The following is a 57,671-nucleotide window of genomic DNA, read 5'->3' on the forward strand; positions in this document are numbered from 1 at the left end:
GTCATTTAAACCGCCGCGGCCAAAAATGCCTTCAGCCACTATCATTAAAAACCCGCCTACTATTAATGCTATTGCAACAGTAAATGATGAAAATAGATATTTTTCTACAATATCATTAATTAATAAGCCTATAATCGCCGCCGGTAAGAAAGCGACGAAAATTTTAAGCCATAATTTAAAACCTCTATCGCCTGGTCTAAGATGCCTTAATGAATCAATTATTTTATATCTGTAATAAAAAATTACTGCCAGGATAGCTCCTAACTGAATAACAATTTCAAACATTGTATAAAAGCTATCGCCTTTAAAGTTTATGAAGTCTCCCACAATAATCATATGGCCTGTAGAAGATATTGGAAGAAACTCTGTAAGACCCTCAACTACACCCATCAGTGCAGCTTTAAGAAGTAAACTCATGATGCCCCTCCTTGTAGTGTTACCTTATCTTTTTTATTATACCATATCTTTTGCCGGCTTCAAGATTGATTAAATCTTCTTCAGGCCTTTGTGTTAATTTTAAATTATATCTGGTATGATATATTAAGTAATGTTACCTTAGAAGGAGGCTGCCGCTTTGCTTATTGAAACGGTTCAAGATTTGATTAAAGATGTCGATGGGGTATGTAGCGTAGTAATTGATAGTACCTGGTCTGATGAAAAAATTTTTATAAACGAAGACAAGATAATGTCTTCTGCAAGCATTATAAAACTTTGGATTTTATGGAAACTGTATGCCGAATCTGAAAGACAAGACATTGACCTTAAGAAAGAAATCATTCCTCTGAAAGATGAAAATAAGGCCCCAGGGGCAGGGGTGCTTCAGTATATGAACTCCGGCCTTAACCTTTCCCTTCATGATTATGCAACTTTAATGATAACTTTAAGCGATAATACCGCTACCAATATTCTTATTGATTATCTTGGTATGGAATCTATAAATCAGGAAATTAAAAAACTCAGAATGCCTAATACTTGCCTTCAAAGAAAAATGATGGATATGAAGGCCCGTTCTTGCGGTAAAGATAATCTTACTTCAGCTAAAGACGTATACGACTTTTTTGTAAAACTGCTAAAAGGCCATGATATTTCTGCTCAATCGCGAAATGAAATGATCAATATGCTTCTTTGCCAGCAGTTCAACGACAGACTAAGCCTATACTTGCCGGAGGATATTCAATTTGCTCATAAAACAGGCGGACTTTTTGGGATCGAACATGATGCAGGCATATTTTTTATAAATGATACTAAAGTAATAATTGTTGTTATGATGAGTAATCTCAAGAATAATGCTGACGGATTAAAAGTCCATAACGCATTAGGGGCTGCAGTTTATAATTATTTTCTCAATCAGTAGTCGTTTTTTACCATTTGATTCATTTTCATGTAGAGAAAAAGTGCAATTAGCTCTACTGCACAAGTAAAAATTTTTATAGCTCCGAGTTGATTCAGATTATAAAGGTAGCCTGTAAAGGCGGAACCGCCTAAAAGAGCTAGACCATAGCAGGCATTAAATATGCCATAGCTTGTGCCGCGTTTGTTAAAGGGTGTTATGTCAGCTATAGCCGAGCGCATAATCGTTTCATGAACTCCTATTATAATTCCAAAAATTATCATGCCTAAAATAATCATCGTAGTAGATGTGCCAAGTGCCAAAAACGGAATTAAAAGGGTGATAGCCGGAATAGCGCCAAGCACTGCTAATCCGCCGGTTTTTGTTCCTATTCTCCTTTTCATTTGATCATAAGCTCTTCCTATAATAATAGCAGTTATGGCATCTACAATCATAGCAACTGAATATAGTAACGTAATATTCCCATCTGATAGTAATCTATTTGCCTTTAAATGGTAGCCAATAATACTGAAATTAAGAAATCCTAAAGTGCAAAAGAAGGTAAAAGCAGTATAAATCCAAAATGTAGGCCTGAGACTTTCACTTTGAAATTGTCTTTGTTTTATAACCGGAATTAGTTTTTCTCTTTCGGTTTGAAGGTATGCAAAAGTTACAAAAAGCATTAGGGCAACAAAAGGAATCATCAAAACTTTGTAACCTAACTGATATTCGGCAATCTCACTGTTTTTTGAAAGGTAAAATACTAAGGTAAAAATTAAGGGGCCGGCAAATGCTCCCAGTTGATCCAAGGCTTCCTGAAGACCAAAGGCAAATCCTGTCCCTACCTGATTTTCCGCAACTGCAGATAATATTGTATCTTTCGCCGGGTTGCGCAAAGATTTTCCTATTCGTTCTACTAAAATAAGCACAACGAGAAAGTTCCAGTTTGTAGTAAGGCCCATTAAAGGCACTGCGATGAGCATTCCATACCCTATAAAAATAAAAAGCCAGTGTTTTCCGGTTTTGTCTGACAAAATACCTGCTATTAAGCGTAGAAAATATCCTAAAAATTCACCTATGCCAAAAACCAGGCCTACTTGAGCTGCATTAATACCAATTAGCTCAAAATATTGACTATTTGCACTTCTAGCACTTTCATATACCATATCTCCTAACAGACTTATAATACCGAATATTATTATGACTCGAATTGCCGTTTTTGAAGAATGATTTACAATTTTTCTATTCACAATTGCGCCTCATTTCTATAAGGATTTGTAGAAATAAGCGGGATAAATATCGATTATAATTATATCATATGAGAAAAATTCAATAAATGGCTTATTTTTTTCTATTGACAGTGCAATCCTCTAGGTTTATATTTATTATTAGTAATAGTTATTATTTTAGATGATATTTTACAAATTTAGGGGGAAGATTACCATGAAATGTGAAAAAATTAACAACTGCCCATTCTATCAGCAAAAAATGCCTATTGATAGTGGTCTAGGGGCTATCTATCGCAGAAATTATTGCGAAAATGACAAAACTAAATGTGCAAGATTTATGGTAGCAAGCACTTTAGGCCCTTCATATGTTCCAATAGATTTATATCCTAACATGGTCGATCGTGCAAAGCAAATCATAAGTGAGAATAGTAAGAATTGATAAAATGACTTGTTTTTATTACAAAAAGTGACAGTATTATAATGATATGATACTGTCACTTTTTTCTTGTTAATATATCTTTCTAGCAGGAATTAGAATTTAGCGTAAAATTCTTTCATATTTACTATAACATTATTTAACCTTGATTCCTCGGCCGCAAAAGCCATCATATGACTTTGAACAGACTTCTCAGCCGACGTGAGAGCTTTACCATTTTTCGAGAGCAGCAAGGAAACAAAATCGTCCATAAGCCCTGTGTCGCCTCCTCCGATTACTTGTGGTTTGATTATAACTCCTTTACTGTTTCCAATTGCTTTTTCTGTATAAGCTGAATAACATCTTTTTCTGTATGTGCAGAAATTATCATCTTTACTAAATTTTTATCCTGTAATAGATTTACCAGCTCAGATAATAATCTTAAGTGCGACTCATTATCTACTGCTCCTAAAACAAAGACTAATTTTACAGGATCTTTATCTCCTGAATTAAAATCAACTCCATTCTTAACTATAACCAAGCTTAGGCACATTGATTTTACACCGTCTTCGGGTCTTGCGTGAAATAAAGCAATTCCCGGTGCTATAACAATATATGGACCGTATTCTTCTACAGATTTTATCATAGCATCTATAAAACTTTCTTTTACTTTTCCAGTATCTACTAATAACTTGCCCGCGATCTTTCCGGCTTCTTTCCAATCTTTGACACTATCATATATTTTAATAGTATTTTCATTAAGCAATTCTGATATCACAGCATTTCTTACCTCTTCTCTTTTCTACGTTTAATAGCATAATTCTGCATAAAACTGACTTTATTCTTATTGTAAGCAAACAAGAGTCAAATTACAGAAATTTTTTTGTTTTTACTTTTCCTACTGTTATGACTGTGTGGAATTTTGTTTGTTTTTACTATGGCGCATTTCTAAATAACTAAATGTAATATAAGCAACGACTATAACGCCTATACCAATATAAGGATTTTTTAGAAGCATTGTTAATATCATCACATCTATGCAATCATGTCCTACTCCTTTAGCTCCAACAGCAGCAAAATCAAACATTGTATATAGAAGACCAGATAGGAATATCAGTAGAAAACCATAAATAAATCCAGCAATTGCAGAGCCGCGTCGTCCACCTGTTGCATTACCCATTATTCCTGCTACTCCGCCGGTAAAAAATGCTCCAATGATTGATACTAATGGAGTGACCTTAAACACTACTGAACTAGTAATCATCCCTATTAACATTCCTGCTACTGCCATGATAAATCCAATCATCAAAGAATTCGGAGCATACGCAAATAAAACAGGAACATCTAAAGCCGGTATAGCTCCAGGAACTAACTTGTCAGCAATTCCTTTAAACGAAGGCACTAACTCACCAAGGAACATGCGAACTCCTTGTAAAAGTATAAGCACTCCAGATGCAAAACCCAGAGCTTTTAATAGTCCAAAAACGATATAGTTTAAGTCGCCCGCATATTCAGCAACCATTTCAGGTCCAGCTACGATAACAACTAAAATGTAAAAAATTAACATCACAATTGAAACCGACACTGATGTATCTTTAAAAAATTCTAAGGACTCAGGAACTGTAATATCTTCGGCAGATTTCGACTTATCTCCAAACAATCCACCAATATATGCAGAAGTAGTTGTCCCTAAAGTTGTTAAATGTGCTATTCCAAAATTGTCATTTCCAGTCACTTTTCTAACCATTGGTTGACAAATAGCAGGTAGTAAAGTTAATATCATTCCTTGTAGTATTGTGCCTAATAATATAATATTAGTTTCTGTAAATCCAGCAGCATACAGGCTATAAGCAAGAGAAACTGAGAGAATCCACATCATATGGCCTGTTAAAAAGATGTATTTAAGCGGTGTGAATCTAGCTAAAATAACATTTACCAGAAATCCTGTTGCCATAATAAGTGCACTGGATGAAGCTATTATAGGTATAGTGCTTTGTATTGCTCCCACAATAGCTTCTGATGACGTCGCAAAACCCGATAAATGAAATACTTTTGCAAATAAATCTACAAACGGCAAAATTTCATTAACAATTACACCAGCACCTGCTGATAAAACAAGCATTCCTAGAGCTGTCTTTAAGAAACCAGATAAAACTCTTCCAAAAGATTCCCCTTGAAGTATTAGTCCTATCATTGCAACAAGCCCAATTATCATAGCAGGTGTACCTAAAATATCAAGTAATATATCGAGCATGTTTGTCCCTCCTAACTTTTAATTTTATTTGTTTCACTATTTTTTAGGAACTTGTAACGCTCTATTAAGAGATATTCTTGTCCTTAATAGGTTTTAATAAAAATTCTGTAAGTTTAAAACAAATATATAAAAATTTGTTCATAGTAAATATTAAGATTAGTTAGTTTTATTACTGTTTAAATAAGATACAATTTTATTTTCTACTTCTTTCTCATCAATAATGTTGTCAATGAAAATGACATTTTTTTGACCTTCAAAATTTTTTTTAAATTCCTTAGTAGTAATAATCAAATCAGCATTTTTACTTTTTATGGTTCCCATATCCCAATGTTCAATATTGCATTTTATTCCTAATTTTTTCATTACTTTATCAACTGTCATTTTAAGTATGAGACTTGAGCCAACTCCTAATCCACATACTGTTACTATATTAAGCATAGTGTACCACTCCATTTCTGTGAAATTTACAAGCACTCTATTATATTTCTATATTTTTTAATATATTCTTCATTGATCGCATCTCCTTCATCTAAATTTGAACTTACATAAACAGGAGGTATATATCCCAACTTAACGCAATTTTCGATAGTTTGCGCCATGATCGCTTCTATTACTGCCATACCTAAGACCGTGGACGTTCCACAGAATTTATGTTTCATGCCATCTATTGAAAGACAGGCATCGCCAGCTACACATTTAATATCAATAACAACATCTGATATGTCTTTTAGAAGCTTGCCCGAGCTGTGACGAGAGCTAACACTGTTAGTAAAATCAAGAGAGGTTAAAGCTATTACATTCATTTTCTTTTTCTTTGCTGCCAATGCCATATCAATTACACCAGCATTCCTTCCTGATATTGATACTATAATCATTGTGTCTTTTTCGTCCGTATTTATTAATTCTAAATAAGCAGGTGTAAAATTCTCTACTCTTTCTTGAATAGTGCTTAACTTAGCTTTCGGAAATAGAGCCATATGTGGGATAAGCAAAGGATTTGTTTGAACTAAGCCTCCAGCTCTATAAAAAATCTCCATAGCAAACATTTGCGAATGACCGCATCCAAAAACGTGTATTAATCTTTCGCTCATAATTGAATTTGCGCAATACTCCGCTGCTTTTTCGATACTTTCCTTTTCTTCTTCAAACTGCATTTTTAATTGGTTTTTAATAATTGAATAATACTCTAAGTATTTCATTGTCACCTTTCTCCTTCATTGTAATTTAGTTTTAACACAACTGATTTATCCAATTTGTTCTTTGTTTTGTCAAATTAAAATTTACTTAATAAACCAAAACGCCTACTATTCTATTTTCGTACATAATAACAAGTTTACACTTAAGATGTTACTTTTTATATAATATATCATCAATTATTAATTAATTTTTATAGGGATATATATTTACTCCCTTTACTACTCTGTTTACTATGCCGCCGGGATTAGGGTTATCCGGTTCTATTCCCGATTTTACAGAGGCTAGAAGCGCAAACACCTGGGCATAAAGGATGTAAAGCATTGAAATTAATATGGGATTATCTATTTCAGCTGCTTCTTCCGGTAGATAAAGTAAGTCATCACATATTTCCTTTAAGTCATTTTCAAAATTTGCTGATATAGCTATTACGGTATGATCACCAGGGTCATTGTAGATTTCTTTTAAAAGATCTATGTCATATTTTCTTGAATATGCATCTTGGGATAAAAATATAAAAACTAAAGTTTCATCATTTACTATAGATTTTGGGCCGTGTCTGAATCCTAAGACGCTTTCACTGTAACCTATGATTTTACCTCGTGTTAATTCTAAGAGTTTTAATGCGCTTTCTTTTGAAAGTCCATAGAAGCTTCCTGACCCAAGATATATTACTCTTTTTGGGGTAGAATTTAAGAGCTCGCTTAATTTCTGGTGATTATTATCTAAAATATTTTTTCCGATATTTGCAATTTCTGCTAATTGTTTAGAATAGTTTTCTAAATTTTGTATATCAAATATCAGTAAAGCCGCCAGCATCATGCATGTCAAGCTGCTGGTCATCGCAAAACCTTTATCATTTGATTTTTCAGGCATTAGAAGCAATAGGATATTTTTCTTATCCTTTGCTGTTTTGGCCATTTCGCCATCAGGGTTGCAAGTTATAAATATATGATGCACATCGTTTATTAATTGTTCTGCTAAGTTAAAGGTCGCCATACTCTCGGGACTGTTTCCGGACCTACCGAAAGAAATTATTATCGTGGTCGTATCTTTTTCTAGATAATTTTCCGGATTAGTCACAATATGCGTAGTCGGAATAGCTTCAAACCTGTAATTATATTTTCGCTGCAAATATGGAACTAAAGTCTCTCCTATATAAGCGGATGTACCTGCACCTGCAAATATAATTCTTGTGTTTTTGTTTTCTTGAAATCCAGCAAAAAATCCTTTGATCTTTTCTATATTGTTTTGAATAATTTGCAGAGTTTCAAGCCATAGTTCAGGCTGCTGATATATTTCAGTAGCTGTATTAAATCCATTGATATTTTTCCATGTTTCTTCTCTTATTCCGAACATTTTTCTCCCACCTTATAATGTTGTCATGTCATCATTACCAGTTTTGATAAAAAATTATCTTTTTAAAGCAACTCTATATTTAAATCTATCACCCCTTGCCACACTTTTAGTATATTCTATTACAGTGTCTTTTTCGTAAGTAAATCGTTCAATCATCATACTTGGCAGTCCTTCGTAATAATTCAGCAACTTAGCTTCATTTTCTCTGGTTATAACAGGTTGAAAAATTTCTTCGGCAAATGTAAAAGTTGTGTTGTATTCTTCTGAAAAAATGTCATACATCGGACGTCTCTCTAGTTTTTCCTTTGTTAAACCAGGAAATCTGCTGCATGGCACATGGCTTGTCTCTAACATCATCGGTTCGCCGTCCGCAAGCCTTAAGCGGGTAAATACGTATATTTCATCATGTACATTCAGTCTCATCTTCTGTGCCAGCTTTTCGTTGCATTTTGCTATTTTAAAATCTAGAACTTTAGATGTTGGCACTTTTCCAAGCTTCTTCATTTCTTCAGTGAAACTGTAAAACTTTAAAAGATCTTGTTTGAATTTTTCAGGTGAGACAAAAGTGCCTTTTCCATGTATTCTATAGATATATCCTTCTCGCTCAAGTTCCTGAATAGCTTGTCTGACGGTAGATCTGCTGATATCGTACTTTTCACATAACTCTCTTTCCGAAGGCAATTTATCATCTGCCTTTAGATTTCCCGCCTCAATCATTTCTATAATAATGTCCATTAATTGGTAATATAATGGTATTCTACTTTCCTTTTCAATCTTCTTCATCGCATCACCTTAATATTGTCATGTGGTCCGTACCAGTTATCTTTATAATACACGTTATTTTTTTGCTTGTCAATGTATTATGGCTAAAATTTTACCGTGTTTTTATTTTGTCTTTTATCTGCTCAAATTTTTTATCGCCTATGCCTGAAACATTTTTTATATCTTCTACACTGCTAAATTTACCGTTGTTTTCTCTGTAGTCTATAATTTTTTGAGCAGTTACAGGACCTATGCCGGGTAATTGGATAAGCTCTGCTTCGCTTGCGGTATTGATATTGATTTTTCCGTCATCTTTCGAGCTTATTCCTGCAATTGATTGACCTGTTGAAGAATCTGATGTATCTGTAATTTCTCCTGTTTTGGGAACATATAATTTATCTTCATCGTGAACCTTCATGGCAAGGTTTAAGGATTCAAGGTCTGCCTCAGGTATAACTCCGCCTGCAACATCTAGGGCATCTTTTACCCTATCTCCTTCTTCAAGGGTATAAACACCGGGGCTTTTGACCGCGCCCGCTACATGAACAATTATTTTTTCTTTCTCTTCTACAAAGGTTTCATCGTCTTCAAGGGGAGCTTTATCTTGCTCCTCTTGAAGATCGAGTACTATTTCGCTTGATGGTTTAAAAAATGCATAATATGTGATACATACCGTAAAAATCGCCATTATTAGCAAAATTCCTAGAAGTATCTTTTCTCTTTTATCAAAATCAGGCACTTCCTCAGCTCCTAATTTTACTTTTACATACCCATAATTTCATATATCTTTTTTATATCTACACTATTTCTTAGGACATCAGCCCAACGGTCAAACTCTTTTTCTCTAAACTCTTTAAAATTTAATGATTCAAAGTCTCCAAAATCAAAGGTTCTTCCATACTTACATATTTGCAAAAAGCTCACAAATTTTTTCGTAAACTCCGGATTATCAAACAGGCCATGAACAAAAGTACCTATGACTCTGCCTGTAGAAGATATAAAACCGTCTAATCCATCAACCGTACTATAAGCTTCATCAAGCTTTATAAAGCTTTTTTTGACAGCTTCTCCCCTTATATTTCCTGAATAAATCATATAGCCATTAATTTTTTCGCCATTTAAAACATCTGCAGGACTTGTAAGATTGTCTAATACATGTCCCGAGACTCTGATATTTTGCTGAGGGTTCATTGCAATATCGGCATCAATAAGGTTTAGCCCTTCTATACTTTCATTTATTTCAAAGTCAAAAGGCAGTTCAAATTTTCTTCCTAAAAGCGGCAAACTGCTTCCTTGGGCAAAAATCACAGCTCCTTTTCGGGCAAGTTCTGATATTTCCTCATCCCATTCTCTTTTTCGGATAAATTCTATACTTTCTTTGGGATTTTCAGAGGCCGGAATCAGTACCATGTCAGCATCCCCTATAGGCCCTTGAGACACATATGAAAGGTTGATTCCCGGATATTCAGCAAGTGGTGCAAAATCATTGAAATTCGTGATACGAGGCAATGTTAAAATTTTTACGATTATGGGGTGTCTTGAGGCGTCACTGTCGGTCTTAATATACTTTTGTAAGAGCCGTTCCTTTTCAGCCTGTGGTGAATCCTCTTCATCTATATAAATATCGGCATATGGGACGACGCCGAGCACTGGCCTTTTTATTATATCTTCTAGCATTTTTAGGCCAGGCTCCAAAAGTCTCAAATCTCCCCTAAACTTGTTGATAATAACGCCTTTTACCCTTGCTTTTTCTTCATCGGTAAGCAAAAGCATTGTCCCAGCAAGAGATGCAAATACTCCGCCTTTGTCAATGTCTCCTGCAATAACCACCGGCGCATCCACCAATTCGGCTACACCCATATTTGCAATATCATCTTCCCGAAGATTAATTTCCGCAGGGCTGCCCGCGCCTTCTATTACAACTATGTCATGGGAGTTTGCCAATTCATCATAGCTTTCTTTAACTATTTTTTTAAGCTTTGATTTATAGTCTTGGTAGTCCATTGCTGATAGGCTGCCTATTGGTTTGCCTTTAACTACAACTTGACTGTTTTTATCCGAACGAGGTTTTAACAGCACAGGATTCATAATAGCCTGAGGTTCAATTTTGCAGGCTTCGGCCTGGACAGCTTGGGCTCTTCCCATTTCTAATCCATCTTTAGTTATATAAGAATTCAGTGCCATATTCTGAGCTTTAAAAGGCGCAACTTTAAAACCATCTTGCGCAAAAACCCTGCAGAATCCTGTAACTAGTCGGCTTTTGCCAACAGAGGAACCGGTTCCTTGAATCATTATGCATTTTGCTGTCATTCTAAGAACCCCCTCAGTATTATATCTTCAGCCTCTTCCTCGGAAAGGCCCAGGGTCATTAATTTCAAAAGTTGCTCTTCGGCAATTTTACCTATAGCAGCTTCATGGGTCAATTGAGCATCAGGATGTTCCGCTGTAATTGCAGGGGTTGAGCTTATTTTACCATGATCCATTATTATTGAATCACACTCTACATGGCCTTTGCTGTCAGCCCTTGCAATAACTATTGGGTGAAAAATCTGGCTTGAGTTGTCTCTTGCAACAGAACGCGATACCACTTTAGTATTGGAGTTCTTGCCATTTAGTTCTATTGTCATATTGGATACTGCTTGTTGATCCTGGTGAGTAAGCAATCTCTCTGTAATTATCAGGCTTGCTCCTTCGGCAAGCTGCGCCTTTGTATCTCTTATAGTACTGCTAACACCTTTAATCTGGACGAGTTCCATTTCAGCTATAGAATTTTCCTCCATTGTAACTATGGTTTGGGGATTCAGGATTCTCTCTCCCGATCCTTCTCCATAGTGTTTTTCTATATACCGCATTTTAGCGCCTTTTTTAATGATGATTTCGTGAATGCCGTCATGCTGGGATTTCTTAGATCCGGGATTATGAATTCCACAGCCGGCTATTACTGTTACATCTGCTCCTTCACCTACGATAATAGTATTATATACTACATCCACTAGGCCGGACAAAGTTATAAGAACCGGGATGTGCACAGCTTCATTTTTGGTGCCGGGTGCTATTATAACATCAATTCCGGGTTTATCTGTTTTTGGCCTTACTTCAATATTTGCAGACGAATGGCGTATTATCCCTTCTCCATTCTTTCTTATGTTCACAGCTCCTGATGGTATGTTATGCAAATCTGCAATATTTTTTAAAAGTTCATTTTCAATAGCATTCAACTTCATCATTATTACCTCCGCAATTTGCCTTCCAGCAGCATCTTGCATCTTCCTGGATTAAAGGCAGTATTTTGTCTCTAGATCCTCTATCAGCTATTTTGCCATCAACTAGCAGGATTATTTCATCGGCCAGTGATAAGACTCTTTCGTGATGAGTTATAACAACGCTTGTTACATTTCCCCTTTTGTGATAATTTCTAATTAGCTGAAGCAGATTCTCAAAGCTCCAAAGGTCAACCCCTGCTTCCGGTTCATCGTAAATTACAAGTCTAGATGGTCTTGCAAGTACGCTGGCAAGCTCAATTCGCTTCATTTCTCCGCCGGAAAGACCGGAATCGCATTCTCTGTCAAGATAGTCTTGTGGACATAATCCAACAGACCTTAACATTGCTCTTAATGAATTTTCATCAGCAGAAATCTTTAAAAGGTCTTTAATTTTTAATCCCTTAAACCTAGGTGGATTTTGAAACGCATAGCTTATTCCGGCTTTTGCCCGTTCAGTTATACTAAAATCTGTTATGTCCTTGCCATCTAGGTATATTCTCCCCTCATCATTTTTATAAATGCCCATAATAACCTTGGCAAGCGACGTCTTTCCGCCGCCGTTTGGTCCTGTTAGAGCATAAAATTTATTATCTTCTAAATCTAAGTTTATATTTTCTAATATCGGAACTTCCTCACTGCCATTTTTCAGGCGAAGGTAAACTGATTCAAGTCTCAACATAATATTACCTCTTTTCTTTCATATTTATTGAATAAAGGGCTACTGTTTTCGTCCTTTGCCTTTTATATTTTACCTCACTTTCTCTCTTCATACAATAGCAACTCTTGGTTATAAAAATATATAAAATCCTTATAAATCAAGCCCTGATTGATATCCATAATTACAATCAATAATAATAATTAATATTTGTTACTTATATTTAAAAACCAGCACATAAAAGCGCTGGTTTTGTTTGTTCAAAAATTGTAGAGATTTTATATCTATTTAACTACTATGTTTACTAGTTTGCCGGGCACCGAGATAACCTTTATAATCTTTTTATCTTTAATGTATGGGGCAATTCGCTCTTGCTTTAGTGCAGCTTCTTTGACCTCTTCTTCCGGCGTATTGACAGGAATTACAATTTTATCTCTTACTTTTCCATTTACTTGAACAACTATTTCAATTTCATCCTCTAAAATCGCTGCAGCATCATAAGATGGCCACTTTTCAAGATATACGCTTCGCATATGGCCCAACTTATGCCATAACTCTTCTGCAAGATGGGGGGCAAATGGAGCAAGAAGCAAAAGCAAGGTATCCAGTGATTCGCTTAAAACTTTTTTAGAAATGTCTCTGTCCTTGTAATCACTGAGCTCATTTACCATTTCCATGATTGCACTTATTGCGGTATTAAAATTAAATCTTTCACCAATATCTTCTGTAACTTTTTTTATAGTCTTATGGGTGATGCGGCGGATATATGCGTCGCATTCTCCTTCGGTCTTAGCACTGCTAAATTTTCTAGATAATTCATCTACTAATCTAAAGACCCTTTGAAGAAATCTTGAACATCCTTCAACACCTTGATCGCTCCACTCTAAGTCTCTCTCGGGAGGTGCTGCAAAAAGTATAAACAGTCTTGCTGTGTCAGCTCCGTACTTTTTAACTATTTCCTCAGGGCTTACGATGTTGCCAAGGGATTTTGACATCTTAGCGCCGTCTTTTAGTACCATTCCTTGTGTAAGTAAATTTGAAAATGGCTCAGATGCAGATACAAGGCCTGCATCCCTTATGACTTTTAGGAAAAATCTGGAATACATAAGATGTAGGATGGCATGCTCCACACCGCCAATGTATTGATCGACCGGCATCCAATAGTCGACTTTACTTCGCTCAAAGGGCATTGCTTCATTTCTTGCATCAGTATATCGAAGAAAATACCAAGAAGAGCATACAAAAGTATCCATTGTATCTGTTTCGCGTTTTGCAGGTCCATGACATTTTGGGCATGTGGTATTTATGAATTCCTCTGATTCTTTTAAAGGAGACGTGCCTTTAAAATTAAACTTTACATTTTCCGGCAGCAAAACGGGCAGGTCTTCTTCAGGCACAGGTACAATGCCGCATTTGTCACAATAAACCATGGGGATAGGCGCACCCCAATATCTTTGTCTTGAAATAAGCCAATCTCTCAACTTATAGTTTACTTTAAATTTACCTATACCTTTTTCTTCCATGTATTTTCCAATGGCTTTAATAGCTTCACTGCTTATCATGCCATTAAATCCATTAGAGTTTACCAAAATCCCCTCATCCACAAAAGCCTCTGACATTTCTTCAGGAACTAGAGTTGCATCTTTCGGAGAAATAACCACTTTTATCGGCAGATTATATTTTCTTGCAAACTCGAAATCCCGCTGGTCATGGGCTGGAACTCCCATAACCGCTCCTGTGCCATAACTCAGCAGCACATAGTTTGCCGTCCAAATCGGAATCTTTTCGCCGTTCATGGGATTTATGGCATATGCGCCTATAAACATTCCTTCTTTTTCGGTTTCGGCGGAAGTTCTTGCTATTTCGTTGTATTTCTCCATTTTTTTTCGAAATTCTCTAACTTGAGCTTCATATTCTGTTCCTTTAGAAAGAGATTCTACTAGCGGATGTTCAGGTGCAAGAACTATATATGATACTCCATATACTGTATCAGGGCGTGTCGTAAATACAGGAATTTTTTCACCATTTTTTTCTGCGACAAATGAAAATTCAACACCTTCGCTGCGGCCAATCCAGTTTTTTTGCATAGTCTTTACCTTTTCCGGCCAACCGGGAAGTTTCTCTAAATCATCTAAAAGTTCATCTGCATAGTCGGTTATCTTGAAAAACCACTGTTCAAGCTCTTTCTTTTCAACTTCGGTTTTGCAGCGTTCACATGCCCCGTCTACTACCTGCTCGTTTGCAAGAACTGTGCCGCATGAAGGGCACCAGTTTACAGAAGCTTTTTTGCGGTAGGCAAGGCCTCTTTTATAGAGAAGCAAAAAGAACCATTGTGTCCATTTATAGTATTTCGGATGGCATGTAGCAATCTCTCTATCCCAATCATAGCTCAATCCCAATTGCTTTAATTGACTTCTCATATTTGCAATATTGTTCCACGTCCACTCTGCCGGATGAATTCCATGTTTTATAGCAGCGTTTTCGGCAGGAAGGCCAAAGGCATCCCAGCCCATCGGATGCAACACATTAAAACCGTTCATCTTTTTAAATCTTGCAACCACGTCTCCGATGCAATAATTGCGCACATGGCCCATATGTAAATTGCCCGAAGGATAAGGAAACATTTCAAGACAGTAATATTCAGGTTTGCTTTCGTCTTTCACAGCTTTGTAGAGTTTATTTTTTTCCCACTCCTGTTGCCATTTATTCTCAATAGACTTAAAATCGTATTTCAATCAAACGTCACCCTCCATATGCACAGTTATAGGTTTTAAATATATATCTTATGAATTAAAAAAAGTTTCTTATCCCCTTTAGGGACGAGAAACTTCTCGCGGTACCACCCTAATTGGTCAAACGACCCGTCTCAAACATTTTAACGCCTGTCGGCTAAGTCTTCTAAAGGTGAGTTCAAAGACTATGCTTTTCGGCTCGCACCTTGCGCCGAATCTCTGTAAAAGCACCAGTCTCATACTATTCCTTTGTATTAATATAAATGCTTATATTAAATTTTCTATATTATATTTCAACTCTTTTGGAGTGTCAATCTCATCCGGCGGCAAATCGATAATTTTTGCATCGGCCCATAGGCGTTCTAGCGTATAATATTCTCGTTCTTGACGAGTGAAAATATGCACAATTACGTCATAATAGTCCATCAGCACCCAAGCGCCTTCTTGATAGCCCTCTTTTCCTCTTACTGTGTAGCCCGCTTCCCCAAGCTTTTTCTCCACTTCATCCGCTAAAGCTCTGACATGCACCGGAGATGTGCCTGTAGCTACTACAAAATAATCCGAAAATACTGCAACAGAACTTATGTCCATTATCAGAATATCTTCGCCTTTTTTATCCCTTAAAATACTAGCCGCTTTAAGAGCGCAAGTTTTAGGGTTTTTTGTCATTCAGTTCCCTCCATAACAGAATTATATTTATATTAAAAATTTATTCATCTATCATATCTTTTCCTACAATTACCGTAGGAAGAGAAATATTTGAATCGCTTTTTTCTTCGAGTAAGGCCTTCGGAAGAACTTTTGCAACTTTTTCGGCCTCATCTTTTTTATCTTGAGGATATACTATGGTAGTAGTGTCATAATCGAAGCTGTCTGCATTACCTATACTGACAACTTTAAAACCTTGAGATTCGAGTCTGCTGGCAATTTTCGATGCAACGCCGCTTGTACCGCTGCCGTTTAGGACTGTTACTTTGACGCTGCCATCATCATAAAAAACTTCATCTATTACTTTGTCAAGTTCATTTTGAAAAGGTATGAAATAACTGATACCTGAAATATTTTTTCCTTCACCCGGCACAGTATACATTTTAATGTTTTCACGCTTCATCTGCCTTGCAAAATTAGCAAGACTCATCATTTCCATAGGCTGAATATCTGTTTCTACATTTTCTTGGACAATATCAATTATTTTAGGTAATTTTAAAAGCGTTGAAGGTTTTAAAATTTTATCTATAAGTGCTTCCATGAATTGCTGCTGTGCCTTAATTCGTCCAAGGTCAGCATCTGCATATCCTCTGTATCTTATGAACTGTTCAGCTTTGTCGCCGTCAAGAGTCTGTAGTCCCGGATATAAGTCAATATACAGTCCCCCTGCAGGATCGCTGTATTTCATACGTTCTTTAACATCAACTTCTACACCGCCTAAGGCATCCACAATATTTTTAAAACTGGAGAGCTTTACAACAACATAATTGTGAATCGGAACACCTAGAAAATCTTTTACAGTTTTAACTGCTAAATCCGCTCCTCCTAAAGCTGTTGCGGCGTTTATCTTCTGAATGCCGTATTTCCCAAGCTTTACTCTTGTATCTCTTGGAATGGAAAGTACTTTGACGGTTTTATTTTGGGTATCCAAGCTTACGACAATAATCGTATCTGAGCGATGTCGGTTATTTTCTTCTTTTGCCCCTATAGTTCCTGCATCCATGCCCAACAACAAGATATTTCGGCGTCCACCCTTAACAAATTCATCGGTATTTGATATGACAGAATCTTCATTCTGCTCAGCCGCCATATTCATCGTTCTTACCGTGTAGTAAAATCCGCTGCCAAGGGAAAAAACTATAAATAGTAATATAGCTACGGCTATTTTTAAAGGCCTTTTCATTGTTTAAATTCGCTCTCCCTTTTGATAAGAATAAAATTCCTACCGGAAATTGTTTTTGGATGCAGCAATCTCCTTTTAGTTAAAACGTACCTGATTGTAGAGTCGAAGGCTTTTACCATGGTATCGTCAAGATCTTGAAAAGCCACTCGTCTTAATTTTTCAACATCAGGAAAACATCGACTCGGTTCAATGAAATCCGCAATAAATATTACTTTATCCAGAAGGTCCATATTTTCGTCGCCGGTAGTATGGATCCTTATGGCATGTAAAATTTGCTCATCATATATACCATAATCTCTTTTTGCTAGCTCAGCGCCTAAGGGTCCGTGTATCAAAACTTTTTCTCTAATTTCGATATCATCTAAAAGTATACCAAAATCCTGAGCTAGTTTCAACTGAAGCTCTTCGCTCATGCCTCGTGCACAATCGTGAAGAAGGCCGGCAACCTTTGATTTGTTAACATCCGCTCCATAATGAAGCGCCAATTCTTCTGCAGTTTGCATCACACCTATTGAATGCAAAAATCTTTTTTTGTCAAGATTCGCCCTTAATTTTTCTGTCATTTCATCAAAGCTTAAAGTCATTGATAAAGACCACTTTTCTTTATATATGTTTCTACGCTGTCAGGCAGTAAATATTTAATGGATAAGCCTTCCTTCATCCTTCGCCTGATTTCAGTAGAGGAGATATCAAGGCTTGTAACTTTCATCGGAACTACCTCATAACCGTACATTTCTTTTATTTGAATAAGCTTTTGGTGCAATTGGTCTATAGGATATCCCGGCCGGGTTGCAGCTATGAAAGTACAATAACTTAAAACTTTATCAACATCTTTCCATGTGAGTATATCGAAAACCGCATCTGCTCCGCTTATAAAAAAAAGTTTTACGTCAGAGCCGAGTTCATTATAGAACTGCTCTAACGTATCCACGGTGTAAGTCGGACCGGGTCTGTCAATCTCTATCCTTGAAATTTCAAAAAATGGATTATTATTTACAGCAAGCATTGTCATGAGATACCTATCTTCAGGAGGCGTAACTGCATAATCTTTTTTATGCGGCGGCCGACCGGCAGGTGTAAATATAACTTTATCTAATTTGAAATTGGTTCTTGCAGTTTCAGCGGTTACAAGATGGCCATAGTGAATGGGATCAAAAGTTCCTCCCATTATGCCAATCTTTTGGTTCTTTGGCAAAGCAAATCCTCCTTTTTGAGTTTCTAAAATTCAAAGGTATATCTGATTATATGGCTGTCGCCTTTATTCTACATAATAAAACTCTGAATTGCCTATCTTTACTGTGTCTCCTGACTGAATTCCTTCTGCTTTTAGTGCATCATCAATTCCCATTTTTTTAAAGGCTCTCTGCAAGCGCTTAACGGCAGATTCGTTTTCAAGATCAGTCATTGCTACAAGTCTTTCAACGGCTTTTCCGCGAATATAAAATACATGGCCGCCCTTTTCAATAGAAAAAGGCTTTTCATCTTCTAGTGTATATTTTATAGATTCTACTTCTTTAACTGCTTCCGGTTTCTCTATGCTTGAAAGGGTCTTAGCGATAACCTGAACAAGTTCTCTTATTCCTTGTCCTGTTGCCCCTGATACAGGTATTACATTATATCCTTCTTTTTCTAATAAAGGCTTCACTTTTTCGTAATTAATCCTGGATTCTTCTAAATCCATTTTATTCGCAGCAACAATTTGGGGTTTTTTAGCAAGTTCTTCGCTATAGCTTGCAAGCTCTTGGTTAATTGCATAAAATCCTTCCAACGGATCTCTTTCAAATCCGGACATATCGATAACATGAACAAGTAGTCGAGTTCTTTCAACATGCTTTAAAAACTCATAACCTAAGCCTTGCCCTTCATGAGCTCCTTCTATAAGACCCGGTATATCGGCTATCACAAAACTGCCCTCTGAACTTTGGCCAAAGCTTGCTACTCCAAGATTTGGAGCAAGGGTCGTAAAGGGATAATTAGCAATTTTAGGCCTTGCAGCGGTCATTCGCGAAAGCAATGTAGATTTTCCTGCATTAGGAAATCCTATTAAGCCCACGTCTGCTATGAGTTTTAATTCCAGTATAATCCAACGTTCCTCTCCCGGTTCGCCTTTTTCTGCAAAATCAGGAGCTCTATGAACGGAAGATGCAAACTTTGCATTCCCTCGTCCACCACGGCCTCCTTTAGCTACAACAAAGCTTTCTCCATTTTCCACCAAATCTGCAATTACTTCACCTGTTTCGGCATCTTTTACGATGGTGCCCGGCGGCACATATATAACAAGATCCTCAGCATCGCGGCCGAATTTGTTAGAACCTTGACCATGTTCTCCTCTTTCGGCTTTGTAATGAATCTTGTATTTAAAATCCATTAATGTGGACATATTTGCATCGACTTTTAAAATCACGTCACCGCCGCGCCCGCCATCGCCACCGCTAGGTCCGCCGCGAGGAACATATTTTTCTCTCCTAAAAGCTACAACGCCGTTGCCGCCGTCGCCTGCCTTTACGTAAATTTTTGCGGTATCTATGAACATTTAAATCAACACCTATATCATAAGTTTTAGTTATAATTGAATATTAAAAATTTGTAATAAAAAACAAAGGTAACTTTTTCCATTAGTTACCTTAGAAACAGCTGCTATTATCAAAAAACTTAGTTCGCTGAGTATACGCTAACAAGCTTCTTATCTTTCCCTTTATTTTCAAACTTAACAACACCGCTGGCTTTTGCAAAAAGCGTATGGTCGGTTCCGATACCTACATTTTGTCCGGGATAAATCCTAGTGCCTCTCTGGCGAACTAATATGCTTCCGGCATTTACAAATTGTCCGTCGAATCTTTTAACACCCAAACGTTTTGACTGGCTGTCACGTCCGTTTTTGGAACTGCTACCGCCTTTTTTGTGAGCAAAAAGCTGTAAATTCATGAATTACACCTCCTCTATAACATCTACCTGTATATTTGAAGGATATGACTTTGAAATATCTTCTATGCCTAAAATAAATGTTTCCATAATAATGTTCGCCTTATCAGCTTTTTCAGCCGACAAGCCTTTAGGTATCTTCAGCAAAAAATAACCATCTTTCTTTTTGATTTTTGCCTTGATACCAACCACTTTTTCCAAGCCTAAGGCCATAGTCTGCGCAAGTGCCGAGACCGCTGCGCACACTATATCTTTGCCATATTCATCGTATCCCGCATGGCCGGATATTTCTATTAATCTATAGCCGCCAAAAGGATCGACATGCACTTTTACCTTTATCATTTCTGCGTTATTTTTCTATTTTTTCGATTAAAATTTCAGTAAACGGCTGGCGGTGACCTTGTCTTTTTCGGTAGTTCTTTTTAGCTTTGTACTTTAGCACTATAATTTTTTCGCCCTTTCCATGGCGCAAAACCTTAGCTGTAACCTTTGCGTTTTCAATCCAGGGTTTGCCGACTTTCAGGCCTTCATCGTCTGAAACAGCTAATACTTTGTCTATTTCAACAATCCCGCCTTCTTCTACCGGAAGTTTTTCTACTCTAATTTCATCGCCTTCCGAAACTTGATACTGTTTACCGCCTGTTTCAATAATTGCGTACATAAATTCATCTCCTCCTTATTCTCGCCGGAATCTAGGTAAATTTTTTAAAAACCCGTCCCGTGCGGTGGAAGAATATCAACCACCTAGGCTATTTTAGCATACGAAAACCTTATCTGTCAACGAAATTTAATTGTATTCTACCTTTACCATGACATTTAGGGCAAGTTTCTTCCATAACTTCGTACAAACTCCTGCATACTTTTTTTCTGGTCATCTCAACTAACCCAAGATTTGTAATTCCGAAAACTTGTGTTTTTGTTCTATCCTTTTTTAGTTCATTTTTTAAGGTATCTATAACAGCTGCCTTATGATCGGTGCCTTGCATGTCAATAAAATCTATAATTATTATTCCGCCTATATCTCTCAATCTTAATTGCTTCACGATTTCCTTAGCTGCTTCTAAATTAGTTTGAAATATAGTGTCCTCTAAACTCGTATGGCCTACGAATTTTCCGGTATTTACATCAATGGCAGCTAATGCTTCAGTATAATCTATAATAATATATCCGCCAGACTTTAACCAGATTCTTCTTTCTAGAGCTTTTTCAATCTCTTTGGTTGCATTGAAGTATTCAAAAATGTCTCTAGAATCTTTGTAAAAGATTATGCGCTCCTTTAGCTCTGAAGATATCGCAGATGACAGCTTGCAAACTTTTTCATATCCCTTTTGTGTATTAATATAAAACTTGTCTATTTCAAAGGTAAACATATCCCTGACAACTCGGCTAAGCAAATCCATATCTTTATAGATAAGTGCGGGAGCTTCTATATTTCTTTGCTTTTTTTCTATTTCGCTCCATATTACTTCCAGATATTTTACATCTGCTCTTATTTCTTCTTCGTTTTTATTTTCTGCCGCGGTTCTTGCAATTATTCCCATTTCATGTGGCTTTACCTCTTCTACTGCAGCTCTTAGACGCCGACGCTCATTTTCATCCTCTATTTTTCTAGATACGCCTACGCAGTTTATTCCAGGCAACAAAACCGTATATCTGCCAGGTAAGCTAATATTAGTAGAAACTCGCGCTCCTTTTGTCCCTACAGCTTCTTTTGTAACTTGTACAAGGATTTCTTGCCCTTTTTTAAGCATTGCCTCTATCGGGCTTTTTTTAAAACTATCAAATTCATCTTCGTGAAAATTGACATCCGAAACATATAAAAATGCATTTTTATCAAAACCAATATCAACAAAGGCTGCTTGCATACCCGGAAGTACATTTGCAACTCTTCCCTTATAGATATTCCCACGGCTTTTCTCTATGTCACCGGTTTCTATATAATACTCTACAAGATGTCCATCCTCTAAAAGTCCAACTCGGGTTCGATTGCAGGCAACATCCGCCAAGATCTCCTTAGACATAAATTTTCATCTCCTTGACCTTATCTTAGGCAAGCTTTTCAAATAGGAAAGATTTTTTTATTTCCATCAAAATAATAAATTTCTCTGCGAAAGATATAATTTATTTCAAACTCGAAGCCTACAATCCTTTCTAGCACAGATATTATTACTGAAGGGGAAATGCTGCCCTCTTGGCCAATCGAGAGCTTCATAAGAATTTTTATTCCTTCACTGTTGCTTTCAAGAACTTCAATGCTATATATCAAGGGAATGATGTTCACTTGCTTTGCACCAGATTTTGACTGTTTTTCAATAAATATTTCTTTACTGTTTTCAACTTCTTTAATTGCGTTTCTTAATTTAGCTTCATTATTACTTCCGTCCTCGATGCTTACTACATAAGATGCAGCATTTAGAGAAGAAAGCGGCAGCTTGTTATCGGCAACTTCAGCCTCGAGGATTTTTATTCCGATGGGTAAAACATTATTTAGGCGAATCATAACATCTCTTGGCAAAATCTCCTCGTCAAATTCGCAGTCCATATATTCGCTGCAGCTGGTAGTGCCCACTGGCAGAGCTGGAGTAAAGGTCATTTTGGGCCTTGGATTAAAGCCTTTGGTGTATGATATGGGAAGATTAGCACGCCTAAAGGCCCTCTCAAAAACCCTTATTACATCCAAATGAGAAATAAACATTACCGAACGGCCCTTTTCAAATTTCAATCTTATTTTCACAGTAATCACCTGCCTCAAGCCTGTTTACACCGCAGCCACTACAACGAATTCTACAATCAGGAGTCGTTTCGCCTTTTTCTGATTTCTCAAGTTCTTTTTGCAAAAATCTTTTATTAATGCCTATATCTATTATATCCCACGGAAATATCTCATCTTTCTCTCTATAACGATATGCATAAAAGTTAGGATCTATGCCTGATTCATCAAATGCTGAAACCCATTTTTCAAAAGAAAATATGTCATTCCAACCGTCAAACTTGCACCCATTGTCGTGAGCGGCTTTTAGAACCTTGCCTAGTTTTCGATCACCTCTTGAAAAAACAGCTTCCAAAAAACTTAGTTTCCCTTCATGCCAATTGTAGGATATATTTTTGTTCTTTCTAAACAAACTCTTTAATAATCTTTGCCGCTCGTCAATTTCTTCAAGCGTTATTTGAGGATACCACTGAAAGGGCGTAAAAGGTTTTGGTACAAAAGTTGATGTGCTTACATTTACTCTGAGTCCTTTTGTATTTCCGTGTACTTTTCTATAGACATCAACAACTTTGTTGGCAAGCTCCGCTATTCCTTTTGTATCTTCTAAAGTCTCCCCTGGAAGTCCTATCATAAAGTATAGTTTAACTGTATTCCACCCTGATAAAAAAGCGTCATGAGCCGATTTTAGAAGATCATCTTCCGTAACGCCCTTATTTATAATGTCTCGAAGTCTTTGAGTGCCGGCTTCAGGCGCAAAAGTAAGGCCTGATTTCCTAATTTCCTGCACTTTTTTAGCAAGTTCTAAAGAGAATGCATCAATTCTAAGAGATGGCAGTGACAATCCCACTTTACTTTCACGAAATTTTTCGGTTAAAGATTCAGTCAGCTGTTTAAGCTGCGAATAATCACTGGTGCTAAGGGATGTAAGGGAAAGTTCTCCATAGCCGGTGGAGGCTATAATATCTTTGGCCATTTTTTCTAAAATATCGGCAGATTTTTCTCTTACAGGTCTATAAATCATGCCAGCCTGGCAAAAGCGGCATCCATGGGAACACCCGCGAAAAATTTCAAGAGGAGCTCTATCATGGACAATATTAATATATGGAACTATAAAATCCGTCGGATAGTAGGCTTCATTGAGGTTTGCGATAAGCCGCTTTTCTATTTTGGCCGGAAACTCATTAGATTTTGGCAAAATGCTTCGAAGCGTCCCGTTTTCATTGTATGTCACGTTATACAACGAAGGAACGTATACACCTTTGATTTTAGCTATTTCTGTTAAAAAGTCTCTTCTTGGCCTGCCGTTTGCTTTAAATATCTTGTACAAATCCATAATTTCCACTATAGCTTCTTCAGCTTCGCCTATTACAAAAAAGTCTATAATATCGCCTAGAGGCTCCGGATTATATGCACAGGGCCCGCCTGCAATTACTAGAGGATCTTTATCACATCGCTCGCTTGAGAATATAGGGATTCTTGCAAGTTCTAACATGTTTATTATGTTTGTATAACTCATTTCGTATTGAAGAGTAAAGCCAAGAAAATCAAAATCTTTAATAGGAGTTTTAGTTTCAAGGCTAAAGAGCGGTATATCATATTCTCGCATCAAATTTTCAAAATCAACCCATGGCGCAAAAACTCTTTCTGCATAAATAGTCGAGTCTTCGTTTAACAAGTGATATAAAATCTTAATGCCTAAATGAGACATACCAACTTCATATATATCAGGAAATGCCAGCGCAACGTGGACATCTATATCCTCTTTACGTTTTAATATGCTATTGTATTCATTTCCGGTATATCTTGCAGGTTTTGAAACTTTAGGCAAAATCTTTTCCAATAGTCTATCTAAAGTCAAATTTTTTCCTCCCAAGTTTAATAAAGATAGTTTTACGCAAACTATCTTTAAAATTTAAAATAAAATTTTCTGCCGTCGCATTCCTACATTAATAACTACTCCTGCTGCCATCATATTCATTAAAAATGAGCTTCCGCCATAGCTCATAAAGGGCAGAGGTATGCCGGTTACTGGCATTATACCCATGTTCATGCCCATATTTACCAAAATTTGAAATAGCCACATTGAAACTATTCCTACAACCATATATGTTCCCAAAAGGTCTCTTGCCTTAAATGCTACCCTTAGAGAATAGTAGATAAGGACAAAATAAAGTAGAAGCAAGGTCACTCCACCTATAAAACCAAGCTCTTCTCCTAAAACCGCAAAGATAAAATCTGTATGCTTTACAGGAAGAAAGTTAAGCTGATTTTGAGTGCCTTTGTAAAGACCCTTGCCAAATATCTTACCTGACCCTATTGCGATTTTTGACTGAATAACATGATAGCCACGCCCCAACGGATCTAGATAAGGGTTAAAAAAAATAAGGATACGATCTTTCTGATATTCTTTTAAGAAATGCCAAAATATCGGCAGGCCCAATAATCCACAACAAATAACCTCGCCTAGAAGTTTGTAGCTCAAGCCTGCAGCAAAGGTCATGCCAAAACTTATAGCTGCAAGAACCAAGGATGTGCCCAAATCTGGCTGTTTCGCTATAAGCAGCATGATAGGCGCAATATGCAAAATCACGGAAACTAAGTCCTTTGGTGTGTTTAATGATTTCTTTTTTTCTAAGTGACTGGCCAGAGTAATAATCACGGCTAGTTTTGCAAACTCAGAAGGCTGCAGCGTAAAAGGACCTATATCAAGCCAGCGCTGCGCGCCTCCCCCTTTTTCTCCTGCTAAAAGAACCAAAAGTAATAAAAAAATGTTTGCTGAATAAATTATTTTATACCAACCTGAAAAGGAATGATAATCTATTGAAATGACGGCCAGCATCAAAATAGCACCGACGCAAAACCAGATTATCTGCATTCTGGTAGTATAGAAATTTCCGCTGGTTGTAGCATTTGTTGCGCTGCTTATCATTGTTACGCTTAATATTGTAAGTAATATTATAGCAATCAAAATAGGATATTCTACATTTTTTAATAATTTCTTATCCATGAATTTACTATCCTCCAAACCCCTCCGCTATTGAGTTAATTAGTAAACTTCTCAGCAAGATTTGCTATGGTTCCCAGTAAATTTCAATCTCATCTTGATCTTGTATCGGGTCTGCAAATCCTGCATCAATACCGTTGATTTTAATAATTAGCCGTCCTGAAATGCCTTCAGGTTTAAAGGATATAAGGTTAAAAATGTCGCTTAAAATTAGTTTTCTTTTTTCAACCGTTATCGACGCTTCATCAGGGATATCATCTTCCGGTTTCATTATAGTGTCACCGTTTTTTATGATCGGATCTATCGTAAAATCTCTTCCATTTATTTTCAATCTCAGTTTATCTTCTTCTGAAATATATTCTCTAATTTTTGCGTTTGTACTAATCCCATCTTTTGCCGGCATGAAATTTATTACGGCGCCATCATAGACAGGCTCGTTTAAGTTTACTGATTTCCCGTTTATAGTAACAGATGCCGGTTCTGCCATTTTCCCCTTTATTATTTTTAATTTGCCATTTAGTTTAAAAGTTTTTGCCATGCCCGGCCGCCCAAAAATTTCCGCCGATGATTTTCCTGCATACAATAGCGCATTTAGAACTGTAGGGTTATTTTGTGCAAGAATATTTACAGGTTGGTCATCCACATAAACTTTATAAGAAGCTAAGTGCGCTCCCTTAATTGAGTTTACTGCAATACCTATGGGCGTTATTGAAAAAGGTCCTGTTAAATCCTCTCCTCCTGAAATATTTGTCAGGCTTTCACGACCCTTAATACCGACTCTTTCTTTTGGAATTTCTAAATTTGCTGCAATTGCTTCGCACAATCCGGGCATAAGGCTTCCGCCTCCTACAAGTAGGACTGCGGCAGGAGCTTTACCGTTAAGTTCAAAAATTTTGCGTGCAATATTTGATGAAATTTCGTTTATTGTAGGCCTAACAGCCTCAATTATTTTATCACAATCGATCTCTCTTTTGCTACCTAAGATATCTTGAAATTTTACTTTTCCATGCTTTGATAATTCGCGCTTTACTCTTTCCCCTTCTTCGAAACTGAGCAAAAACTCCTCACAAATTCTTTCGGTAATTTCGTCTCCCGCCATTGGAACCATTCCATAGGCAAATATACTTCCATCTCTTGATATAGCAATATCCGAAGTTCCCGCTCCAATATCAACAAGAGCCACATTCAATTTTCTCATTCCCGGCAGTATAACCACGTCGCCTGCCGCAATAGGCTCTAAAGTCAAACTTTCCAACCCTAACTTACATTTGCTCAAAACAGTAAGAATACTTTCAACAACAGCACGAGGAAGAAAAGTAGCTACAATTTTAACTGACATACTTTTTCCCTTTTGTCCTAATAAACTGTCCAGCGGTTCATCTTCCAAATACCATTTTATCGGACTAAATCCAACGCAATAGCAATTATCTAAGCTTCCCAAATTGCCTGCTTTTTCTCCTATAAGCTTAATGGCTTTGGACAAAGCCTCAGTCTCTAAGCTGCGAATATCTCTATCTGTTATCTCTATAAAAGGCGAAATTTTTCTTTCAGCAGCTGCTTCTACTGTATAGAGCGCTCTTCCGGCTGCTGCCACCGCGGCTTTTTCTAATTTTCGGTTTAGAGTTTTTTCCAGCTGGCTCTTTACTATATTTACGCTTCTTGATACAGCTTCCACATCATGGATTCTGCCGTCATACATCGCACGGCTCTCATGTTCAATAACCTTATTTGCAAGAATACTATATGTTTTACCTTGGCATTCCATAACTAATCCAACTATGGTTCTTGTGCCGATGTCTAAGGCAAAAACTTCCTGTCTTTCCTCGTTCAAAAAAACTTCCTCCTTTAGAACTTGGATGAGTGTTTCACTTTTTTTATGGGAATATTTGCAACCAGAGCCGGAACTTCCACATTATCTTCACTTTCCATGCTTGTAAGTTTAATTTCTATGCCTTCTTTGTCAATTTCCATATAGTTTGAGATCATATCTACGAGTTGCCCTTTTATCATTTCAAGAAATTCCGGGGAGGCATTGGCGCGATCATGGACTAATATCAATTGCAATCGCTCTTTCGCAATATCTTTACTTGAACTACTGGTTTTCTTGAAAAATTTGAAAAAATCCATCAAAAACTCACCCTCTCTTATTTTGTGTGAGCCTTTAAGCCAAAAAATTGCCTTAGTTTTTCTAAAAATCCTGCTTCGGTTTTTTCTTCAGTAATTAGCGGCACATCTTCGCCTTCAAGGCGTCGAACTATATTTCTATAGGCCTGCCCTGCCTTAGATGTCTCATCGGCCACTGCAGGTTCGCCTTTATTAGTGGAAATTACTATCTTTTCATCTTCAGGCACAACTCCAAGTAAATCGATGGCTAGAACATCTATCATGTCGTCCACGTCCATCATATCGCCGCGTTTTATCATATCAGGTCTTAAGCGATTTATTATAAGTTTTGGCTCTTCAAAGCCTGCTGCTTCCAGCAATCCTACTATTCTGTCGGCATCTCTTACGGCAGAAACCTCAGGAGTTGTAACAATTATTGCTCTGTCTGCACCTGCAATTGCATTTTTAAAACCTTGTTCAATTCCGGCAGGACAATCAATTAATACATAATCAAAATCTTCTTTCAGCTCTTCACATATTTTCTTCATTTGATCAGGGCTTACTGCTGTTTTGTCTTTTGTCTGCGCTGCGGGAAGAAGATAAAGGTTTTCAAAGCGTTTATCTTTTATTAATGCTTGTTTTGTGCGGCATATTCCATTTGCTGCATCAACAAGATCGTATACTATGCGATTTTCTAAACCCATGACTACATCAAGATTTCTCAAGCCTATATCGGCATCCAACATCACAACTCGTTTTTGTTTGTACAGTGCAAAGCCGGTTCCTAAATTTGCGGTTGTTGTGGTTTTCCCTACACCGCCTTTTCCAGATGTAATAACTATTACTTCTCCCATTAATGCCCCTCCCATTTATTTAAAATCACAGCGGTTCTATCACTATAACATTATTCTTCAAGCGTGCTATTTCAGGAAACAAAGGTCCGTCTTCCCGTTCTTCCGGAGGTCTTGCGATAACACCTGCTATTCTCAGTTGAGTCGGTTTTAGTCGAAAAGCCGTTACAACAGCGCTGCTATCTCCATCAGCGCCGGCATGAGCCATACCGCGAAGAGTGCCCATAACTAGAATATCGCCTGCTGCAATAATTTCGCTGCCGGGGTTTGCATCCCCTAAAATAACCACACTCCCGTTATAAGCAATTTTTTGCCCTGAGCGTATGGTCTTTTTCAGCAGAAGAACCCTGCTTTTATTCGGTTTTGGAAATATCATGGTCTTAGGAGAGCTGGCTTCTTGTAAATTCATTCCAAAATCTGTAAACAATTTTTGCAATTTTTCATACTCCTCATTTGATAAATTCCGATTTTTTGCTTGTATTCGCACATTTCCTCCAGAAAAAAAATTGCGGCTGTTTTTGAGTTTTTCGTAAAGCGCTTTTTGTAAATCATCAAATTCTAAACTGTCATCAAGTATTATACTGATGCCTTCTTTTGTTCCCTTAATAACAACAGGATCGTTTTTCACGCAAATCCCTCCAAATAGCAGCGCTTTAATTACTTTATTCTTCAAAAATGTAACAAATCCTTTTTTTGATTGCAAATAAACAGAATCTTGGGATTCCGGTTACGGTTGAACAAGATAGTCTTCCGCTGTATCAGTCTTATCGTTAAGATGAAAGTATTCCTCAAATATTGCTTTTGCCACAGGTCCACCGGTAGTTCCTCCTGAGCCTGCTTGTTCAATAAATACAGCCACGGCGATTTCAGGGTCTTCATAAGGAGCAAACGCTACAAACCAACCATGAGGGTCTTTTCTTACATCCCATTCAGCAGTACCGGTCTTTGCAGCCACTGAAATAGGAAATTTTGCAAAAACGCTTGAAGCTGTTCCTCCAGGCAGTGCAGCTGCGCGCATGCCTTTTTTGATTATTTCAAAAGTCTTCTTCGAAACATCATCAACTTTACCGCCGATCTCTGGGTTCTTCTCTAGAACTGTGTCGCCGTTTGAATCAACTATGGATTTAATTAAATGAGGTTTCATCCAAAAGCCTTCATTTGCAACAGCCGAAATATAGGTTGCAATTTGAATAGGTGTAAAGCTTTGATATCCCTGGCCGATAGCGGCATCTAGCGTCTCGGCAGGGTACCATATTTGATCTTGAGGATTGCTAAAGGTTTTTTTCTTGTATTCACGGCTTGCGACAGTTCCTGCTTTTTCATTTGGAAGTTCTATTCCTGTAAGACTGCCTAGGCCATACATTTTTGCATATTTTTCAAGGTTATCTATTCCCACTCTGCGGCCCATTTCATAAAAGTATACATTACAGGATTGGGCAATAGCTTTTTCCATATTTACGAGACCATGGCCCCCTGCCTTCCAGCACTTCTTCGGCAAAATAGTCCAGTAAACACCTGTATCTCTAATATATTCTTTTTCGGTAGTTACCTTTTCTTCCAAGGCAGCCGTAGCAGTAACCATTTTAAAAACGGAACCTGGTGGGAATGTGCCGCTAATGGCAAGGTTCAGCATTGGGTTAAGTGGATTCTTTGATATTTCTTCCCATTCCTTTTGGCTTATTCCTGTTGCAAACATATTTGGATCAAAATCCGGAACACTGGCCATAGCTAAGACTTCACCTGTTTTTACATTAAGTGCTACTACCGCCCCTCTTTTGGCATTTGGATATGGTTTATATTTGTCTGTCTGAAGCTTTATCAACTGCTCTTTTAGGGCAGTTTCAGCAACCTGCTGCAATTTAATATCAAGAGTTAAATTTACGGAGTCACCGGGTGCAGGAGCCTTTTCACCAAGAACTTTTATCGGTTTTCCGGATGCATTGACTTCTACTTGTTGGCCGCCATCTGTGCCTTTTAAATAGGGTTCAAGCACTTTTTCCAAGCCCATTTTACCTACTACATCCCCAGGGCGGTAAGTACCGTCTTTGTCTGCCTCTAACTCTTCTTGGCTTATCTCTCCTACATAGCCAAAAACATGAGATGCTGTATTTCCATAAACATAGTTCCTTAAAGGCTCTACTTCTATAACTACTCCAGGAAGGCGGCGTTCTTCTATTTCAGCGATAGTCTGAAAATCTACGTCTGTCTTGAGTCTTGCAGGCTTATAGCCTTGACCCCTAACCTTGTTCTTTAATGTGTCATATTTGTATGACACAAGAAGCCGGGTTCCGGCAGGTTTATCGATTACGAGCTTTCCTGTGTTTAAATCTGCTTTATTTATTGGAATTTTTTCTCCATTTTCTCCATCTATCACTGTAATATCCGAGGTATCAATTTTTCCATTGCCGTCAGCGTCTCCCACCGGCAATTTACTCAGAAATATTTCGCCATCTTTACTAACAGTATATTCTTGATTTGATATATCAGTATAAAGAGGAATATCCAGAATTTCTCTTAAAGTCTTAAAAACTTCTTCTTGTTCAGACTCCTCAGCTTTTATGCTCATATATGAAACCGTAAAACTCGGCCGGTTATTTACTAATTCTCTGCCATACCGGTCTCTGAAAATTCCCCGCGGTGCCGTTATTGGAATAATTCTAATTCTATTTTCTTCCGCAAGTTTCTCATATTCATCGCCTTTTATTATTTGAAGATTAGAGAGGCTTATTAAAAGCACTAAAAAAATTACTAGAGCGGCGCCAAGTATAATATTTAGACGTTTTTGGAGTTTTTTTACGTCCATAAAAATCCCTCAAGATTAGTATTTTAGATTAAAGTAGAAGTCAAAAAAGTCTTCTATTCTATAAGTCAATAAGTAAATTAAAGGAGATATGATCATATTCGCGAAAGGCGGCAAAATAACTGCCGACATTATATATTGGGGAGAACTTGTCAACTGGCCGGTAAAAAGAGCAATAACTACAAAAATAAACTTAAAAATGACAGAGCCTATAAAGACTAACATCATAGTTATAACCGCTCTACCTTTATAGAGGTTTTTAGAACTAAGACCTACAATGTAAGCCGACACTGAAGTTGCTATTGTATTCATGCCTATAAAAGTTCCAAAAAGCGCATCTTGTAAAAATCCACTTATAAAGCCTGCTGTAAAACCTGATCTTTCATTTTTTACCATCGAAAGACAAAAAGCAAAAATTAGCGGCAGATTAAGGCCGCTTGTATAAGCTCCGAATAAGTTTGAAAAGGTTGCCTGAATAACAGTAAGAACAATAATTAGCAAACCATACACTAAAGTTCTCATTGGGCAGCCCCCTTTTCGCTTTTAACAACAAAAACCCATTCAAGTTTTAGCAAATCTGCGGCAGGTTTTATTATGGCGTACTGAGTAAGCTGATGTGATTCCTTTTGAGCTTCGACAATCTCACCTACAACAATACCTTTTGGAATTATCCCCCCAAAACCGGAAGAAATTACTATATCGCCTTTTGCTATATTAGCATCCTTAGATAAAAAATCCATTTCCAAATAGCCTTTTTGTACTTCGTTTATGCTTCCTCTTACTATTCCATTATCCCGCGTTCTCTGAAGCATAGCGCTTACAGCACTTCGCTCATCAGTGATAAGCATAACTTTAGAGGTGTTTGCAGTAGCGCTTATAATGCAGCCAACTAGTCCGTCATTTGTAATAACCGCCATGTCTTTATCTATACCCTGGTTTTTCCCTTTGTCGATTAGTATGATATTAAACCAATCGTCAGAGTCTCTCCCTATTACTTCAGCTGTTTCAAGGTCAAATTGAAGGTTTTTCTCTTTCAGGCCCAGCAGTTTTCGCAAGTCTTCATTTTCCCGTTGATATTCTAGAAGATTTTGCTTATAGCGCTGTAATTCTGCTACCTGCTTCTTTAAAGCTTCATTTTCTTCTTTTAGTTGGAAAATTTGCGGTATGAATTCGATTTTTTCCTTTATACTAAATCCGGCTGTCGAAAGCGCTTTTTGGATAGGGCTAAGGAAAGTCAATATAGGATTTTCTATAGCCCTAAAAACATCATTCTTCTGCAGTGTTATGCTAATCATAGCAACTAACATAATTAACGCTAAAATCCATATAAGCCACTTTCGATTACTAGACAAGTGTCGCAAGAACACCACAACCTTTAACCTACTTTTTTAGGTGAAATCAATACGCGTTTCAGTGTATCCAATTCTTCTAAAACTTTACCCGTTCCCATAACTACACAATTCATCGGTTCATCGGCAATATGAACAGGCATACCGGTTTCTTGATTTACTTTTTTGTCTAGGCCTGTAAGCAGAGAACCGCCGCCGGTCATAACTATCCCCCGGTCCATTATATCAGCTGCAAGTTCAGGTGGAGTTTTTTCAAGGGTTGTCTTAATTGCATCAATAATACTATTTACGGTTTCTTCTAATGCACCATTGATTTCTTTTGCAGTTATTGAAATCGTTTTGGGCAGACCGGTTACTAAGTCGCGTCCGCGCACGCTCATATTCTCTATATCTTTATCTAATACGGCAGAACCAATTTCTATTTTAATTTCTTCTGCTGTGCGCTCGCCTATCATAAGATTATACTCTTTTTTGACATAATAGGAAATAGCTTCATCCATCTCGTTGCCGCCTATGCGTATAGATCTGCTGGTAACAATGCCCCCAAGTGAAATGACTGCAACCTCGGTCGTGCCCCCTCCTATATCGACAATCATATTTCCTGCCGGCTCATATACCTCAAGGCCTGCACCTATTGCAGCCGCCATAGGTTCTTCTATCAAATAAGCCTCACGAGCACCTGCTTGAAGCGTAGCATCGATTACGGCTCTTTTTTCGACTTCAGTAACTCCCGAAGGTATGCCTACCACTACTCTTGGTTTAATGAAGTGCCTGCTTTTAAGTGCTTTTGCAATAAAGTATCTTAACATATTCTCTGTTATGTCAAAATCAGCTATAACCCCATCTCTCATAGGTCTTATAGCAGCTATATTACCGGGCGTGCGGCCAATCATTAGTTTGGCTTCCTCTCCTACGGCTAAAACCGCTCCGCTGTCACGCTGGATTGCAACTACAGAAGGTTCGTTTATAACAATGCCTGCACCTTTTACATATACTAAAGTATTTGCCGAACCTAAATCAATTCCGAGATCATTTGAAAATATGCTAAAAAAACCCATTCATTTTCCCCTTTCCTTCTTACACAAACATAGTCTTTCAAGTTTTTACATTAGATTTCGTTCCCTTAAACTAAAAATAGAATCATTGCCGATTATTATGTGATCTAGGACATTTATGCCTAAAATCATTCCGGCGTCTACCAATCTTTTAGTAATTTCAATATCCTCTTTGCTAGGTGTTGGATCTCCGCTTGGGTGATTGTGCACCAAAAGAATAGAAGCGCTGCTTCTTCTTATTGCAGGTTTAAAAACTTCCCTGGGATGTACAATTGAAGAATTTAAAGTCCCAACTGAGATTTCCTCTACGGATATAACGTGATTTTTTACATCTAGCAATATCGCTCTAAAATGCTCTTTTTCAAGAAATCTCATCTCTTCCATAAGTAAATACTTTACATCTAGAGCAGTCATTATAGTAAATTTTTCTTTGCGTTTATGAGAAGATATTCTTCTGCCCAGTTCAACTGCTGCTTTTATTTGAATGGCTTTGGCTTTTCCTATTCCTCTTATTTTCGAAAGTTCCTCTACGCTAGCATCAACAACATAGTCAAGCCCGCTTTTGCCCATATCGCCTTGTAATATATTATGTGCCACATCCAGTGCGGATTCATGGCGAGTTCCTGTTCTTATCAAAACAGCTAAAAGCTCGGCATTACTTAGCGCTTTAGCCCCATACTTCAATAAACGTTCCCGTGGGCGTTCTTCAGGCGGCAAATTCTTTATCATGACATCATTACCCAAGGGTTTGACCTCCTATTATAACCTATTATAGTAAATTTATTCCAAAAGATTTGAGCATATTATTTAATCTAAACAGCGGCAAGCCCACTATATTGTAATAATCGCCGCAAATTTTTTCCACAAAAAGCGCTCCTTTTCCCTGGATGCCATAAGCTCCTGCTTTATCCATAGGTTCACCGGAATCTATGTAGTTTTGAATTTCTGATTCAGTAAGATTTTTAAATTTGACTTGGCTTTCTTCAAATTGATTTATGCTATGATTGGTAGCTGCATCTACTAAAGCAACCCCAGTAAAAACACTGTGCCAGCAGCCACTTAAGCGACTCAGCATTTTTCTTGCACAACTTCTGTCAGCAGGTTTACCGAAGATTTCATTATCTAAAACTACTATCGTGTCAGCACCTATTATTATCCCGTTTTCATATTTTCCACTGACAGCCAAGGCTTTCCTAAGAGCAAGCTCTGCTACTAAATTTCCAAAATCAGCTGTAGCCGGCATATCTTCATCTATATCGCTTGGATCTGTAATAAATTTTAAGCCTATTTGATTTAATAGCTCCTGCCTCCTGGGAGATGCAGACGCTAGAATTAAACTTTTTAACATCTTTAAACTCCTTTATTGCATCTGTTGATACAAAATAATTGCAACAATAAGACCTATTGCCACTGCCAAACTAAGCGCTATATCAAAACCAAAAACAATACTTATAACGCCTAAGTTTAGGTTGGTGGTCGAAAGGCCTACATGAATCCCTTTGTTTAGAATAGGAACGGTATCGTTTAATGCTTGGCCTAAAGCTCCACCGGCAAGAAGCCCTACTAGTAAAACAATGATTAGAATCGAGGGATTATAGCGATTTCTTTTCATTTATTACCTGCCCTTTCATCGTTATATCATAATAAAATATTCTAATAAAAAAATGCGGGAAGACTGCGCCGTACAAAATCAGCTGCAAGTCCTGTAAACAGGCCCATAATAAGGCCCAATATCATTAAATACGGCAGATAAATGTAAAGTCCAAAAGTAGAAAGGACAATCGCTGCTACGGTAATTTGTACAAAATTATGAGTGACAGCACCTAGGATACTTATTCCAACCAGGCTGAATATATTTTTAAAATATTTGTATGCTCCTGCCATAATTATAGTGCTTAAAATCCCTCCGCTTAAGCTGTAAAGTAAACTAGAAAATGAGCCGGAAAGAGCCGCACCTAAAATGCATCGCAATACGCAAACAACAAGACCATCTTTATAACCATAAAGCACTATTGCCAAAAGCGATATAATATTTGCAAGGCCTAACTTTGCACCTGGTATCGGAAACGGTAATGGCAGCATATTTTCAAAAATGTGCAGCACTATGCCTATGGTTACAAGCAGTGATAGAAAAACCATCTTGTAACTTTTTTTCATTATCAGGTTCATTCCTCTTATAAAATTTGTGTCACTTGTTCAAAAGCTTACACCATCTATATCATTGTCATGTCCGGTATTGCCATTGACTATTTTAATCACTATCTTATTTGGAAGGCATACAATAATTTGGCCAGGACGGCTAATCCACCCTTGCCTTACACAATCCTGGTCAGGGCAGTCTGAATATATAATACGTACTTTATCTTTGTCCACTTCAACTATACTCTTATGATTTCTTGCAGGAACAGTCAGTTTGAAGTTAGAACCATTTTCACCAAGCAAGATTTTCTGAAATAGCTTCCCGTTTACCTCGATTACAGCATAAGTTTTCTCTGCTGCAAAACCAAATATTTGGAAAGCTGCGAGTAGTAAAAATGACAAGAGCAATACAACGCAAATAAGTATTTTGTCGCCTTTTGTAATCAAGGTAATCCCTACTCGTTCAAATCCGTATATTTCATATGCTTAGTGTAACATTTTATTCCATCTAAAACAAGGGGAAAATGGATGTATCAAGGTTTGTAAATTTGTTATAATAATTTATACAACAAAATTATAAATAGTCAGGGGACACAATTGAGATGATATTCAAAAAATCAAGAAATTATTCAGTTATATTATTATTGATATTCGTAATGACATTACTTCCAATCGCAAAAGCAGAAGCTGTACCCTTAGTATCTTCCGCAAAAGTTGATATCGTACAAAATACTGATCCTGGACAAAGAATCCTTATTATAGTACCTCATCCTGATGATGAATCTCTTGGAACAGCCGGCATTATTCAAAAAGCTGTTAACTTAAAAAGACCTATTAAGGTCATAATTGTAACTGATGGAGAAAGCTCAAAAATGTCTGCAATTGCATTTACTGATAACGAAAACCCTATGCCCCATGACTTTTATGAATTGGGGCTGGAGCGTCAAAAAGAAAGTATGTCGGCAATGGCAAAACTTGGTCTTCCTAAAGAAGACTTAATATTTCTTGGATTTGCCGATGGGAGCATAAGATTTTTATGGAGCGATTATTGGGACAATGGAAAGCCACGAGTCAGTGGTGGAACGCAAGTTGCATATTCTCCATATAGTAATGTATACAAGCCTAAAATTGCATATACAGGGCAAAATTTAGAAAACTGCCTAGCAGAGATAATGGCTTCATTTAAGCCTACAGATATATACTATCCGATGGCAGACGATATGCATCCTGATCATTGGGGAGTAAGCAATTTTACGCGATATACCATTAATGCACTGAATCTAAAGGTAAAGGAACACATGTTTCTCGTCAACTATCCTCACTGGCCTTCTCCGTGGTTTATGGTTTCAAACAAGCATGAGTCATTATTGCCTCCTTCAGACCTTAAAAGCAGTAATACATCATGGCAAAGCTTACCACTGGATAAAAATGAAGAATTTAACAAAGAAATGGCAATTAGGCAATACAAATCACAAATGAAAGTTACGGCACCATTTCTGCTGACATTTGTTAGAAAAAATGAGCTTTTTGCAGTAAAGGCTCCCATAATCGTGCCTAAGGAAACTTCCAAACCCAATTTGTCACCAATGAACATATCTCATCCTCTCATTGTTATGAATGGAGGAGGCCTGTTAAACCAAAGGATTCACAAAAGTGCAGACATAGTAAAATTTACAGCTTTTACATACAATAACGATCTGTATCTTGGTTTAGAATCCTTAGGACCTATTTCAGATAAGGTACTTTACAATTTTGAGTTAAGGCTATTTTACGAGAAAGGTATAAAAAGGATTGATTTATCCTTAGTTAATGGCAAGCTCAGACAAGTAAGAAAGGCTTCGAATTCAATCGTAGAATCTGTGATTACAGATCATCCTATAATAAATAAAAACACTCTCTGGATAAAGGTAAAAATACCTCAAGAAGAGAGCTTAAGATATATATTTATGGGAGCAAATGTAATATATAAAAATAACTTAACAGATAAAGTACCTTGGAATATTTATAAGCTTGAAAAGTAAAATCAGCTGCGCAAGCTAAATATGAAAAATTGTTTAACTCTTTAGGATAAATTTTAGATGGGAACCTTTCGGTTCCCATCTCTTCCTTTATTCTTATTATATTTGCTCTCCTAATTTTCCTTCTTCAGGTTTTTCTTGCTGAATTTCCTCAGGTCTTACAATTTTCTCTACTATTAAGTCAACTTTTTCTACTTTATATCCTGTTAAGGCCTCTACTTCGCTGATAATCTTCTGTCTTGTCTTTTCTGCCACTTCAGGAATTTTAACGCCGTACATAACAGAAAATCTTACTTCAAAAGAAACACTGCCGGGTCCTTCTTCTAGTTCGCTAGGATCTGTTTTCTTTACTGATATTTGTGGCGTGAACCTGTCGAACATCTGAGTGAAACCTGCTAACCCGCCTTTTTTACCTTGTTTGTAAACTTCCTCGACTTCACGCATAGCTTCTTTTGCTATTTCCACAAAAACTGATTCATTGATAAATGTTTTCCCACTCACACTACCAAGCCTCCTCGTTATTATTTATTGCCTAACTATATTATATAATATATTCGACTCTATGTGTAAATAACCTTCTTGATTTCGCGATTTTTCTTATTTAGTTTTGAATTAAGAAAGGATTTTCCATTTTTATGTAGAATTAATATTTTGAACCAAATAACAAGTTAAGGAGAATCTCTAATGAATTATATTGATCTTAGAAGTGATACAGTAACTTTACCAACTCAGGAAATGCGCGACGCTATGTACAATGCTGAGGTAGGAGATGATGTTTACGGCGAGGATCCTACTGTAAACCATTTAGAAGAGGCGGCAGCTAAAATGTTCGGCAAAGAAGCCGCTATGTTTGTAACCAGTGGGACCCAAGGCAATCAGATATGCGTAATGACGCATACTAATCCCGGAGATGAGATAATTTTAGAAGAAAAGTCTCATATAATAACGTATGAAGTAGGGGGTATAGGCCGGCTTTCAGGAGTTCAGGCAAGACTTATTAGAGGCACAAAAGGCGCCATGGATCCTTCAGACATTAAAGCCGCTATACGTGACGATGACATACATCAACCCAAGACCAGCCTTATTTGTGTAGAAAATACCCATAACCGGGCAGGCGGAACTGTTATACCAATGGATATTCTCCAAAATACATATGAACTTGCCAAAAATTACGATATTCCGGTACACATGGATGGAGCAAGAATTTTTAATGCAGCTACATATTTGAATATACCGGTAAATCAAATTGCAAGATATGCAGATTCTGTAATGTTTTGCCTTTCAAAAGGTTTGTGTGCGCCGGTAGGTTCTTTAGTGGTAGGGACAAAAAGTTTTATAGCAAAAGCCCGGAAATTTAGGAAAATGCTCGGCGGAGGAATGCGGCAGTCGGGATTTTTAGCAGCTGCAGGTATCATAGCATTAGAAAAGATGCCTTCTAGGCTAAACGAGGATCACAAAAATGCAAGACTTCTTGCGGAGGGACTTTGTAATATTCCCGGAATTAAAATAGACATGGAAACGGTTCAAACAAATATCATAGTTTGTGATATAGCAAATCTGAACATGTCTGCTGATGAATTTTCTTCGAAACTTTATGAAAAAGGAATTAAAATAAACGGAGGAGGAGGAACTACTGTAAGGTTTGTAACTCATTATGGAATTGCCAGAAGCGATATCGAAACAGCTTTAGAATCTATTAAATCGATTTTTGATAAGAAACACATATCTTGAAATTTAGGAGGGAACTACTTTTGCAACTTTCAGACGGACTAAAGGGGACTTACATGATTTATGCTTTAGCAGTAGTTATCATAATTTTCTTGGTTGTATATCTCGTTGGTAAAAAAAGAGAAAATGATAAGATTGAAGCAATTATTAAACGGCTTCAGCAATTTAACGAAGGGCTCTTATGGCAAAATTTCGACGACATCGCAAAAGGCGGCGCTCTTGGTAAGCTCTGCAAAGAAATTGCCGGCGTCACTCAAAACACGAGGCATCTTACAGGTGAACTTTCTATAGCTTCAGAACAGTTGCAGGAATTATGTAGGAAATTTTCTTCAGAAACTGAAACTTCGGCCAAGGCTTCTCAAGAAGTCGCAGAGACTATTAGCCATATAGCTCAAAGAGCCGAAGAGCAAGTAAAGGCATGCACCAATGCCGTAAATGAAGTTGCAAATCTAAGCGAGTTTTCTAATCGCATAGCTAAGGAAACCGACAATGTAGTCTTGGGGAATAAGGAAGTTCAAAAATCTTTAAACGAAACATCTAAGCTAATTGAAAACCTTGTGAATTCAGTTAAACTCACATCGGAAGAAAATAATGCCACCGCCCAAAAAGTCCAATTTTTAAAGCAAGAGGCAGACAAAATAGGCGGTATTATAGGTTCCGTTGAAAGTATTGCAAAACAAACAAACCTACTTTCCTTAAATGCAGCAATCGAAGCTGCAAGAGCAGGCAATGCAGGCAAACAGTTTGCAGTAGTAGCTGATGAAATCCGAAAACTCTCCATAAACGCTCAATCCGCCGCCGGCGAAATCAGAGAAAATATTGAAAATATTAGTAATAATATCCTTGAATTGTCAGAGGAAATTGTATCGAGTTTTGATAAAATAAAAAAAGAGGCCGAACAGGCAAATACTACAAAAAATTCTTTACAAGCCACTTCGACAATAATCGAAAATACGCTAAAATCAATGGACCATATAAGCAAACTCACAAAAGATCAGGCTACCGCTACAGAAAATATCAAAAATTTAATTGTGGATTTTTCCTCACTTACAGAAAACATTTCTGCCGCTTTCCAGGAAACTGCAGCAGTTTCTGAGGAGCAAGCTGCTGTAATGAACAATATAAATAATTCTACGGAGAGTCTTTTGAAAGTTTCATCCGAAATATCAGGCTATGTTGGTAAAGTGTTAAAGAATAAGGAATATGATGTATCGCAAGAAGTAAAATTAAAACTGCTTAATGCACTTAAAAAACATGCAAAATCAAATGAGATGCTTTCAATGAAAAAAGAAGAACATATGAGGATCTTTAATGAATTGAAGAAGGAATTTCCGGGCATTACCGGTATAATAACCGTAGATGAACACGGAAAAAGTATAGCAAACTCTAATCCTTCCGAAGTAACTGATTTTTCTTTTAGAGACTGGTTTAAATCTACGAAAAATGGACAAGATTTTACCTCAAAAATGTATATTTCAGCCCTTACAGGAAAACCAACAATTAATGTTGCAACACCAATTTTAAAAGATGGCCAATTTATTGGAGCAATTACTGCAGGGATATGCCTTAATCAATGAAAATGGTCATAGACCGCCTGAGCAGCTTTTTTGTTCATTCCTGGTGCGCCGGCAAGTTCTTCAACAGAAGCCTGTCTGATGCCCTCAAGACTGCCAAAAGTCTTAAGGAGTGCTAATCGGCGGGCTTTTCCTATACCCGGAATATCATCCAAGGCAGATTTTAAATTTCTTTTGCTGCGCAAACTTCTATGAAAAGTTATTGCAAAGCGATGAGCTTCATCTCGCACTCGCTGAACTAAATAAAGAGCTTCCGAATCTTCGGGCAATACTATGGGTTCTTCTTTTCCTTCTACAAAAATATGTTCAAACTCTTTTGCAAGTCCTATTGTAAATATGGACTCTAATCCTAGCTCTCTCAGAGCTTCTCGCGCATACCTTAATTGTCCTTTACCTCCGTCAATCAGCAATAGGTCTGGTAGATTGTTAAATTTTTCATCGCCTAAAATCGCTCTTTTAAAACGCCTAAAAATAACTTCTCTCATGCTTTCAAAATCATTTGGCCCTTCGACTGTCTTGATTTTAAATTTCCTGTAATCTTCTTTTTTAGGCTGTCCTTCTTCAAAAACCACCATTGATGCTACTGATTCTGTCCCTTGTGTATTTGAGATATCAAACGCTTCGATTCTATGAGGTATATCTTTTAAACCAAGATATTTTTGCAGTTCTTCAAGCGCTTGCATGTTTTTAAGTTTCTCTCGTTCATCTTTATTTTCAATTTGTTCTAAGTATATTCGTGCATTTTCCGCTACCATTTCAGCTAGTTTTTTCTTTTCTCCTCTTTTAGGAATTGATATATACACTTTAGAACCCTTTTTCCCATAAAGCCATTCTTGTATTGTAGTCTTATCTTCAATTTCTTCCTCAATTATAATTTCCTTAGGGATAAAATTTGTATTATTATAGAACTGCTTTACAAAAGCGGTAAGAATTTCCTTGCGCTCTGCGCCATTAGTATTGCTAAGGATAAATGGCTCTCGTTCCACGAGTTTTCCTTCTCTTACAAAAAACACCTGAATACATACTGTATCTATGCCTCTTGCCATTGCAATAATATCCTGGTCAGTCATGTCAGTAGATACGATCTTTTGCTCTTCAAGAACTTTCTGTAATGCTGATATTTGGTCTCTAAGTATTGCGGCTTTTTCAAAATCTAGTTTTGCGGCTTCTTCTTCCATTTTTTCTCTTAATTGTTTAATAAGAGTTTCTTGCTTGCCCTCTAAAAACATAACGATATTTTTTATCATTTCATCATATTCTTCTTGTTCCACCGAACCCTGACACGGCGCAAGGCAGCGTTTTATATAATAATTAAGACAGGGTCTTTCTTTTAGCGGTACCTGACTTAAATCTTTTTTGCAGCTGCGAATAGGGAATACTTTATTTATTACATCTATAGCTTCCCTCATTGCTCCAACATCGGCATAAGGTCCAAAATAGCGAGCACCATCTTTTTTTACCCTTCTTACAACTTCCAGGCGCGGAAAAGGTTGACTAGTTGCGATTTTAATATAAGGATACTGCTTATCATCTCTTAACAATATATTATATTTCGGTCTGTTAAACTTGATTAAATTACATTCTAAGATAAGTGCTTCAACTTCTGAATCCGTTACTATATATTCAATATTTTCGATTTTCGGAACCATTGAGGCAACTTTCACAGGTAGGTTTTTTGGTGACTGAAAGTAAGACCTTACTCTGTTTTTTAAAGACACAGCCTTGCCTATATAAATAATTCTTCCTCGTTTATCTTTCATAATGTAAACACCGGGTTTTTCTGGAAACTCTGCAATTTTCTCCGGATTAAACATAAATTATTCCTCCTGCTGCAACTCTTTTATTTTTCCCGATGAATATGGTTTACATGTTCAAATCCTTCTTTTATAATATGAACCACATGTTCGTCATCTAATGTATAAAATACTTGTTTACCTTCTTTGCGGAATTTTACCAGGTGAGCTGTTCTAAGCACTCTTAAATGGTGCGATACATTTGAAACTGTAGAGTTTAAAAGAGTTGCTATATCGCATACACATAATTCATCCTTTGAAAGCAAGTATACAATCTTTACCCTGGTTTCATCCGCTAGGACTTTAAATAAATCTGCCAAATCCACCATATCAGGAATAGTACCTGCAAGTTTCCTGACTTTATCTTCTTCAATACTAAACACTTCACAAACATCAATTTCTTTGCTTACATTATTATCATTATTCTCCATTTGGCTTCCCTCTAAAGTTTATTCACATGAATTATATCAAACTTGGCAAGATGTTTCCACTTCCGTTATACCGCATTATCACAAAAACATCACATTTTGCACAAATTTCTGCTGTAATTTTTCTGGTAAAATAAACTTGATCGTTAAATCCCCTTTTATACATCTTAATTATTAACCCCCTTTTTTGGCAGGTATCCCCTGCCTTAATTTTTTTTAAATCTTACTGGTGCAGCAATTATTTTTTTGATATACTTTCAATATGCATAAATGTTGCTTAAAGCTTAATGTTTGTAATTTTCGAGGAGGCAAAAAAATGATCATCGGTGTCGTTAAAGAATTAAAAGAACAAGAAAATCGAGTGGCTATTACACCAGCAGGCACAGACGCCCTTATATCCAGTGGCCATCAAGTGCTAATTGAGAAAGGGGCAGGTCTGGGGTCTGGTTTTTCTGACGAAAGTTATGAGGCTGCAGGGGCAACAATAATTGACAGTGCCTCAACTGTGTGGGAGAAAAGTGAGCTAGTGATAAAGGTTAAAGAGCCCCACGAGTCGGAGTATAAATACTTAAGACCCGGATTGGTATTCTTCGGTTATTTGCATCTTGCAGCCGACGAAGCGCTTACTAAGGCCATTGTCGATTCAGGAGTTACTGCAATAGCCTATGAAACGGTTCAGCGCAGTGATAGAAGTCTTCCTTTGTTAACACCCATGAGCGAAATTGCAGGCCGCATGGCCATTCAGGAAGGTGCAATATATCTTGAAAAAACTCGAGGAGGCAAGGGAATTCTTTTAGAAGGTGTCCCGGGAGTTACTCCCGGCTCAGTAGTTGTGGTTGGAGCAGGAACTGTGGGCACAGGCGCTATTAGAAGAGCTATGGGTCTTGGCGCTCATGTTACAGTAATAGATGTAAATGTGGACAGGCTAAGATACCTTGATGATCTTTTCATGGGCAGACTTGAAACACTATATTCAAATCGTTTAAATATAACTGAGGCGCTAAAGACCGCAGATCTTGTAGTAGGATCGGTTCTGATTCCCGGCGCTAAAGCACCCAAGCTTATAACTGAAGACATGGTCAAAAACATGCAGCCCGGCAGTGTCATTGTAGATGTTGCCATAGATCAGGGAGGTTGTGTTGAAACCATAGATCATCCAACAACTCATGCCGACCCGGTATTTGTAAAACATGGTGTAATTCACTATGCGGTTTCAAATATTCCTGGCGCAGTACCGCGCACATCAACTCTTGCCTTGACCAATGCTACCTTGCCTTATCTTTTAAAGATAGCCGACAAAGGGTGGAAACAGGCTGTTTTAGAAGATCCTGCTCTTGCAAAAGGTGTAAATGTCTTAAATGGAAAAATCACATATGAGGCAGTTGCAAACGCCCATAATCTCCCCTATTATCCGCTGGAAACAGTGATAAAAGAAATTTGATCTAAAACTCTGTGCTAAAGATTTTTTAGCACAGAGTTTTTAGTTAATTCATCAAACCTGCAATAGCTGCTCCTATAAGCGTTGAATTATCAGCTCGCACAAATTCAAAATACATATCCTTTTTGTCATTTAGATAATCTTTCATGTAGTAAACAAGTTTATCCCTAAATAATTTTGATTTATAGAAGGTAGAACCTTCGCAAGTTATGCAAACGGGTTTGCACGGATTTGTTCCCTCGCCGGTTTTAGATAAAATTGCTGAAAGATTTATAGCAGTGAGTTTTGCGGCTCTTTCAATAATCGCATCGATTAAATGATATAAAACTATGGCATCGTTGCTATCTCCAAGGCAGCAAGTGGAAAGTAAGCTTTTTGAATAGGGGTAGTACAAGAAATCATTAATATCCACCGCTGTAATTTCGCCAATTTTGTCAAGTCTGTCGGAAAATTCTTTTGTAACAAGCTTATCTTCTGCAGCTTTTTTCACTACAGCAGAAATCAAGCCTCCTTGATATCTTCCGGAAATCATTTTTTCGAAAGTATAAGAGCCGGGATTTGCTGTCTGAAGATCGAACTCTTTGTCAATTACGCCTTGTGGGGCCTTTGCGTACCCGCCGGACTCAATATTTATTATCATAGAACCTAATTTATTTTGAATATCCGGAAGCTTTTTTATGTTTTTATTCTGTTCCACATAGCACGTATTTGTTCCGGTGCCCAAGATGAAACCTACATAACTCGAAAACACTCGGTCCGGGTATGTAGCTTTGCCTCCAAGGAGTGTAGCAACTGTATCGTTTAAAACAACTATTTCTTTATCATCGGAAAACCCCGCATCTTTTAAGGCTTTTAACAAGCCTTCGCCCACTGCCTCTCCTATGAGCTCGCTGAGTTTTATTTCTTTGCTGAATTGTAGAACCTTCCCGTCTTTGTTAGGAAGAGCCTCAGTAGGATATGAAAAGCAAAATCCTATTTTTTTGCTGTAATTAAGCAATGGCTTCATGAAATTTACAATTGTCTCAAAGAATTCTTTTTTAGATGTTTCTCGTTCAACGCCGGGCATAGGATAGGACTTGTAATTTTCGATAATCGGTCCTTTTTCTTCATCAAAATAGCATCCCGCAACTCTAAAATTAGTCCCTCCGGCATCTAAGACTATAACGGGTTCATTAAAAGGCACCTTTTCCCCAAGACTTATGTACGTGGGTATCATCTGGAGGGAGCTAGCCTCTCCTTTAAGACCTTTTTCCATTTCTTCTACAAACAGTTTACAATTCTCTTCTATGTCTATTTCTTCATAGCTCATAGAATATTGCTTCAAAAACTCTTTAACTTCTTGCTTTGTTTTTTGCAATCACATCACCTCTTAATAAAATTAGTTATGTGTCCAAGGTATAAAAAAGGAAAATTCAGTACCTCCTTCCGCACAATTTGTTGCCCATATTTTTCCATTGTGAAGCTCAACTATTCTTTTTGCAATAGCAAGTCCTAACCCTGTGCCGCTATCTTTCCTCGCTCTGGATTTGTCAACTTTGTAAAACCTTTCCCAGATAAAAGGCAGTTCGGCGTCCGGTATACCGCTTCCGCTATCTCTGACAGAAATTGTAACTCCTGTTTCATCGGCTCCTGCCTTAATCAGCACATCTTGACCGCTGGGCGAATACCTTATAGCATTATCAATAAGATTTATCATTACCTGCTCTATTTTATCTTCATCAATTAAAATCGGCTGTATATTTTCTATTTCTATTTTCAAGTTAATATTCTTTTCCTCACAGATAGGAAGGAATTTTTTGCAAACTTGTTCAACTAATTCTTTTATTGAAACGTAATCTTTTTGTATATTTAAGTGGCCTGCCTCCATGTGCGAAAGCTCCAATAGTTCATCAACTAAGCGGCGCAGCCTCAAAGTTTCTTCAAGTATAATATTAAGATATCGGTCATGTTCATCAGAATCTTTGACAATCCCGTCAATTAATGCTTCTGTATAGCCTTGCAAGTAAGTTAACGGTGTCCTGAGTTCATGGGAAACATCACTTAAAAACTCCTTTCTTAAGTCCTCTTGATTTCTCTCTCGCGTGATATCTTGCAGTACAGCCAAAACCCCTTGCAGCACACCATCATCACTTAACAAAGGAGTCATTTTTACCGCTACAACCTTTCCATCTATCTCTAGCTCTTCACTGATAAATTCACTGCATTTCATGGCTTTTTTTACAATCGGCTCGATTATTTTTGGCACTTTTAATTCACCATTTTGCTTCAAATCAGGTATCATCTCAACGGCTTGGGGGTTTGCCATTATAACACGATTTTCGGCATCGAAAGTAATAACACCATCAGTCATGCTGAGCAATATATTCTGAAGCTGCCTTTTTTCTTGATCAAGCATATTGATATTTTTATTTAAAGCCTCGGACATATAGTTTATCGCATTTGCTAATGTCCCCACTTCATCCTGAGATTTTACCTTAACTTTAGTGCCGAATTCGCCTCTTGCTATTTCTTCTGCGACTTTTTTCATTTGGATGAGAGGTTTGGAAATAGTCTTTGATAGTACAAGGCTTAAGGCCGTCAAAACTAAGACTGATGCCCCTGCTACCGAAAGTACCAAATATCTAATTTGCCAAATAGTGCTTTCGATAGAAGACATAGGGGAAAATAGTATTACGCCTCCAATTACATTGCCTTCGGTTCTAATGGGCAGCGCTACTGTAAGCATATTTGCATCAAACTGAGATACAAAACTTTTGCTTACAACAATGTTGCCATTGAGCACCTCCCTAAGCTCTTTAGGTCCAATAGCTACACCCTCAAATTTTAGAACATTTGAGCTTGCCTGGATTAGCCCTTGTCTGTCAATTATCACCGAATATGCATTTATAAATTTACTTATGTCAAGCAGTTCTGAAGGATTTATACCTCCTAGAATTAAAGATATAAGCTGCTGCCCCTCGTTTATCATCTCGTTCTTTCGCATATTAAAATAAAAATCTTCAAATATGTTTGAAAGTACTAAGCCAGAGATTAGAAGAGCGACGACTGTAAGAACCGTCATATAAATCCACAGTTTCGTAACAATGCTTTTCCTCGGAATCACTTTTCCACCTCGAATTTATAGCCGATTCCCCAAATAGTGCTTATATAGGAAGCAGCCTTACTTCGCCCTAATTTTTCTCTAAGCTGCTTTATATGTGTATCTATTGTCCGCAGGCTGCCATAAAAATCGTATCCCCAAACTTCCTTTAGAAGTTTCTCTCTGCTAAACACCTTTCCCTTGTTTTTAGCTAAAAAGTAGAGAAGATCAAATTCTTTAGGAGTAAGAGCCACTTCTTTATTATTGACCTTTACAACCCTGGATATCGGATCTATCATCAGCTCAGGAAATGCGAGTATCTCACTTTCCTCATCTTCCTTAGAAACTATGCGCCTGAGCAGAGCTTTTACCCTAGCTGTAAGTTCTCTAGGGCTAAAGGGTTTTACTACATAATCATCCGCCCCGAGTTCAAAGCCTAAAACCTTATCAAATTCTTCTCCCCGGGCTGTCAGCATTATTATCGGCGTATCATATTTTTGCCTTATATCTTTGCAAACCGTCCAGCCGTCTACTATAGGAAGCATAAGATCTAAAATAATCAGATCATAGGATGAGCTCGATATCTTGTCTAAAGCCTGCTGACCGTCGAAAGCTTCATCTACTGAAAATCCTTCTCTTTCCAAGTATATTTTTACCAAATCTACTATGCGCTTTTCATCATCAACTACAAGTATTTTTATATCATGCACCTGTTTTCCTCCCTGCAGCTTACAAATTATCTAATTATTTTTTTAAATTTTGTAATCGCGCCTTACCCTTATTATAGATTTTACGGCAAGGACCGTCAATATACAGAGATTTACAGAGCTTTGAACAAAGACTAAATGCGCGTGCCTGAAGATTGTTTTTATATTTGACTCATGATAAAATTAAAAAGCACTTGTGAATAACAAAACTTATTTCATCAACAAGGAGGTGCTGCCTTGACATTAAACTCATTTTTAACTTTATTTGGCGGTTTGGGCCTATTTTTATATGGAATGAAAATTATGGGCGAAGGACTTGAAATGTCAGCAGGAGATCGTTTGAAGGGTTTATTGGAATTGCTGACCAGGAACCGCTTTTTAGGGGTAATTGTGGGAGCGTTTGTTACCGCCATAATACAAAGTAGCAGTGCTACAACAGTTATGGTAGTTGGTTTAGTAAATGCAGGAATAATAGACCTTTCTCAGGCAGTCGGTGTAATAATGGGAGCTAACATCGGAACTACTGTGACAGCTCAACTAATTGCTTTTAAGCTTACAAACATTGCCCTGCCTTCTATAGGAATCGGAACGATAATATTATTTTTAGGTAAAACTAAATCTCAAAAATACATAGGACAAGTGGTATTAGGCTTCGGGCTTTTATTTTACGGAATGCAGACAATGGAAATCGCATTAAAACCCCTTGCCGATGTCCCACAATTCGTTGACTTTATCGCAACTTTTAGCAAAAATCCAATTCTCGGCGTGGTAGTCGGTTTCCTTACAACAAGTATAATTCAAAGCAGCAGTGCTACGATAGGTATTCTTCAGGCCTTGGCAAGTCAAGGCATATTAACTATTTCCTCAGCTCTTCCTATATTATTTGGAGATAACATAGGAACATGTGTCACAGCACTTCTGGCAAGTATCGGAGCAAATGTTACGGCAAAAAGAGCTGCAATTTTTCACTTGCTGTTTAATATAATCGGAAGCGCATTATTTTTGATGATCCTACCGATTGTTGAAAAAATTGTAGCTATGACCTCTCTTGACCCGGTCCGACAGATAGCTAATGCACATACTATTTTTAATTTGACAAATACTATTATTCAGTTTCCTTTTACGTTTTTAATTATAAGATTAATCTTACATCTTGTGCCAGGTGAAGCAGTAGTTATCGAACACGGCGTAAAGTATATAGATGATCGGCTAATAGAAACACCTGTTTTGGCTCTTGAGCAAGCAAAAAAAGAAATAGGTCGGATGGGAAATCTGGCTTTAGAGACATTAAAAGATTCATTGGATACTTTTGTAAATTACGATGAGAAAAAGGGTAAAATAGCAAAGGAAAAGGAAGAAGTAATAAATGAGCTTGCAAGAGAAATTACAAGATATTTAGCTCTGCTTTCACGCTCTTCTTTGCCGGAAACCGGAGAAGGTTCAATAACAGATCTGATAAATGCGGTAAATGATATGGAGCGAGTCGGCGATCATGCAATGAATGTGTTGGAGCTTGCGGAATTTAAAAATGAGCATCGTTTAGTTCTTAGTGAAGAAGCTATAGTTGAACTAATAAAAATGTCTGAAAAAGTTACAGAAACCTTTTCTATTGCAATAAATGCATTTTTAGCTTGGGATAAATCTTCTGCAAAAACCGTAATAGCCAGAGAAGAAGAAATTGACGCAATGGAAAAAGAGCTGCGATTAAGTCACATTAAGCGTTTAAGCAGTGGTGCATGCGTGCCAAGTTCAGGCGTTATCTATTTGGATATAATAAATAATTTGGAGCGCGTAGGGGATCATTCTTTTAATATTGCAAGTTATATCCTTGGAATTGACAAAAACTTTAAGAAACTGATCTAAATCCATCACACCCGCATAGGCAGGGTGGCTTGCTGCATTCTCAGTAGGCTAAAACCAATGATTTAAAGCGAGCAGGCTATTTTGCCTGCTCGCTCTTTACGATTTCCCTATTTCCTTCTTCTTTCTTCACGGTTTTATTGCAATATGGGCAAATCCACGTTCTCAGTTCTGCTGCAGAATACGATTTTTTATTGCAATACGGGCATAAGGTATATGGCAATATAAACCCCCCGCTTAAATGACTTTACCCTTAATTTTTCCTTGCAATCCGCTCCGCTATCTATATTATATTATTCTATAATACTTTAGTAAATCCTTCTTTGTAATAAAAAATTTTATATGTATTTTTTGTCCTGAAATGATACATTTCGTATAAAATTCAGTAATATAGAAAAACCGTATATTCTGTGATATACTAAAGAAGAATTCGCGTCTGAATATCTTATATAAGGGGGCTTTATCTTGGAAAGTACTGATGTGGCAAAAATTGCAATAAAAATGGCAATTTCAACCCGCGCAGAAGAAGCTGAGCTCAAAAAGACATTCCGTGATATGAATGTTAAGGTTTGTGCAGTAGATTTTGGCGGTAATTTAATAGATTCTATCGAAAAAATTATAGAAAGATCTTTGGTCGCCGCAAAACGAGAAGGTGTCATAAAGGAAAACGTTCATGTATTAGAAGGAGCCCTTATAGGAGCTACACGGGAAGCCCTTTCTCAGGTTTTGCAAAAAGCTGTAGGCTTTAATGTGGGAGGTAAAATCGGAATTGCCAGGTATGGAGAACATATAAGCGTAGCAATGTTTTTCGCTATAGGGTTTTTAAGCTTTAATGAAGTAGTCATAGGTCTCGGACACCGCACACTACCTCGTAGTGAAGGTGAAATCTAAATATTCATAAATTACTGTTAGAATTCACTATTGACAAATTGACCTAATAATTATATACTTTAGCCAAATAAATTGAATTAACTTGTAGCATGGTAGGACGGTAGGAGAAAACGTAGAGTTACATCAAGCACTCTTGCCGAGTGCTTTTTTGTATCTTTTTACTCCTGGTTCAGCTTTGCAAGTGTACTACTTGCTTCTGTCCTGCAAGCTAAACAAAAGGGGGCATTCAAAATGAAAAAAACTTTTATAACATCTATTGTAATAATGATTTTAATTCTCGCGCTAGCTCTTATCCAGGCAGGATGCGGCGGCGGTTCAACGTCTCAAGAATCAACTCCTGGTACATCAAACAGCACAAATGCAGATGCAAATAATAAGGTATACAAAATCGGAATATCGCAGTTTGTTGAACACCCTGCACTTGATTCAGCTCGGGAAGGTTTTGTAGACGGTCTTAAGGAAGCCGGTTTTGAAGAAGGTAAAAATATTGAAATTATTGTCGAAAACGCTCAGGCAGATTTTTCAACAACGCAAGCAATAGCCGATAAGCTTATCAATGAAAAAGTAGACCTTATTTTAGCTATCGCAACTCCATCAGCCCAAGCTGCTGCAAATGCCACAAAAGACATTCCTATACTTGTAACTGCTGTTACCGATCCGGTAGATGCAGGTCTTGTTAAAAGCATGGAAAAGCCTGGTACAAATGTTACAGGCACTACCGATATGAATCCTGTAAAGGACCAATTGAAGTTGTTAAAGGAAATAATTCCTTCGGCTAAAAATGTAGGTATAATTTACAATGCTGCAGAGCCCAATTCTGTTGTTCAGGTAAACATAGCAAAAGAGGCTGCAAAAGAGCTTGATCTTACCATATTTGAAGCAACGGTTGCCAATACCAGCGAAATAAATCAAGCAGTCCAGTCATTAGTTAGCAAAGTAGATGCAATTTATACTCCCACAGATAACACCGTAGCTTCCGCGATAAGCAACATTGTAAAAGTTGCCAATGAGGCAAAAATACCTGTTATAGGAGCCGAGCGCGGCGAAGTAGAAGGTGGAGCCTTAGCCACTATTGGAATAGATTATTATCTTCTGGGTAAACAAACCGGCCAAATGGCTGCCAGGGTTTTAAATGGCGAAAATCCTGCAGAGATGCCGGTAGAAAGCTCAAAAGATTTAAAGCTTATTATAAATAAGAAATCAGCAGAAGCTCTTGGAATTACTATCCCTCAAGAAGTATTGTCTAGGGCAGATGAGATATTAGAAAAATAATTGAGGTGTCCATAAATGTTGCAAAACTTATTCCTGACTTCTTTAGAGCAAGGTTTAGTCTACGGAATCATGGCAATTGGTGTATATATGACCTTTAAGATTCTAAAGTTTTCTGACTTGACTGTAGATGGAAGTTTTCCTCTTGGGGCTTCCATCACAGCAGCCCTCATCGTAAGCGGATATAATCCGGTAGTAGGAACTTTTGGCGCAATCTTAGGAGGCGCCTTGGCCGGTTATGTAACAGGATTTTTAAACACAAAAGCCGGTATCAGTGACCTTTTGTCAGGTATCTTGACCATGACATCGCTTTATTCAATAAACCTTAGGATAATGGGCAGGCCGAACACTCCTCTGCTAAATCAGCCTACTATCTATTCTATGGCAGAATCTTTTATAAGCCGAGTTTGGCCGTCATTTCCAATGAAATTTATTTATCTTGCATTCTTTATTGTTTTTGCTTTGCTTATAAAGTTTATAATTGACACCTTTTTAGAAACACAGATGGGCTTTGCGCTAAGAGCAACCGGTGACAATCCACAGATGATACGAAGCCAGGGAGTAAATACTGATATGGCAAAAACTATAGGGCTTGTAATTTCTAATAGTCTTGTGGCCTTGTCCGGTTCATTGGTTGCTCAATATTTGGGTTTTGCTGATGCCGGTATGGGAGTTGGGACGATTGTAGCCGGCCTTGCTTCAGTTATAATAGGCACCACGCTTTTCGGAGAAGGAAGTGTATTTATCAGTACGTTAGGAGTGCTTTTCGGCTCATTCTTATATCGATTTAGCATTTCGCTGGTTCTTTCCTTCCGATTGGCGCAGGCTTCTGATTTAAAGCTTTTTACGGCAATCGTTGTAATTATAGCCCTTACAGCCCCTCAAATAAGGCAGTCAATAAAACTTCGCGTGCAAAGGTGTGATTCCTATGGTGATTCTTGAGCATATACAAAAAATATTCTACCGCAATACCCCTAACGAAAATAGAGTTTTAAATGATTTGTCTCTTGAAGTTAGTGATGGCGACTTTATAACCGTTATCGGAAGTAATGGCGCAGGAAAATCGACGCTACTGAATATCATTGCAGGTGTTTATTTTCCGGACAGTGGAAAGATATACCTTGATGGCAAGGATATAACAAATCTGCCGGAATTCAAAAGAGCTGCATTTATAGGTCGGGTTTTTCAGGATCCAATGCTTGGCACCGCCCCATCCATGACTATCGAAGAGAATTTATCAATAGCGTATGCTCGTCCAAACAATATGATGCTTCGCCGAGGATTGGATGCTCAGCGAAGAAATATATTTAAGGAGTATCTTGAAAACATTAATCTGGGTCTTGAAAATCGTCTTTCTACAAAGGTAAAGCTTCTCTCCGGTGGTCAGCGTCAAGTTTTGACTTTGATTATGGCTACGATGAAAAAGCCTAAGTTGCTGCTTTTAGATGAGCATACTGCTGCACTGGATCCAAAAACAGCTGTATTGGTAAACAGCCTGACAGAGGAAATCGTACAAAAAAACAAGTTAACGACAATTATGGTCACCCACAATCTGGAGCATGCAATCAAAATGGGAAATAGACTTATAATGATGCACAATGGTCAAATCGTCTTAGATATTAGTGGTGAAGAAAAGGCTTCAATGACTATCCCACGGCTGCTTAGTAAGTTTGAACAAGTCCAGGGCGAGAAATTTGCAGAAGACAGAATAATGCTGGCTTAGACCTCAAAATCAGCGTAATAGTTTTTGCTATTTTTCTGCAAGAAGACAACTCCCTTTTTCTTTTTTACATTATAGTTATAAGGGATGTCATAGTTAAAAAGCCCGTAAGCAAGATATCTGGAAAGTTCATGATTTGAGAATCCTATGGCTTGAGGAAGATTTTCCTTAAGCCATTTATTGTTGTAAATGTATTTCTTGGCTATGGTTAAAAATTCTCGATCTTCGCAAGCCTCAATACATCTAGGCATAGCAGCTTTACCATTTGTCAGTAGAAAATCAAATTTAAGGATATCTTTAAAAATGTCAAAATTCACGATATCTGTTCCTAAACTTTCTGCAAAATAATATAATATGTCATATCGGTCTTTTAAAGAATGCCTAGTTTTAAAAAGACCTTTTCTTTTACAATAATCATAAAATGCCTGGTAAAGCTCAAAGGGGCATTTAAATTTCTCTTCTAAGTAGATAAGGGAATGGTAAAATCGGCCTGTATTGTAATATTTGTCTAAGAGGCGTGCAATTCCCTTTAATATGCAAAGCTCTTCATATGTTATGTCATTGTTGTATAAAATTTCATAAGGGGGCTTTGAGCGATATATAATACCATATTTATGTGCATCTGTCCTAAGTTTTGTTCCTTTTAAAAGCTTCAAAAATCCAAGCTGTATTTCATCAGTACGAAGATTGTACACTTCATTAAAAGAATTGCCAAAGCTTTTAAAGTTTTCGCGCGGGAGACCGGCGATTAAGTCTACATGAAGTTTTATGCCTGCTGATTTGAGGCGCTTTACTCCTTCAAGAGATTTTTTTGTATTAGGAGTCCTTGATATTTCTTTTAATGTTTCAGGATTTGTGCTTTGAATACCTACTTCAAACTGCAGCCTGTCTTCAATGCCCTGTAAAGCTTCAATAAACTCCTCATTTACCAACTCCGGATTTATTTCGCAGTGAAATATCATATCCTGCGGCAAGCTGCGAATGATTTCAAGAAGTCTCAGCGCTCGCGGCAGATTGCAGTTAAAGGATCTGTCTACCAACTTAACTATCCTTACTCCCATTCTCAAAAAACGCATAAAGTCTTGCTCCACTTTGTCAAGATCGGCTTCTCTTACGGCAGTTTCAAGAGATGACAAGCAAAAAGCACATCTAAAAGGGCATCCTCGCGATGTTTCGTAGTATACTAACTTGTTCTCTAAATTCTCGTTCTCGTTAATGTATGGAAATGGAATTTTATTCAAGTTTACATATGACTTTGGGGACTGTATTAAAATATCGTTCCATTTTTTATATGCCAAACCATCGATTGTATCAAGAAGAGCTCCGCTTTTTAAATGCAGCAGCAATTTAAAAAATCTTTCCTCTCCCTCTCCCAAAATTACATAATCTACAAAGGGATTCCTTTCCAGTAGATTTTCTGCCTCATAAGATACTTCGGGACCGCCTAAAACAATTTTTGTCTCCGGTCTTATTTTTTTGATGTTTTCTGCTAAATATAATACGCTTTCTATATTCCAAAGATAGCACGAAAAACCGATTACGTCGGGTTGATAAGATATAATATCTTCTAAGATATCGTCTAATTCATCATAAATTGTTGCTTCATAAATCTGTATGTCTTCTTCTTTGTTGTTCTGTTTTATATAGCCAAATATATCCCTTATTGCAAGGTTTGTGTGAATATATTTTGCATTTATTCCTACAAGGAGGGTTTTCACGAATTTATCGCTTCTTTCATTGTTTTTACATATTCCGAAACTAAAGGCGCTGCATTTCTTCCGTATTCTTCGATGATTTTAACAATAGCAGAACCTACAATGATTCCATCAGCAAGCTTGGCCACTTCTGCAGCCTGATTAGCATTTGAAATTCCAAATCCTACGGCTGTAGGGATATTTGTAGACTCTCGGACAAGTTTTATCATATTTTGTATATTATCTGAACTGATTTCATTTCTCGCCCCTGTAACTCCTAAAGACGAAACACAATAGACAAAACCTGCCGCTTCTTTTGCAATCATTGAAATGCGCTGATTTGAAGTAGGCGCGATAAGAGAAATAAGTTCTATTCCATATCTTCTACACAGAGGCGCAAAATCCTCTTTTTCTTCAAAGGGCACATCAGGAAGTATCAATCCGCTCATACCAACTTCAGATGCTCTCTTTATAAATCTATCTGTTCCATAAGAAAATACAACATTGGCATAAGTCATAAAGACCATAGGAATTTTTACAGTTTTTCTAACTCTATAGACCATATCGAATATCTTATCCGTTGTTACTTTGCCGGCCAGCGCCCTCATATTTGCGTTTTGGATTACCGGTCCTTCTGCAGTAGGATCGGAAAATGGAATTCCAAGCTCGATTAGATCTGCGCCAGAATCAGCAATAACCTTTATTAATTTTTCTGTAGTATCTAAATCCGGATCTCCGCAGGTTAGAAACGCAATAAATGCCTTGCCATGGTCAAATGCTTTACTTATGTTACTCATTTATCATGTCCTCCCCTCTGTATCTAGCAATTGCAGCACAGTCTTTATCACCGCGGCCGGATATATTGACAACTAAAATCTTATCCTTACCCATAGAAGGCGCTATTTTTATTGCTTGAGCCACTGCGTGGGCGCTTTCGATGGCTGGAATAACGCCTTCTGTCCGCGACAGGTATTCAAATGCGCAAACCGCTTCTTCGTCAGTTATTGCTACATATTGAGCTCTGCCGCAATCATGAAGATAAGCATGCTCCGGGCCTATACCCGGATAATCCAAACCTGCTGATATTGAATATACAGGTGCAATTTGTCCATATTCATCTTGACAAAAATACGACTTCATTCCATGAAAGATTCCCGGCTTTCCAGTAGTAATAGTTGCTGCTGTCTCAAAAGTATCTACTCCCCTGCCTGCCGCTTCACAGCCAATTAATTCCACTGATTTATCGTTTATAAAGTGATAAAAAGCGCCAATCGCATTAGAACCCCCGCCTACACAGGCTATAACCATATCCGGCAGTCTGCCTTCTTTCTCTAACATTTGCGACTTAATTTCTTTCGAAATTACAGATTGAAAGTCCCTTACGATTGTAGGAAATGGATGAGGTCCCATAACAGATCCTATTATATAATGAGTATCATTAATCCGCTTTGTCCA

The 57,671-nt window shown here is 37.4% G+C and carries 60 protein-coding genes and 1 other annotated feature (2 of these 61 cut by a window edge); of the genes, 11 read left to right on the forward strand and 49 right to left on the reverse strand.

The features are described 5' to 3' along the window. Positions 1–417 carry the 5' portion of an undecaprenyl-diphosphate phosphatase gene (locus BUE08_RS00965; RefSeq protein WP_286680127.1) on the reverse strand. 390 nt of this gene lie to the left of the window's left edge, so only the first 417 of its 807 coding nucleotides appear in the window; the start codon lies at positions 415–417; its stop codon lies beyond the left edge, outside the window. 157 nt (positions 418–574) lie between these two features. Here BUE08_RS00965 and BUE08_RS00970 point away from each other — a divergent pair, with 157 nt between their 5' ends. After that, entirely contained in the window at positions 575–1,354 is a 780-nt protein-coding gene (locus BUE08_RS00970; protein ID WP_286680128.1) for a serine hydrolase, read from the forward strand. On the opposite strand, the gene BUE08_RS00975 is transcribed toward BUE08_RS00970, so the two are convergent. Further along, entirely contained in the window at positions 1,348–2,580 is a 1,233-nt protein-coding gene (locus BUE08_RS00975; RefSeq protein WP_286680129.1) for an MFS transporter, read from the reverse strand. The genes BUE08_RS00970 and BUE08_RS00975 overlap by 7 nt on opposite strands. A gap of 193 nt (positions 2,581–2,773) precedes the next feature. On the opposite strand from BUE08_RS00975, the gene BUE08_RS00980 reads away from it, so the two are divergent. Continuing rightward, positions 2,774–2,998, forward strand: coding sequence for a hypothetical protein (locus BUE08_RS00980; protein ID WP_281795568.1), 225 nt, complete (start codon positions 2,774–2,776; stop codon positions 2,996–2,998). 92 nt (positions 2,999–3,090) lie between these two features. On the opposite strand, the gene BUE08_RS00985 is transcribed toward BUE08_RS00980, so the two are convergent. The 37 genes from BUE08_RS00985 to BUE08_RS01165 all read right to left on the reverse strand — a co-directional run bounded on the left by BUE08_RS00985 (position 3,091) and on the right by BUE08_RS01165 (position 36,464). Further along, positions 3,091–3,246, reverse strand: coding sequence for a hypothetical protein (locus BUE08_RS00985; RefSeq protein ID WP_286680130.1), 156 nt, complete (start codon positions 3,244–3,246; stop codon positions 3,091–3,093). A 38-nt stretch (positions 3,247–3,284) separates the two neighbouring features. After that, a complete protein-coding gene (locus BUE08_RS00990) occupies positions 3,285–3,752 on the reverse strand; it encodes a PTS sugar transporter subunit IIA (protein WP_286680131.1) in 468 nt (155 codons plus the stop codon). A gap of 126 nt (positions 3,753–3,878) precedes the next feature. Continuing rightward, a complete protein-coding gene (ulaA, locus tag BUE08_RS00995; RefSeq protein WP_213995928.1) occupies positions 3,879–5,228 on the reverse strand; it encodes a PTS ascorbate transporter subunit IIC in 1,350 nt (449 codons plus the stop codon). 156 nt (positions 5,229–5,384) lie between these two features. Beyond that, positions 5,385–5,666, reverse strand: a complete 282-nt coding sequence (locus BUE08_RS01000) for a PTS sugar transporter subunit IIB (RefSeq protein WP_213995929.1) — start codon at positions 5,664–5,666, stop codon at positions 5,385–5,387. A gap of 26 nt (positions 5,667–5,692) precedes the next feature. Then, entirely contained in the window at positions 5,693–6,427 is a 735-nt protein-coding gene (locus BUE08_RS01005; RefSeq protein WP_213995930.1) for a sugar isomerase domain-containing protein, read from the reverse strand. A 181-nt stretch (positions 6,428–6,608) separates the two neighbouring features. After that, entirely contained in the window at positions 6,609–7,781 is a 1,173-nt protein-coding gene (locus BUE08_RS01010; RefSeq protein ID WP_286680132.1) for an SIS domain-containing protein, read from the reverse strand. 54 nt (positions 7,782–7,835) lie between these two features. Beyond that, on the reverse strand, positions 7,836–8,564 hold the full coding sequence (locus BUE08_RS01015; protein ID WP_213995932.1) for a GntR family transcriptional regulator: 729 nt from the start codon (positions 8,562–8,564) through the stop codon (positions 7,836–7,838). Between the two features lie 91 nt (positions 8,565–8,655). Next, positions 8,656–9,282 carry a helix-hairpin-helix domain-containing protein gene (locus tag BUE08_RS01020; RefSeq protein WP_286680133.1) on the reverse strand — a complete coding sequence of 209 codons (627 nt, stop codon included), beginning with the start codon at positions 9,280–9,282 and terminating at the stop codon, positions 8,656–8,658. A gap of 23 nt (positions 9,283–9,305) precedes the next feature. Then, positions 9,306–10,853, reverse strand: coding sequence for a cobyric acid synthase (locus tag BUE08_RS01025; RefSeq protein WP_286680134.1), 1,548 nt, complete (start codon positions 10,851–10,853; stop codon positions 9,306–9,308). Continuing rightward, positions 10,850–11,767: a SufB/SufD family protein gene (locus tag BUE08_RS01030; protein WP_059033717.1), complete on the reverse strand. Its 918-nt coding sequence runs from the start codon at positions 11,765–11,767 to the stop codon at positions 10,850–10,852. Before BUE08_RS01030 ends, BUE08_RS01025 begins: the two co-directional genes overlap by 4 nt. Further along, complete coding sequence (locus BUE08_RS01035; protein ID WP_273039370.1) at positions 11,748–12,485, reverse strand: ABC transporter ATP-binding protein; 738 nt, start codon at positions 12,483–12,485, stop codon at positions 11,748–11,750. Before BUE08_RS01035 ends, BUE08_RS01030 begins: the two co-directional genes overlap by 20 nt. Before the next feature lie 260 nt (positions 12,486–12,745). Beyond that, the gene (gene leuS, locus BUE08_RS01040) at positions 12,746–15,196 is read right to left on the reverse strand and encodes a leucine--tRNA ligase (protein ID WP_286680135.1); all 2,451 of its coding nucleotides are present in this window, start codon (positions 15,194–15,196) and stop codon (positions 12,746–12,748) included. Positions 15,197–15,273: 77 nt separating this feature from the next. After that, positions 15,274–15,457, reverse strand: a binding site (T-box leader). A gap of 3 nt (positions 15,458–15,460) precedes the next feature. After that, a complete protein-coding gene (gene rsfS / locus BUE08_RS01045; protein WP_059033710.1) occupies positions 15,461–15,862 on the reverse strand; it encodes a ribosome silencing factor in 402 nt (133 codons plus the stop codon). Between the two features lie 40 nt (positions 15,863–15,902). After that, positions 15,903–17,084, reverse strand: coding sequence for an LCP family protein (locus tag BUE08_RS01050; protein ID WP_213951119.1), 1,182 nt, complete (start codon positions 17,082–17,084; stop codon positions 15,903–15,905). After that, entirely contained in the window at positions 17,081–17,668 is a 588-nt protein-coding gene (gene yqeK / locus BUE08_RS01055) for a bis(5'-nucleosyl)-tetraphosphatase (symmetrical) YqeK (RefSeq protein WP_286680136.1), read from the reverse strand. The genes BUE08_RS01050 and yqeK overlap by 4 nt, the downstream gene beginning before the upstream one ends. Next, entirely contained in the window at positions 17,665–18,279 is a 615-nt protein-coding gene (gene nadD, locus BUE08_RS01060) for a nicotinate-nucleotide adenylyltransferase (RefSeq protein WP_083497742.1), read from the reverse strand. The genes yqeK and nadD overlap by 4 nt, the downstream gene beginning before the upstream one ends. A 63-nt stretch (positions 18,280–18,342) precedes the next feature. Continuing rightward, complete coding sequence (gene obgE, locus BUE08_RS01065) at positions 18,343–19,617, reverse strand: GTPase ObgE (protein ID WP_286680137.1); 1,275 nt, start codon at positions 19,615–19,617, stop codon at positions 18,343–18,345. Between the two features lie 119 nt (positions 19,618–19,736). Continuing rightward, a complete protein-coding gene (gene rpmA / locus BUE08_RS01070) occupies positions 19,737–20,009 on the reverse strand; it encodes a 50S ribosomal protein L27 (RefSeq protein ID WP_286680138.1) in 273 nt (90 codons plus the stop codon). Positions 20,010–20,012: 3 nt separating this feature from the next. Next, complete coding sequence (locus BUE08_RS01075) at positions 20,013–20,348, reverse strand: ribosomal-processing cysteine protease Prp (protein WP_273039375.1); 336 nt, start codon at positions 20,346–20,348, stop codon at positions 20,013–20,015. A gap of 7 nt (positions 20,349–20,355) precedes the next feature. Continuing rightward, the gene (rplU, locus tag BUE08_RS01080) at positions 20,356–20,667 is read right to left on the reverse strand and encodes a 50S ribosomal protein L21 (protein ID WP_059033699.1); all 312 of its coding nucleotides are present in this window, start codon (positions 20,665–20,667) and stop codon (positions 20,356–20,358) included. Positions 20,668–20,776: 109 nt separating this feature from the next. Beyond that, a complete protein-coding gene (locus tag BUE08_RS01085; RefSeq protein ID WP_286680139.1) occupies positions 20,777–22,027 on the reverse strand; it encodes an Rne/Rng family ribonuclease in 1,251 nt (416 codons plus the stop codon). Between the two features lie 38 nt (positions 22,028–22,065). Beyond that, positions 22,066–22,740 carry a TIGR03936 family radical SAM-associated protein gene (locus tag BUE08_RS01090; protein WP_286680140.1) on the reverse strand — a complete coding sequence of 225 codons (675 nt, stop codon included), beginning with the start codon at positions 22,738–22,740 and terminating at the stop codon, positions 22,066–22,068. Continuing rightward, positions 22,718–24,574: a TIGR03960 family B12-binding radical SAM protein gene (locus tag BUE08_RS01095; RefSeq protein WP_286680141.1), complete on the reverse strand. Its 1,857-nt coding sequence runs from the start codon at positions 24,572–24,574 to the stop codon at positions 22,718–22,720. The genes BUE08_RS01090 and BUE08_RS01095 overlap by 23 nt, the downstream gene beginning before the upstream one ends. Before the next feature lie 54 nt (positions 24,575–24,628). After that, positions 24,629–25,723: a rod shape-determining protein RodA gene (gene rodA, locus BUE08_RS01100; RefSeq protein ID WP_286680142.1), complete on the reverse strand. Its 1,095-nt coding sequence runs from the start codon at positions 25,721–25,723 to the stop codon at positions 24,629–24,631. Positions 25,724–25,787: 64 nt separating this feature from the next. Next, a complete protein-coding gene (locus tag BUE08_RS01105) occupies positions 25,788–27,551 on the reverse strand; it encodes a cell division FtsA domain-containing protein (RefSeq protein WP_286680143.1) in 1,764 nt (587 codons plus the stop codon). Positions 27,552–27,565: 14 nt separating this feature from the next. Further along, complete coding sequence (gene minE / locus BUE08_RS01110) at positions 27,566–27,847, reverse strand: cell division topological specificity factor MinE (RefSeq protein ID WP_059034315.1); 282 nt, start codon at positions 27,845–27,847, stop codon at positions 27,566–27,568. A gap of 17 nt (positions 27,848–27,864) precedes the next feature. Further along, on the reverse strand, positions 27,865–28,677 hold the full coding sequence (minD, locus tag BUE08_RS01115; RefSeq protein WP_059033687.1) for a septum site-determining protein MinD: 813 nt from the start codon (positions 28,675–28,677) through the stop codon (positions 27,865–27,867). Between the two features lie 25 nt (positions 28,678–28,702). Beyond that, positions 28,703–29,302 carry a septum site-determining protein MinC gene (gene minC, locus BUE08_RS01120; RefSeq protein ID WP_059033685.1) on the reverse strand — a complete coding sequence of 200 codons (600 nt, stop codon included), beginning with the start codon at positions 29,300–29,302 and terminating at the stop codon, positions 28,703–28,705. A 99-nt stretch (positions 29,303–29,401) separates the two neighbouring features. Continuing rightward, the gene (gene mrdA / locus BUE08_RS01125; protein ID WP_059033684.1) at positions 29,402–31,477 is read right to left on the reverse strand and encodes a penicillin-binding protein 2; all 2,076 of its coding nucleotides are present in this window, start codon (positions 31,475–31,477) and stop codon (positions 29,402–29,404) included. Between the two features lie 15 nt (positions 31,478–31,492). After that, complete coding sequence (gene mreD / locus BUE08_RS01130) at positions 31,493–31,996, reverse strand: rod shape-determining protein MreD (RefSeq protein ID WP_213995768.1); 504 nt, start codon at positions 31,994–31,996, stop codon at positions 31,493–31,495. Further along, positions 31,993–32,841 (reverse strand): rod shape-determining protein MreC, encoded by an 849-nt coding sequence (mreC, locus tag BUE08_RS01135; protein WP_286680174.1) that lies wholly within the window; start codon positions 32,839–32,841, stop codon positions 31,993–31,995. Before mreC ends, mreD begins: the two co-directional genes overlap by 4 nt. Before the next feature lie 8 nt (positions 32,842–32,849). Beyond that, a complete protein-coding gene (locus BUE08_RS01140) occupies positions 32,850–33,881 on the reverse strand; it encodes a rod shape-determining protein (RefSeq protein WP_213951111.1) in 1,032 nt (343 codons plus the stop codon). A gap of 45 nt (positions 33,882–33,926) precedes the next feature. Next, positions 33,927–34,607, reverse strand: a complete 681-nt coding sequence (radC, locus tag BUE08_RS01145; RefSeq protein WP_059034313.1) for a RadC family protein — start codon at positions 34,605–34,607, stop codon at positions 33,927–33,929. Between the two features lie 40 nt (positions 34,608–34,647). After that, entirely contained in the window at positions 34,648–35,226 is a 579-nt protein-coding gene (locus tag BUE08_RS01150) for a Maf family protein (protein ID WP_213951110.1), read from the reverse strand. A 12-nt stretch (positions 35,227–35,238) separates the two neighbouring features. After that, entirely contained in the window at positions 35,239–35,490 is a 252-nt protein-coding gene (locus BUE08_RS01155; protein ID WP_286680144.1) for a DUF4321 domain-containing protein, read from the reverse strand. 41 nt (positions 35,491–35,531) lie between these two features. Further along, complete coding sequence (locus tag BUE08_RS01160) at positions 35,532–36,035, reverse strand: Gx transporter family protein (protein WP_059033672.1); 504 nt, start codon at positions 36,033–36,035, stop codon at positions 35,532–35,534. A gap of 39 nt (positions 36,036–36,074) precedes the next feature. Beyond that, positions 36,075–36,464 carry a NusG domain II-containing protein gene (locus tag BUE08_RS01165; protein WP_286680145.1) on the reverse strand — a complete coding sequence of 130 codons (390 nt, stop codon included), beginning with the start codon at positions 36,462–36,464 and terminating at the stop codon, positions 36,075–36,077. A gap of 155 nt (positions 36,465–36,619) precedes the next feature. Between BUE08_RS01165 and BUE08_RS01170 the strand changes: the two genes are divergently transcribed. Next, positions 36,620–38,038 carry a PIG-L deacetylase family protein gene (locus BUE08_RS01170; RefSeq protein WP_286680146.1) on the forward strand — a complete coding sequence of 473 codons (1,419 nt, stop codon included), beginning with the start codon at positions 36,620–36,622 and terminating at the stop codon, positions 38,036–38,038. 96 nt (positions 38,039–38,134) lie between these two features. On the opposite strand, the gene BUE08_RS01175 is transcribed toward BUE08_RS01170, so the two are convergent. Beyond that, positions 38,135–38,536, reverse strand: coding sequence for an Asp23/Gls24 family envelope stress response protein (locus BUE08_RS01175; protein ID WP_059033665.1), 402 nt, complete (start codon positions 38,534–38,536; stop codon positions 38,135–38,137). A gap of 183 nt (positions 38,537–38,719) precedes the next feature. Here BUE08_RS01175 and ltaE point away from each other — a divergent pair, with 183 nt between their 5' ends. Further along, on the forward strand, positions 38,720–39,766 hold the full coding sequence (gene ltaE, locus BUE08_RS01180; protein ID WP_286680147.1) for a low-specificity L-threonine aldolase: 1,047 nt from the start codon (positions 38,720–38,722) through the stop codon (positions 39,764–39,766). Between the two features lie 20 nt (positions 39,767–39,786). Continuing rightward, positions 39,787–41,340 (forward strand): methyl-accepting chemotaxis protein, encoded by a 1,554-nt coding sequence (locus BUE08_RS01185; protein ID WP_273039421.1) that lies wholly within the window; start codon positions 39,787–39,789, stop codon positions 41,338–41,340. On the opposite strand, the gene uvrC is transcribed toward BUE08_RS01185, so the two are convergent. From uvrC to BUE08_RS01200, 3 genes are read right to left on the reverse strand one after another with little or no spacing between them, the layout of a single operon-like run. Continuing rightward, positions 41,334–43,151, reverse strand: a complete 1,818-nt coding sequence (uvrC, locus tag BUE08_RS01190) for an excinuclease ABC subunit UvrC (RefSeq protein ID WP_286680148.1) — start codon at positions 43,149–43,151, stop codon at positions 41,334–41,336. The genes BUE08_RS01185 and uvrC overlap by 7 nt on opposite strands. A gap of 26 nt (positions 43,152–43,177) precedes the next feature. After that, positions 43,178–43,561 carry an ArsR/SmtB family transcription factor gene (locus tag BUE08_RS01195; RefSeq protein WP_059033658.1) on the reverse strand — a complete coding sequence of 128 codons (384 nt, stop codon included), beginning with the start codon at positions 43,559–43,561 and terminating at the stop codon, positions 43,178–43,180. Between the two features lie 31 nt (positions 43,562–43,592). Further along, positions 43,593–43,724 (reverse strand): hypothetical protein, encoded by a 132-nt coding sequence (locus BUE08_RS01200; RefSeq protein ID WP_273039423.1) that lies wholly within the window; start codon positions 43,722–43,724, stop codon positions 43,593–43,595. 150 nt (positions 43,725–43,874) lie between these two features. Here BUE08_RS01200 and ald point away from each other — a divergent pair, with 150 nt between their 5' ends. After that, a complete protein-coding gene (ald, locus tag BUE08_RS01205) occupies positions 43,875–44,999 on the forward strand; it encodes an alanine dehydrogenase (protein ID WP_286680149.1) in 1,125 nt (374 codons plus the stop codon). A gap of 43 nt (positions 45,000–45,042) precedes the next feature. Here the strand turns inward: ald and BUE08_RS01210 are convergent, their stop codons facing one another. From BUE08_RS01210 to BUE08_RS01220, 3 genes are read right to left on the reverse strand one after another with little or no spacing between them, the layout of a single operon-like run. After that, positions 45,043–46,353, reverse strand: a complete 1,311-nt coding sequence (locus BUE08_RS01210; protein ID WP_273039425.1) for a hexokinase family protein — start codon at positions 46,351–46,353, stop codon at positions 45,043–45,045. A 21-nt stretch (positions 46,354–46,374) separates the two neighbouring features. Next, a complete protein-coding gene (locus BUE08_RS01215; RefSeq protein WP_286680150.1) occupies positions 46,375–48,099 on the reverse strand; it encodes an ATP-binding protein in 1,725 nt (574 codons plus the stop codon). Further along, the gene (locus tag BUE08_RS01220; protein WP_281795623.1) at positions 48,096–48,785 is read right to left on the reverse strand and encodes a response regulator transcription factor; all 690 of its coding nucleotides are present in this window, start codon (positions 48,783–48,785) and stop codon (positions 48,096–48,098) included. Before BUE08_RS01220 ends, BUE08_RS01215 begins: the two co-directional genes overlap by 4 nt. Before the next feature lie 234 nt (positions 48,786–49,019). Between BUE08_RS01220 and BUE08_RS01225 the strand changes: the two genes are divergently transcribed. From BUE08_RS01225 to BUE08_RS01245, 5 genes are all read left to right on the forward strand, one after another. Next, the gene (locus BUE08_RS01225) at positions 49,020–50,645 is read left to right on the forward strand and encodes a Na/Pi cotransporter family protein (RefSeq protein WP_286680151.1); all 1,626 of its coding nucleotides are present in this window, start codon (positions 49,020–49,022) and stop codon (positions 50,643–50,645) included. 462 nt (positions 50,646–51,107) lie between these two features. After that, positions 51,108–51,533, forward strand: a complete 426-nt coding sequence (locus BUE08_RS01230) for a HutP family protein (RefSeq protein ID WP_083497740.1) — start codon at positions 51,108–51,110, stop codon at positions 51,531–51,533. Between the two features lie 231 nt (positions 51,534–51,764). Then, a complete protein-coding gene (locus BUE08_RS01235; RefSeq protein WP_213951100.1) occupies positions 51,765–52,805 on the forward strand; it encodes an ABC transporter substrate-binding protein in 1,041 nt (346 codons plus the stop codon). A 15-nt stretch (positions 52,806–52,820) separates the two neighbouring features. Beyond that, a complete protein-coding gene (locus tag BUE08_RS01240) occupies positions 52,821–53,744 on the forward strand; it encodes an ABC transporter permease (RefSeq protein WP_059033644.1) in 924 nt (307 codons plus the stop codon). Next, positions 53,731–54,525 carry an ABC transporter ATP-binding protein gene (locus BUE08_RS01245; protein ID WP_059033642.1) on the forward strand — a complete coding sequence of 265 codons (795 nt, stop codon included), beginning with the start codon at positions 53,731–53,733 and terminating at the stop codon, positions 54,523–54,525. Before BUE08_RS01240 ends, BUE08_RS01245 begins: the two co-directional genes overlap by 14 nt. Here BUE08_RS01245 and BUE08_RS01250 read toward each other — a convergent pair. The 3 genes in view from BUE08_RS01250 to trpB are tightly spaced (each overlapping or abutting the next) and all read right to left on the reverse strand, a layout consistent with a single transcriptional unit that may run on beyond the window. Then, positions 54,522–56,240, reverse strand: a complete 1,719-nt coding sequence (locus BUE08_RS01250; protein WP_286680152.1) for a B12-binding domain-containing radical SAM protein — start codon at positions 56,238–56,240, stop codon at positions 54,522–54,524. The genes BUE08_RS01245 and BUE08_RS01250 overlap by 4 nt on opposite strands. Then, entirely contained in the window at positions 56,237–57,013 is a 777-nt protein-coding gene (gene trpA, locus BUE08_RS01255; RefSeq protein ID WP_286680153.1) for a tryptophan synthase subunit alpha, read from the reverse strand. The genes BUE08_RS01250 and trpA overlap by 4 nt, the downstream gene beginning before the upstream one ends. Beyond that, positions 57,006–57,671: the 3' portion of a tryptophan synthase subunit beta gene (trpB, locus tag BUE08_RS01260; RefSeq protein ID WP_213995780.1), read on the reverse strand. Its footprint extends 522 nt past the window's final position; only the last 666 of its 1,188 coding nucleotides appear in the window; its start codon lies off the right edge, out of view — the gene reads right to left on this strand; its stop codon occupies positions 57,006–57,008. Before trpB ends, trpA begins: the two co-directional genes overlap by 8 nt.

Source organism: Tepidanaerobacter sp. EBM-49 (assembly GCF_001896645.1).
GTDB classification, from domain to species: Bacteria; Bacillota; Thermosediminibacteria; order Thermosediminibacterales; family Tepidanaerobacteraceae; genus Tepidanaerobacter; species Tepidanaerobacter syntrophicus.

What these genes read in the sequence shown, in the direction of transcription:
- obgE (WP_286680137.1), bottom strand. Translation starts at nt 19,617, where the DNA reads ATGTTCATAGATACCGCAAAAATTTACGTAAAGGCAGGCGACGGCGGC.
- BUE08_RS01010 (WP_286680132.1), bottom strand. Translation starts at nt 7,781, where the DNA reads ATGTTCGGAATAAGAGAAGAAACATGGAAAAATATCAATGGATTTAAT.
- rsfS (WP_059033710.1), bottom strand. Translation starts at nt 15,862, where the DNA reads ATGACAAAAAACCCTAAAACTTGCGCTCTTAAAGCGGCTAGTATTTTA.
- BUE08_RS01035 (WP_273039370.1), bottom strand. Translation starts at nt 12,485, where the DNA reads ATGTTGAGACTTGAATCAGTTTACCTTCGCCTGAAAAATGGCAGTGAG.
- BUE08_RS01235 (WP_213951100.1), top strand. Translation starts at nt 51,765, where the DNA reads ATGAAAAAAACTTTTATAACATCTATTGTAATAATGATTTTAATTCTC.
- BUE08_RS01085 (WP_286680139.1), bottom strand. Translation starts at nt 22,027, where the DNA reads ATGTCTAAGGAGATCTTGGCGGATGTTGCCTGCAATCGAACCCGAGTT.
- minD (WP_059033687.1), bottom strand. Translation starts at nt 28,677, where the DNA reads ATGGGAGAAGTAATAGTTATTACATCTGGAAAAGGCGGTGTAGGGAAA.
- mrdA (WP_059033684.1), bottom strand. Translation starts at nt 31,477, where the DNA reads ATGGACGTAAAAAAACTCCAAAAACGTCTAAATATTATACTTGGCGCC.
- BUE08_RS01150 (WP_213951110.1), bottom strand. Translation starts at nt 35,226, where the DNA reads ATGTTAAAAAGTTTAATTCTAGCGTCTGCATCTCCCAGGAGGCAGGAG.
- trpA (WP_286680153.1), bottom strand. Translation starts at nt 57,013, where the DNA reads ATGAGTAACATAAGTAAAGCATTTGACCATGGCAAGGCATTTATTGCG.
- BUE08_RS01160 (WP_059033672.1), bottom strand. Translation starts at nt 36,035, where the DNA reads ATGAAAAAAAGTTACAAGATGGTTTTTCTATCACTGCTTGTAACCATA.
- BUE08_RS01075 (WP_273039375.1), bottom strand. Translation starts at nt 20,348, where the DNA reads ATGATAAAGGTAAAAGTGCATGTCGATCCTTTTGGCGGCTATAGATTA.
- BUE08_RS01140 (WP_213951111.1), bottom strand. Translation starts at nt 33,881, where the DNA reads ATGGGTTTTTTTAGCATATTTTCAAATGATCTCGGAATTGATTTAGGT.
- rodA (WP_286680142.1), bottom strand. Translation starts at nt 25,723, where the DNA reads ATGGATAAGAAATTATTAAAAAATGTAGAATATCCTATTTTGATTGCT.
- uvrC (WP_286680148.1), bottom strand. Translation starts at nt 43,151, where the DNA reads ATGTTTAATCCGGAGAAAATTGCAGAGTTTCCAGAAAAACCCGGTGTT.
- BUE08_RS01170 (WP_286680146.1), top strand. Translation starts at nt 36,620, where the DNA reads ATGATATTCAAAAAATCAAGAAATTATTCAGTTATATTATTATTGATA.
- BUE08_RS01155 (WP_286680144.1), bottom strand. Translation starts at nt 35,490, where the DNA reads ATGAAAAGAAATCGCTATAATCCCTCGATTCTAATCATTGTTTTACTA.
- BUE08_RS01200 (WP_273039423.1), bottom strand. Translation starts at nt 43,724, where the DNA reads ATGTATAAAAGGGGATTTAACGATCAAGTTTATTTTACCAGAAAAATT.
- rpmA (WP_286680138.1), bottom strand. Translation starts at nt 20,009, where the DNA reads ATGAATTTACAGCTTTTTGCTCACAAAAAAGGCGGTAGCAGTTCCAAA.
- BUE08_RS01195 (WP_059033658.1), bottom strand. Translation starts at nt 43,561, where the DNA reads ATGGAGAATAATGATAATAATGTAAGCAAAGAAATTGATGTTTGTGAA.
- ltaE (WP_286680147.1), top strand. Translation starts at nt 38,720, where the DNA reads ATGAATTATATTGATCTTAGAAGTGATACAGTAACTTTACCAACTCAG.
- radC (WP_059034313.1), bottom strand. Translation starts at nt 34,607, where the DNA reads ATGATAAAGAATTTGCCGCCTGAAGAACGCCCACGGGAACGTTTATTG.
- yqeK (WP_286680136.1), bottom strand. Translation starts at nt 17,668, where the DNA reads ATGACTTTAAGCTTTGATGAAATGACAGAAAAATTAAGGGCGAATCTT.
- ald (WP_286680149.1), top strand. Translation starts at nt 43,875, where the DNA reads ATGATCATCGGTGTCGTTAAAGAATTAAAAGAACAAGAAAATCGAGTG.
- BUE08_RS00980 (WP_281795568.1), top strand. Translation starts at nt 2,774, where the DNA reads ATGAAATGTGAAAAAATTAACAACTGCCCATTCTATCAGCAAAAAATG.
- mreD (WP_213995768.1), bottom strand. Translation starts at nt 31,996, where the DNA reads ATGAGAACTTTAGTGTATGGTTTGCTAATTATTGTTCTTACTGTTATT.
- ulaA (WP_213995928.1), bottom strand. Translation starts at nt 5,228, where the DNA reads ATGCTCGATATATTACTTGATATTTTAGGTACACCTGCTATGATAATT.
- BUE08_RS01030 (WP_059033717.1), bottom strand. Translation starts at nt 11,767, where the DNA reads ATGAAGTTGAATGCTATTGAAAATGAACTTTTAAAAAATATTGCAGAT.
- BUE08_RS00985 (WP_286680130.1), bottom strand. Translation starts at nt 3,246, where the DNA reads ATGGACGATTTTGTTTCCTTGCTGCTCTCGAAAAATGGTAAAGCTCTC.
- BUE08_RS01050 (WP_213951119.1), bottom strand. Translation starts at nt 17,084, where the DNA reads ATGAAAAGGCCTTTAAAAATAGCCGTAGCTATATTACTATTTATAGTT.
- BUE08_RS01245 (WP_059033642.1), top strand. Translation starts at nt 53,731, where the DNA reads ATGGTGATTCTTGAGCATATACAAAAAATATTCTACCGCAATACCCCT.
- minE (WP_059034315.1), bottom strand. Translation starts at nt 27,847, where the DNA reads ATGGATTTTTTCAAATTTTTCAAGAAAACCAGTAGTTCAAGTAAAGAT.
- BUE08_RS01000 (WP_213995929.1), bottom strand. Translation starts at nt 5,666, where the DNA reads ATGCTTAATATAGTAACAGTATGTGGATTAGGAGTTGGCTCAAGTCTC.
- BUE08_RS01025 (WP_286680134.1), bottom strand. Translation starts at nt 10,853, where the DNA reads ATGACAGCAAAATGCATAATGATTCAAGGAACCGGTTCCTCTGTTGGC.
- BUE08_RS01240 (WP_059033644.1), top strand. Translation starts at nt 52,821, where the DNA reads ATGTTGCAAAACTTATTCCTGACTTCTTTAGAGCAAGGTTTAGTCTAC.
- BUE08_RS01015 (WP_213995932.1), bottom strand. Translation starts at nt 8,564, where the DNA reads ATGAAGAAGATTGAAAAGGAAAGTAGAATACCATTATATTACCAATTA.
- rplU (WP_059033699.1), bottom strand. Translation starts at nt 20,667, where the DNA reads ATGTACGCAATTATTGAAACAGGCGGTAAACAGTATCAAGTTTCGGAA.
- BUE08_RS01005 (WP_213995930.1), bottom strand. Translation starts at nt 6,427, where the DNA reads ATGAAATACTTAGAGTATTATTCAATTATTAAAAACCAATTAAAAATG.